At 62.6% G+C, this 57025-nt stretch carries 50 protein-coding genes (2 of these 50 running past the window's edge); 23 read left to right on the forward strand and 27 right to left on the reverse strand.

Features of this window, described 5'->3' with window-relative positions; all coding sequences use genetic code 11:
• Nucleotides 1-300 carry the 5' portion of a YhdP family protein gene (locus tag F0P97_RS27100; RefSeq protein ID WP_182285083.1) on the reverse strand. The gene continues 3762 nt to the left of window position 1, outside the view, so the window shows 300 of its 4062 coding nt (coding positions 1-300); its start codon is at nt 298-300; the stop codon falls past the left edge of the window.
• Between the two features lie 183 nt (nt 301-483).
• Between F0P97_RS27100 and glnE the strand changes: the two genes are divergently transcribed.
• Nucleotides 484-3276 carry a bifunctional [glutamate--ammonia ligase]-adenylyl-L-tyrosine phosphorylase/[glutamate--ammonia-ligase] adenylyltransferase gene (glnE, locus tag F0P97_RS27105; protein WP_182285084.1) on the forward strand — a complete coding sequence of 931 codons (2793 nt, stop codon included), beginning with the start codon at nt 484-486 and terminating at the stop codon, nt 3274-3276.
• A gap of 340 nt (nt 3277-3616) precedes the next feature.
• On the opposite strand, the gene F0P97_RS27110 is transcribed toward glnE, so the two are convergent.
• Complete coding sequence (locus tag F0P97_RS27110; RefSeq protein ID WP_182285085.1) at nt 3617-4234, reverse strand: glutathione S-transferase C-terminal domain-containing protein; 618 nt, start codon at nt 4232-4234, stop codon at nt 3617-3619.
• 170 nt (nt 4235-4404) lie between these two features.
• Between F0P97_RS27110 and purB the strand changes: the two genes are divergently transcribed.
• Nucleotides 4405-5784: an adenylosuccinate lyase gene (gene purB / locus F0P97_RS27115; RefSeq protein ID WP_003072221.1), complete on the forward strand. Its 1380-nt coding sequence runs from the start codon at nt 4405-4407 to the stop codon at nt 5782-5784.
• A gap of 191 nt (nt 5785-5975) precedes the next feature.
• Nucleotides 5976-6536, forward strand: coding sequence for a YaeQ family protein (locus F0P97_RS27120; RefSeq protein WP_003072218.1), 561 nt, complete (start codon nt 5976-5978; stop codon nt 6534-6536).
• 3 nt (nt 6537-6539) lie between these two features.
• Here F0P97_RS27120 and F0P97_RS27125 read toward each other — a convergent pair whose 3' ends face one another.
• Nucleotides 6540-6989, reverse strand: coding sequence for a DUF3717 domain-containing protein (locus F0P97_RS27125; protein WP_182285086.1), 450 nt, complete (start codon nt 6987-6989; stop codon nt 6540-6542).
• Nucleotides 6990-7414: 425 nt separating this feature from the next.
• Here F0P97_RS27125 and F0P97_RS27130 point away from each other — a divergent pair, with 425 nt between their 5' ends.
• From F0P97_RS27130 to F0P97_RS27140, 3 genes are all read left to right on the forward strand, one after another.
• Nucleotides 7415-8170, forward strand: coding sequence for a TerC family protein (locus F0P97_RS27130; RefSeq protein WP_003066777.1), 756 nt, complete (start codon nt 7415-7417; stop codon nt 8168-8170).
• Nucleotides 8171-8303: 133 nt separating this feature from the next.
• Nucleotides 8304-8780: a hypothetical protein gene (locus tag F0P97_RS27135; RefSeq protein WP_182285087.1), complete on the forward strand. Its 477-nt coding sequence runs from the start codon at nt 8304-8306 to the stop codon at nt 8778-8780.
• Nucleotides 8781-8886: 106 nt separating this feature from the next.
• Nucleotides 8887-9237 carry a phage holin family protein gene (locus F0P97_RS27140; protein ID WP_034348032.1) on the forward strand — a complete coding sequence of 117 codons (351 nt, stop codon included), beginning with the start codon at nt 8887-8889 and terminating at the stop codon, nt 9235-9237.
• Here F0P97_RS27140 and F0P97_RS27145 read toward each other — a convergent pair.
• A complete protein-coding gene (locus F0P97_RS27145) occupies nt 9196-10857 on the reverse strand; it encodes a M48 family metalloprotease (RefSeq protein ID WP_232538076.1) in 1662 nt (553 codons plus the stop codon). The genes F0P97_RS27140 and F0P97_RS27145 overlap by 42 nt on opposite strands.
• A 200-nt stretch (nt 10858-11057) precedes the next feature.
• On the opposite strand from F0P97_RS27145, the gene moaC reads away from it, so the two are divergent.
• On the forward strand, nt 11058-11531 hold the full coding sequence (moaC, locus tag F0P97_RS27150) for a cyclic pyranopterin monophosphate synthase MoaC (RefSeq protein ID WP_182285088.1): 474 nt from the start codon (nt 11058-11060) through the stop codon (nt 11529-11531).
• A 222-nt stretch (nt 11532-11753) separates the two neighbouring features.
• Here moaC and F0P97_RS27155 read toward each other — a convergent pair whose 3' ends face one another.
• From F0P97_RS27155 to F0P97_RS27180, 6 genes are all read right to left on the reverse strand, one after another.
• Nucleotides 11754-13151 carry a sulfatase-like hydrolase/transferase gene (locus F0P97_RS27155; protein ID WP_182285089.1) on the reverse strand — a complete coding sequence of 466 codons (1398 nt, stop codon included), beginning with the start codon at nt 13149-13151 and terminating at the stop codon, nt 11754-11756.
• Nucleotides 13138-14304, reverse strand: coding sequence for a serine hydrolase domain-containing protein (locus F0P97_RS27160; RefSeq protein ID WP_182285090.1), 1167 nt, complete (start codon nt 14302-14304; stop codon nt 13138-13140). Before F0P97_RS27160 ends, F0P97_RS27155 begins: the two co-directional genes overlap by 14 nt.
• A gap of 85 nt (nt 14305-14389) precedes the next feature.
• Nucleotides 14390-15100, reverse strand: coding sequence for a pilin (locus F0P97_RS27875; protein ID WP_269780083.1), 711 nt, complete (start codon nt 15098-15100; stop codon nt 14390-14392).
• A gap of 14 nt (nt 15101-15114) precedes the next feature.
• Nucleotides 15115-15834: an FHA domain-containing protein gene (locus F0P97_RS27170; protein WP_182285091.1), complete on the reverse strand. Its 720-nt coding sequence runs from the start codon at nt 15832-15834 to the stop codon at nt 15115-15117.
• A gap of 315 nt (nt 15835-16149) precedes the next feature.
• Nucleotides 16150-16698 carry a single-stranded DNA-binding protein gene (ssb, locus tag F0P97_RS27175; RefSeq protein ID WP_003064700.1) on the reverse strand — a complete coding sequence of 183 codons (549 nt, stop codon included), beginning with the start codon at nt 16696-16698 and terminating at the stop codon, nt 16150-16152.
• A gap of 270 nt (nt 16699-16968) precedes the next feature.
• On the reverse strand, nt 16969-18141 hold the full coding sequence (locus tag F0P97_RS27180) for an MFS transporter (protein WP_182287328.1): 1173 nt from the start codon (nt 18139-18141) through the stop codon (nt 16969-16971).
• 226 nt (nt 18142-18367) lie between these two features.
• Here F0P97_RS27180 and uvrA point away from each other — a divergent pair, with 226 nt between their 5' ends.
• A complete protein-coding gene (gene uvrA / locus F0P97_RS27185) occupies nt 18368-21436 on the forward strand; it encodes an excinuclease ABC subunit UvrA (RefSeq protein ID WP_182285092.1) in 3069 nt (1022 codons plus the stop codon).
• 53 nt (nt 21437-21489) lie between these two features.
• Entirely contained in the window at nt 21490-22662 is a 1173-nt protein-coding gene (locus tag F0P97_RS27190; protein ID WP_182285093.1) for an NAD(P)/FAD-dependent oxidoreductase, read from the forward strand.
• 633 nt (nt 22663-23295) lie between these two features.
• Here F0P97_RS27190 and F0P97_RS27195 read toward each other — a convergent pair.
• The 3 genes from F0P97_RS27195 to pyrF all read right to left on the reverse strand — a co-directional run bounded on the left by F0P97_RS27195 (nt 23296) and on the right by pyrF (nt 26240).
• Complete coding sequence (locus F0P97_RS27195) at nt 23296-24279, reverse strand: Bug family tripartite tricarboxylate transporter substrate binding protein (protein ID WP_182285094.1); 984 nt, start codon at nt 24277-24279, stop codon at nt 23296-23298.
• A gap of 205 nt (nt 24280-24484) precedes the next feature.
• The gene (locus F0P97_RS27200) at nt 24485-25393 is read right to left on the reverse strand and encodes a LysR family transcriptional regulator (protein ID WP_012840359.1); all 909 of its coding nucleotides are present in this window, start codon (nt 25391-25393) and stop codon (nt 24485-24487) included.
• Nucleotides 25394-25412: 19 nt separating this feature from the next.
• Nucleotides 25413-26240 (reverse strand): orotidine-5'-phosphate decarboxylase, encoded by an 828-nt coding sequence (gene pyrF, locus F0P97_RS27205; protein WP_182285095.1) that lies wholly within the window; start codon nt 26238-26240, stop codon nt 25413-25415.
• A gap of 232 nt (nt 26241-26472) precedes the next feature.
• Between pyrF and F0P97_RS27210 the strand changes: the two genes are divergently transcribed.
• On the forward strand, nt 26473-27357 hold the full coding sequence (locus F0P97_RS27210) for a DMT family transporter (protein ID WP_182285096.1): 885 nt from the start codon (nt 26473-26475) through the stop codon (nt 27355-27357).
• Here the strand turns inward: F0P97_RS27210 and F0P97_RS27215 are convergent.
• From F0P97_RS27215 to sucC, 6 genes are all read right to left on the reverse strand, one after another.
• The gene (locus F0P97_RS27215) at nt 27354-27923 is read right to left on the reverse strand and encodes a dihydrofolate reductase family protein (protein ID WP_182285097.1); all 570 of its coding nucleotides are present in this window, start codon (nt 27921-27923) and stop codon (nt 27354-27356) included. The genes F0P97_RS27210 and F0P97_RS27215 overlap by 4 nt on opposite strands.
• Before the next feature lie 116 nt (nt 27924-28039).
• Nucleotides 28040-28474 carry a PaaI family thioesterase gene (locus tag F0P97_RS27220; protein ID WP_182285098.1) on the reverse strand — a complete coding sequence of 145 codons (435 nt, stop codon included), beginning with the start codon at nt 28472-28474 and terminating at the stop codon, nt 28040-28042.
• Nucleotides 28474-28908 carry a MerR family transcriptional regulator gene (locus F0P97_RS27225; RefSeq protein ID WP_182285099.1) on the reverse strand — a complete coding sequence of 145 codons (435 nt, stop codon included), beginning with the start codon at nt 28906-28908 and terminating at the stop codon, nt 28474-28476. Before F0P97_RS27225 ends, F0P97_RS27220 begins: the two co-directional genes overlap by 1 nt.
• Before the next feature lie 136 nt (nt 28909-29044).
• The gene (locus tag F0P97_RS27230; protein WP_182285100.1) at nt 29045-29737 is read right to left on the reverse strand and encodes a TerC family protein; all 693 of its coding nucleotides are present in this window, start codon (nt 29735-29737) and stop codon (nt 29045-29047) included.
• A 145-nt stretch (nt 29738-29882) separates the two neighbouring features.
• Nucleotides 29883-30782, reverse strand: coding sequence for a succinate--CoA ligase subunit alpha (sucD, locus tag F0P97_RS27235; protein ID WP_003064739.1), 900 nt, complete (start codon nt 30780-30782; stop codon nt 29883-29885).
• A gap of 20 nt (nt 30783-30802) precedes the next feature.
• On the reverse strand, nt 30803-31963 hold the full coding sequence (gene sucC, locus F0P97_RS27240; protein ID WP_003064741.1) for an ADP-forming succinate--CoA ligase subunit beta: 1161 nt from the start codon (nt 31961-31963) through the stop codon (nt 30803-30805).
• Between the two features lie 472 nt (nt 31964-32435).
• Between sucC and argC the strand changes: the two genes are divergently transcribed.
• Together argC and yddG are read left to right on the forward strand one after the other, a co-directional pair.
• The gene (argC, locus tag F0P97_RS27245) at nt 32436-33368 is read left to right on the forward strand and encodes an N-acetyl-gamma-glutamyl-phosphate reductase (RefSeq protein ID WP_003060061.1); all 933 of its coding nucleotides are present in this window, start codon (nt 32436-32438) and stop codon (nt 33366-33368) included.
• Between the two features lie 200 nt (nt 33369-33568).
• Entirely contained in the window at nt 33569-34489 is a 921-nt protein-coding gene (yddG, locus tag F0P97_RS27250; protein ID WP_182285101.1) for an aromatic amino acid DMT transporter YddG, read from the forward strand.
• A gap of 25 nt (nt 34490-34514) precedes the next feature.
• On the opposite strand, the gene F0P97_RS27255 is transcribed toward yddG, so the two are convergent.
• The 3 genes from F0P97_RS27255 to recA all read right to left on the reverse strand — a co-directional run bounded on the left by F0P97_RS27255 (nt 34515) and on the right by recA (nt 37068).
• Nucleotides 34515-35249, reverse strand: a complete 735-nt coding sequence (locus tag F0P97_RS27255) for a hypothetical protein (protein ID WP_182285102.1) — start codon at nt 35247-35249, stop codon at nt 34515-34517.
• 51 nt (nt 35250-35300) lie between these two features.
• Nucleotides 35301-35777: a recombination regulator RecX gene (gene recX, locus F0P97_RS27260; RefSeq protein WP_182285103.1), complete on the reverse strand. Its 477-nt coding sequence runs from the start codon at nt 35775-35777 to the stop codon at nt 35301-35303.
• Nucleotides 35778-35958: 181 nt separating this feature from the next.
• Entirely contained in the window at nt 35959-37068 is a 1110-nt protein-coding gene (recA, locus tag F0P97_RS27265; protein ID WP_182285104.1) for a recombinase RecA, read from the reverse strand.
• Between the two features lie 138 nt (nt 37069-37206).
• Here recA and F0P97_RS27270 point away from each other — a divergent pair, with 138 nt between their 5' ends.
• The 4 genes from F0P97_RS27270 (at nt 37207) to F0P97_RS27285 (ending at nt 41235) form a co-directional block, all read left to right on the forward strand.
• Nucleotides 37207-37698: a MarR family winged helix-turn-helix transcriptional regulator gene (locus tag F0P97_RS27270; protein ID WP_182285105.1), complete on the forward strand. Its 492-nt coding sequence runs from the start codon at nt 37207-37209 to the stop codon at nt 37696-37698.
• 109 nt (nt 37699-37807) lie between these two features.
• Nucleotides 37808-38485, forward strand: coding sequence for a response regulator transcription factor (locus tag F0P97_RS27275; RefSeq protein ID WP_003064757.1), 678 nt, complete (start codon nt 37808-37810; stop codon nt 38483-38485).
• A gap of 109 nt (nt 38486-38594) precedes the next feature.
• Nucleotides 38595-40037: a sensor histidine kinase gene (locus F0P97_RS27280; RefSeq protein WP_182285106.1), complete on the forward strand. Its 1443-nt coding sequence runs from the start codon at nt 38595-38597 to the stop codon at nt 40035-40037.
• Nucleotides 40038-40257: 220 nt separating this feature from the next.
• On the forward strand, nt 40258-41235 hold the full coding sequence (locus F0P97_RS27285) for a tripartite tricarboxylate transporter substrate binding protein BugE (protein ID WP_182285107.1): 978 nt from the start codon (nt 40258-40260) through the stop codon (nt 41233-41235).
• A gap of 89 nt (nt 41236-41324) precedes the next feature.
• Here the strand turns inward: F0P97_RS27285 and F0P97_RS27290 are convergent, their stop codons facing one another.
• From F0P97_RS27290 to F0P97_RS27300, 3 genes are all read right to left on the reverse strand, one after another.
• Entirely contained in the window at nt 41325-42134 is an 810-nt protein-coding gene (locus F0P97_RS27290; RefSeq protein ID WP_182285108.1) for an SPOR domain-containing protein, read from the reverse strand.
• A gap of 164 nt (nt 42135-42298) precedes the next feature.
• The gene (locus F0P97_RS27295) at nt 42299-43129 is read right to left on the reverse strand and encodes a biotin--[acetyl-CoA-carboxylase] ligase (RefSeq protein WP_182285109.1); all 831 of its coding nucleotides are present in this window, start codon (nt 43127-43129) and stop codon (nt 42299-42301) included.
• A gap of 160 nt (nt 43130-43289) precedes the next feature.
• Nucleotides 43290-43796, reverse strand: a complete 507-nt coding sequence (locus F0P97_RS27300) for an SET domain-containing protein (protein WP_034351085.1) — start codon at nt 43794-43796, stop codon at nt 43290-43292.
• 117 nt (nt 43797-43913) lie between these two features.
• Between F0P97_RS27300 and F0P97_RS27305 the strand changes: the two genes are divergently transcribed.
• The gene (locus tag F0P97_RS27305; protein WP_182285110.1) at nt 43914-46850 is read left to right on the forward strand and encodes a DNA topoisomerase III; all 2937 of its coding nucleotides are present in this window, start codon (nt 43914-43916) and stop codon (nt 46848-46850) included.
• Nucleotides 46851-46915: 65 nt separating this feature from the next.
• Here the strand turns inward: F0P97_RS27305 and F0P97_RS27310 are convergent, their stop codons facing one another.
• Nucleotides 46916-47509 (reverse strand): TetR/AcrR family transcriptional regulator, encoded by a 594-nt coding sequence (locus F0P97_RS27310; protein WP_182287329.1) that lies wholly within the window; start codon nt 47507-47509, stop codon nt 46916-46918.
• Between the two features lie 168 nt (nt 47510-47677).
• Between F0P97_RS27310 and F0P97_RS27315 the strand changes: the two genes are divergently transcribed.
• From F0P97_RS27315 to F0P97_RS27335, 5 genes are all read left to right on the forward strand, one after another.
• Entirely contained in the window at nt 47678-48922 is a 1245-nt protein-coding gene (locus F0P97_RS27315; protein ID WP_182285111.1) for a branched-chain amino acid ABC transporter substrate-binding protein, read from the forward strand.
• Nucleotides 48923-49007: 85 nt separating this feature from the next.
• The gene (locus F0P97_RS27320) at nt 49008-50657 is read left to right on the forward strand and encodes an acyl-CoA dehydrogenase family protein (protein WP_182285112.1); all 1650 of its coding nucleotides are present in this window, start codon (nt 49008-49010) and stop codon (nt 50655-50657) included.
• A 14-nt stretch (nt 50658-50671) separates the two neighbouring features.
• Nucleotides 50672-52213 (forward strand): class I adenylate-forming enzyme family protein, encoded by a 1542-nt coding sequence (locus tag F0P97_RS27325; RefSeq protein ID WP_182285113.1) that lies wholly within the window; start codon nt 50672-50674, stop codon nt 52211-52213.
• A 155-nt stretch (nt 52214-52368) separates the two neighbouring features.
• Nucleotides 52369-53136 (forward strand): tyrosine-protein phosphatase, encoded by a 768-nt coding sequence (locus F0P97_RS27330; protein ID WP_182285114.1) that lies wholly within the window; start codon nt 52369-52371, stop codon nt 53134-53136.
• 136 nt (nt 53137-53272) lie between these two features.
• Nucleotides 53273-53422 (forward strand): hypothetical protein, encoded by a 150-nt coding sequence (locus tag F0P97_RS27335; RefSeq protein ID WP_182285115.1) that lies wholly within the window; start codon nt 53273-53275, stop codon nt 53420-53422.
• 68 nt (nt 53423-53490) lie between these two features.
• Here F0P97_RS27335 and F0P97_RS27340 read toward each other — a convergent pair whose 3' ends face one another.
• Nucleotides 53491-55800: an NADP-dependent malic enzyme gene (locus F0P97_RS27340; protein WP_003064782.1), complete on the reverse strand. Its 2310-nt coding sequence runs from the start codon at nt 55798-55800 to the stop codon at nt 53491-53493.
• A 281-nt stretch (nt 55801-56081) separates the two neighbouring features.
• Between F0P97_RS27340 and mnmE the strand changes: the two genes are divergently transcribed.
• On the forward strand, nt 56082-57025 hold the 5' portion of the coding sequence (mnmE, locus tag F0P97_RS27345) for a tRNA uridine-5-carboxymethylaminomethyl(34) synthesis GTPase MnmE (RefSeq protein WP_182285116.1). The gene runs 484 nt beyond the window's last position; the window shows 944 of its 1428 coding nt (coding positions 1-944); the start codon lies at nt 56082-56084; the stop codon falls past the right edge of the window.

The following is a 57025-nucleotide window of genomic DNA, read 5'->3' on the forward strand; positions in this document are numbered from 1 at the left end:
CAGGGTCATCAGCGAATGGGCAGAGACCGCCACCACCACCTTGGGCAGTAGCAAGGCCTCACTCTTGTTCGCAGGGTCATGCAGGACTACATCGCCCAGCTCGAAAGTCGGCACCAGACCCGAGCGGTAAGCATGCAGCCGGCCAATCGAAACCGGTACACCCAGGGTGCGTGAGGCCAGGGATTCCAGCTCGGGGCGCCACTGTTCGATTCGCGGCACAATCCAGAAATGGAGCACCCCCCACACGGTGGCCAGCAGCAGCCACAGGCTCAGGACCAGTCCCAGAGACCACCGTGCCAAGCTGGCCAGCCTATGAATTTGGCGAGTTGGGAGTGGTTTCGGTTCGATCATCGGTGGCCTAGCAATGGCAGGAATTATGACCGGCGCCCCCGTGCGCGTTTCGGTAACCACACGTTGCCGAGCTGATTACCTGCCTGCCTGACACCATTTTTTACGGTCCGCATGCAGTCCCCAGAGCAAGCAATGGCAGAAAACGCCCTCAATGTTCCTTCCCCGGCCCAGTACTCGCGCTTTGTGCAGCGTCTTCACCGCCGTTACGAGAACTGGTTTGACGCCTTGCCGCCGGGAGCCCCCGACCGGTCTCTGATGGAGCAGGCCCTGGGCACGCTGCAGTCGCGCGGCCTGGATCTCTCCGCTTCACTGCGCGTGCTGCGCCAGCTGGTGATGGAGCGCATCATCGTGCTGGACTGCGAACAGGGCGCTGCTCTTGACGTGGTGACCAAGGCCGTCACCGAGCTGGCCGAGCTGGCCCTGGATCGTGCCTGCACCCAGGTTCGTGCCGAACTGGATGCCCGGCACGGCGCGCCTCAGGGGCCGACAGGTCAGGAAGTCCAGTTCTGGGTCATAGGCATGGGCAAGCTAGGTGCCCGCGAGCTCAATGTCTCCAGCGATATCGACCTGATCTACGTCTACGAGCATGACGGCGACACGCGGGGCCAGGCCGACGGGCGCGGCGTCATTTCCAACCACGAGTACTTCGGTCGTGCTGTCAAAGGCATCTTCAGCCTGATCGGCGACACCACCGAGCACGGCTTTGTCTTTCGCGTCGACCTGGCCCTGCGGCCCAACGGCAATTCCGGCGCCCCCGCCGTCTCGCTGTCCTCGCTGGAGGAGTATCTGCAGATTCACGGCCGGGAGTGGGAGCGCTTTGCCTGGCTCAAGAGCCGCATCGTGGCGCCGCTGGCCGATATCCAGACCCCCAACGTCCAGGCCCTGCGGGGCGTGGTGCTGCCCTTTGTGTTCCGCCGCTACCTGGACTATGCGGTGTTCGACTCGCTGCGCAGCCTGCACCGCCAGATCCGCGACCACGCTTCCAAGCGCAGTGCGGGCCATCCCGAGCGCGCCAACGACGTCAAGCTCTCGCGCGGCGGCATCCGCGAGATCGAATTCATCGTGCAGCTGCTGCAGGTGGTGCGCGGCGGCCAGTTCCCCGAGCTGCGCCGTCGCCCCACGCTGGAAGCGCTGCAGCGCCTGGTGCAGGCCAATCTGATGAGCGCCGAGATTGCCGATGCGCTGAGCCGTGCCTATGTCTTCTTGCGCCAGGTGGAGCACCGCATCCAGTATCTGGACGATCAGCAGACCCATGTGCTGCCCACACGCGACGATGATCTGCTGTGGATTGCCCGCACCCTGGGCTATGCCGATGCCTGCGGCTTTCTCCACCAGCTGGACGAGCACCGCGAGCTGGTGGCACAGGAGTTCGACACCTTGCTCGGCGGCGACTCCCAGCAATGCAGCAACGGTCACTGCAATGCCGCCAAGGGCGCGGCAGGTGGACCGCCCACGCCCAGAGACATCGAAGACCTGATCGAGGCCCTGCCTCCCTCACTGGCCGGGCAGATCGCCGACTGGCGCAGCAATACCCGCATCAATGGCCTGCGCGACGAGGCGCGGGCCCGTTTGTTCAGGCTGGTGGAACGCACCTCGCAATGGGTCGAAAGCGGCCAGTCCAGCGAGGAAGCCGCCAAACGCTTTCTGCAGTGGCTGGAACCCTTGCTGCGCCGCGAAAGCTACCTCGCCCTATTGCTGGAACGCCCGGCAGTTCATGAGAGGTTGCTACATCTTTTGGGAGCAGCACGCTGGCCTGCACGCTACCTGCAGCAACACCCCGGGGTGATCGATGAGCTGGCCAGCGATGCCATCCTCAAGGAGCGCTTTGTCGCAGCAGACTTCGAGCACGAGCTGGCCATGCGCCTGGCCGCCCTGCAGTCCACGGGCGAGGACGACGACGAAACCCTGCTCAATCTGCTGCGCCGCGCCCACCATGCCGAAGTCTTCCGCACGCTGGCACGCGATATCGAAGGCCGCATTACCGTAGAGCAAGTGGCCGACGATCTCAGCGCCCTGGCCGACAGCGTGCTGCGCATCACGGCCCAATGGTGCTGGAGCCGGCTCAAGAACCGCCACCGCGATACGCCACGTTTCGGCATCGTGGGCTACGGCAAGCTGGGCGGCAAGGAACTCGGCTACGGCAGCGATCTGGACATCGTCTTCGTCTTCGATGACGACGATGAGCGCGCCCCCGAGGTTTACGCAGCCTATGTGCGCAAGCTCATCAACTGGCTGACCGTCAAGACCGGTGAAGGCGATCTGTTCGAGATCGACACCGCGCTGCGCCCCAACGGCAACTCGGGCCTGCTGGTGACCAGCTTCGAGTCCTATGCCAATTACCAGCAGCAGCGCGGCAGCAACACCGCCTGGACCTGGGAACACCAGGCCATGACGCGAGCCCGCTTTGTGCTGGGCAGCCGCGACTTTCCCTCACCTGCAGGTGAGCCTGCGACCGATCTGCACCTGCATCAGCGCTTTGATGCGGTGCGCGAAGCCGTCATCACCGCGCCGCGCGATGCCGCTGCACTGCGCAGCGAGATTGAAACCATGCGTGAGCGGGTGCGTGGCGCCCACCCGGTACGCGGCGGCCTGTTCGACGTCAAGCACAGCCCCGGCGGCATGGTGGATGTGGAATTTGCCGTGCAGTACCTGGTGCTGGCCGAATCCGGTGCACACCGCGAGCTGATTGCCAATGTGGGCAATATCGCCTTGCTGCAGCGCGCCGAAGACTCGGGCCTGCTGCCCAAGGCAGTGGGCTATGAAGCCGCCAAGGCCTACCGCGAGCTCCGTCGCCTGCAACACGTGGCAAGACTGGATGAGCGCTCCGGACAGCTGGAACCCGAGCAGGCCCAAGTCCAGCGTGAAGCGGTACTCAAGCTCTGGACTGCGGTGTTCGGGCCTGTCGCCTCAACACAAAGCAGCTAGCTGCTCCAGGGGCCTGGAAATTGGTGAGCGCCCGCTTTTCGAGGCACTGGCAGCATCCATCAAGATTTGCCTACAGGCATTGCCAAACTGTTACAAAAATGAAACCCACGGGGGCTGGAACTTCTGCAACAGTGTCTTATCTGATAGTCAAGTGCAATGAACTGACAGGTCTGCATCCACCAATTTCCAGTTGCGAAGCCCTTGGGTACGCCCATTGAACCATCCCCGGAGCGCTTCTCCTCCCTCCCTCTCTTAATTCGTTTCGGGATGCTTCGCAGCTTTTTTATGCCCCAAAAAAGGCCACTTTCGAGTGGCCTTTTCTTTGACGGCATGCAGCCACTCAGTGGGGCACGGTGTTCACAAAGCTGGGGCGCGCCGCCAGCTTGGCCAGCAAGGCGGCCAGGTTCGGATGCTCGGCACGCCAGTCCATCTCGGGAAAGCGGAAATCCAGCCAGGCCAGAGCGCAGCCGACGCTGATATCGGCCAGCGTCAGATGCGTGCCGCCGCAGCAAAACGGCTTCTCGCCCAATCCCTGCGACATGACCTTGAGCGCGGCCCGGACCTTGCCCATCTGGCGGTCCATCCAGGCCTGGCTGCGCTGCTCTGCGCTGCGGCCGGGCCAGGTGGCCTCCAGCCGCACCAGAACGGCGGCATCCAGCATGCCGTCGGCCAGGGCCTCCCAGGTCTTGACCTCGGCGCGCTCGCGGCCCGTGCCCGGAATCAGCTTGCCAACCGGCGAAAGTGTGTCCAGGTATTCGACGATGACGCGCGAGTCGAACATCGCCTCCGTGCCGTCCATCACCAGACGCGGCACCTTGCCCAGAGGATTGCCAGTACCGGGTGAAAGTGCTTCCTCCCAGGGGTTCTCTTCGACGAATTGATAGTCCAGCTTCTTTTCGGCCAGCACGACGCGGACTTTGCGCACAAAGGGGCTGGTGGTGGAGCCTATTAGTTTCATAGCAGCGGTTCCATGACACGAGTCACCGGCGACGGGCCGGTGCGATGATTCTATGCGCTGGCATGACGGCACGGCTGCCGCCGCGCAGGGCTTGTAGGCGTGCCTGCCACAGCCGCCGAGCAACCCAGCGCTGCGTGCGACTGATGCAGCGCACCTACAATTGCGCCACCATGAACCTGTCCTCCCTCACCGCCATCTCTCCCTTGGACGGCCGCTACGCCGCCAAGCTGTCCGCACTGCGCCCCATCATGAGCGAATACGGCTATATGCACCGCCGTGTTCAGGTCGAGGTGACCTGGTTCATCGCCCTGTCCGATGCCGGCTTTGCCGAATTCCCCGCGCTGTCGGCCGAGTCGCGCGACTATCTGCACGCTCTGGTCGCCAATTTCTCCGAAGCCGATGCAGACGCCATCAAGGCCATCGAAAAGACCACCAACCACGACGTGAAGGCCGTGGAATACTGGATCAAGTCCAAGTTCGACGGTCGCGCCGAGCTGCAAAAGGCTGCCGAGTTCGTGCACTTTGCCTGCACCAGCGAAGACATCAACAACACCAGCCACGCACTGCAGATCCGCGTCGGCCGCGACACCGTGCTGATGCCCGCCATCGACGGCATCATCGCCAAGCTGCGCGAGATGGCCCACCTCTACGCCGAAGTGCCCATGCTCAGCCGCACCCACGGCCAGACCGCCTCCCCCACCACCGTGGGCAAGGAGCTGGCCAACGTGGTCGTGCGCCTGCAAAAGGCCGCTGCCAACATCGCCGGCGTGAAGATCCTGGGCAAGATGAACGGCGCCGTGGGCAACTACAACGCCCACCTGTCGGCCTGGCCCGAGTTCGACTGGGAAGCCTTCAGCCAGAGCGTGGTGGAATCCGCCGAGCCCAAGGGCCTGGGCATCAGCTTCCAGCCCTACTCCATCCAGATCGAGCCCCATGACTACATGGCCGAGCTGTTCGATGCCATGGCGCGCACCAACACCATCCTGATCGACCTGTCGCGCGACATCTGGGGCTATGTCTCCCTGGGCTTCTTCAAGCAGCGCCTGAAGGCCGGCGAGATCGGCTCGTCCACCATGCCCCACAAGGTCAATCCCATCGACTTCGAGAACTGCGAAGGCAATCTGGGCATGGCCAACGCCATGCTCAAGCATCTGGCCGAGAAGCTGCCCATCAGCCGCTGGCAGCGTGACCTGACCGACTCCACCGTGCTGCGCAACATCGGCGTCGCCTTCGGCTACACCACGCTGGCCTACGCCTCGCTGATGACCGGCCTGAACAAGCTGGAGCTCAACGAAGAGCGCCTGCAGGAAGACCTGAACCACGCCTGGGAAGTGCTGGCCGAGCCCATCCAGACCGTGATGCGCCGCTATGGCGTGCAGGGCGCCTACGAAAAGCTCAAGGAAGTCACGCGCGGCAAGACCGTGCTGGCCGAAGACCTGCACCGCCTGATCAACGGCCTGGAAATTCCCCAGGCCGACAAGGACCGTCTGCTGGCCATGACGCCTGCTTCCTACATCGGCAAGGCAGCCGAGCTGGCCAAGCGCGTTTAAGCAAAACTCCCCCTGAGGCGCTTTGCGCCTTCCCCCTCTCTCGCTTTGCTGCGCAAGGCAGGAGGGGGACGACACCCTCGCTGCGGGGCGGCCCTTGCTCGGTGCCCCCCTGATTGCGCCGCGCCAGTTTCCAAGACTGTGCGCGTTGGGACTTGATCTAGCAGCCCAACACACACCAACAACAAGTTTTTATGGCCATCAAGTCCACCATCTTCAAAGCCAATCTGTCGATTGCCGACATCGACCACAACTACTACGCCGACCACAATCTGACGCTGGCGCGCCATCCCAGCGAGACCGACGACCGCATGATGGTGCGCCTGGTGGCCCTGGCGCTGAACGCCTGGAAGCTGCAAGACCTGTGCAATGGTGACGGCACGCTGGGCTTTGGCATTGGCTTGTCCGACCCTGACGATCCGGACGTGCACATCACCGATTACACCGGCCAGAAGCGTCTGTGGATCGAAGTCGGCCAGCCCGACGAAAAGCCCATCACCAAGGCCTGCAACAAGTCGGACCATATGCTGGTCTACCCCTTCAACCACGCCGCCCATGTCTGGTGGAAGGGTCTGGAAGGCAAGCTGGCCCGCCAGAGCAAGCTGGAAGTGCACTACATCGACTCGGAAGTGGCCCAGCAGCTGGGTGCGCTGGCCGAGCGCAGCATGCAGCTGCAAGCCACGATCCAGGAAGGGCAGCTCACGCTGTCCAGCAATCTGGGCACGGTGTTTGTCGAGCCCACGCGCTGGAAATAAGCTTCAGAAACTCTGGCCGCGCCGCTCCGCCGCGCGCTCCGCATAGCGGGTGAAGCGCCAGGAATCGCCCTCGACCGTGATGCGACGCCATACGGCACGCTTCTCGGCGGGCTCCATGGCCGTCCAGTGCTGGACCTCGTCGAAGCTGCGGCCGCAGCCCTTGCATTTTTCATCGCCCTGGCTTGTGGAGCAGATGGCAATGCAAGGCGTATCGGGCATGGTGTCGAACCAGACCAGCCAGGCCGCCATGGCATGTGAGGGAAAGCCCTCCACCGCCACCTCGGGCTCGCATTCATAAATCATCAACGCATACACCTCGGCCAGGGCCTTGACCTCGGGTGCCAGCAGCACGCCGTCGGGCGATGGAGCGCGGCCTCGCCAGTAATTGATGGCAGCTTCGATGTCGGTGATGTGAATGGCAGTCATGAAGCAGGCATCATAAGCCGCTGCCATGAGGCCTGCGCCAGCAAGGTTGCTGCATTTTTGGTAGCTGCCTGTGCTGTGTGCAAAGGCGTCGCAAGACTGCCGCTCAATATAAAACCTGTGAACTAGATGGGGTTTGAAACTTGAAATCCCATGCCTGCTGTGTTGAAATGCGCAGCTTCGAAGGGGAGTAGCTTATCGGGCGCATGCTTTGCGTCATGAGCGGATGGTCGTCAATACGAAGCGCAAGCTTCCGGCCATACGGTTTGCAGTCAGGCTGCAATCGAGCAAGACCTTTGATAGGCCGATGACGGTCAATCAAAGTGTCTGCCCCTGCACGATTCCTCGCGCGGGTTTGCGCTTCGACTTACGTCACCTTGGTCTTCACCCGCTGGCGTCAAGTGCCAAACCTTTGCAGACTGCACCGGCGGCATTCCACAACGAGGAAAAATCACATGGATCTGGACTTTCTGACCCACACGCCCTTCTGGATTGCGCTGGGCCAAATCATCATCATCGACATCCTGCTGGGCGGCGACAACGCGGTCGTGATCGCACTGGCCTGCCGCAAGCTCCCCCCCGAACAGCGTCGCAAGGGCATCATCTACGGCACTGCCGGTGCCATCATCCTGCGAATCATCCTGATCGCCTTTGCCATGGTGCTGCTGCAGCTGCCCTTCCTGAAGGTCGTGGGCGCCATACTGCTGATCTGGATCGGTATCAAGCTGATTGCTCCCGATGACGAAGGTCACGACAACATCGAAGGCAGCGACAAGCTGTTTGCCGCCATCAAGACCATCATCGTCGCCGACCTGGTGATGTCCGTGGACAACGTGATCGCCATCGCCGGCGCAGCCCAGAGCTCGGGCGACCACCAGATGCTGCTGATCGTGCTGGGTCTGCTGATTTCCGTGCCCATCATCGTCTGGGGCTCGCAGCTGGTCATCAAGCTGATGGAGCGCTTCCCCATGATCATCGTGGCCGGCGGCATGCTGCTGGGCTGGATTGCGGGCGGCATGTTCGTGACCGACCCCGTGTTCGTGAACACCGACAAGTGGCTGTGGATGCCCAAGCTGGGCACGACCGATGCACAAGGTCTGGCCGAGATCTCCAAGACCCTGTACTGGGCAGCCCATATCGGCGGCGCACTGCTGGTTCTGGCCCTGGGCAAGTTCATTGCCAGCCGCCGCCCTGCGGTTGCAGCCCACTAAGTCTGGAAAACCCAGCAATTCGTGAAGGAATGCGGGAACTGAGCGCAGCCTTCACGACTCACAATAGAAACAAGTCGGCACATTCCTACAGAGGTGCCGCATTCTTCAACCTTCGTTCCCGTTAGGACGCACTTTGAACCCCATCATTGTTTACGTGGATGACGCCACATACGCCCAGCCTATGCTCGAGGCACTGGCGGGATCGAGCCAGGCGGCTTCCTCCCACTGGTTGCTGGTGGCCTGTGCTCCGCGCATGACCCACCGTGTGAGCAAATGGGTCAGCCATCGCGCTCGCGAGAACTGGCGCGGCAAATGGGCAGACAAGCTGTTTGCGGCGCTGATGCCCGTGATGGCGACGACAGGAGGCAAGGTCACCGCCGTGCTGGCCAAGGGCCCGCTGACCGAGCTGGTCGCCGAGCTGCAGCAGGAACATGGCGCAGCACAGATCATCGACGCCCGTCGCCCCAAGCAGGAGGCCGTGCAAGCCGCTCCCGTCAAGGCCAACGCCAAGACAGGCGCCACCACCGGCGGCCGCTGGAATCTGCCCGGCACCATGGCAGCGATTGCCGCCATGATGGGCTTTGTGATCGACGACTCGCTCTCGATTTAAGAGCTTCAAGCACTCTCTGAAAAGCCTTGCGCGGCCAACACCTCGCAAGGCTTTTTATGGTCTGCCGCGATGACCGCAGACACAGCCTGCTGCTATGCTGGTCGGCATGAAAATCCTCGTCAAATGGCTTCTTTGCGCGGCGGCTCTTCTCGCGGTCGCCTATGTCTACAGCGGCGTACAGGTACAGAGCTTCGGCTCGGCCATGATTGCGGCCCTGGTCATCGGCCTGCTCAACACCATCATTCGCCCCATCCTGGTGATACTGACGCTGCCCGTGACCATCATCACCGTGGGTCTGTTCCTGCTGGTGGTCAACGGTCTGATGTTCTGGATGGCTTCCGGCATCCTCGGCGGCTTCCATGTCACCGGCTTCTGGGCCGCCATGCTGGGTGCGCTGATCTACTCGGTGCTGGGCCTACTTATTGACCGCCTTGTCGCGCAGCTGTTCCCGGAGTAACTCTTCCACGGCACGCAAACGCGTGTCGATGATGGAAGCCTCGAAGTAGTCGGCACCGGCGCCGGCCTTGCGGGCCAGATCCTGCGCGGCCTTGAAGCGATCCACCGCTGCCGCGTAGTCGTAGTGCGCCACCTGGGCCTCTGCTTCGGCCCTCAAAGCTCGCATTTCCTGGCCCTGGCTACGCCACACGCGCGCCAGCGTCTGCCAGGCCGAGCCATCGCGGGGATGGTCAGTCACCCAGGTCTGCAAGGGGCTGGCCATGGGACCTGCCTGATTGAGCCTGAGCAGGATTTCGGTCTTGAGCAACAGCTCTGGCCTGCGCGGTGCAACCCGCTCCACCACGTCAATCGTGGCCAAACTCGGCCGGGCCTCGCGCGGCCCGGCCTCACGTGGCCCGGCCAGATTGCCGCTGGCCGTGACCCTGGGCGCCGCCTGGGGCGCATTGTCGGAGTGCAGTGGCAAGGCAGCCAAAGCCGCCTGTGGGTTGTCGGCCTTGAATTCAAGCTCGGCATTCAGCCATCTGGCTTGAATATTCGCTGGTGCGTTGCCCGCCGTCGCCGCGAGCAGCCGCTGCACCATCTCGCGCGCCAGCGGCCAGTCGCGCAGATACATGGCACTGAGCGTGGCCGCATAGAGCTGAGCGACCTGCTCGAACTGGCTCAGACTGGAAAAACTGCCGGAACGCGGCAGCCTGGCCCACTGGCGGCGCACCTCGACACCCTGGTTGGAGATCACTCGGGCACGGGCCGCCATCATCACATGCTCCAGCGTCGGCACGGGGTCGGCCGCACGCTTTCCTGGCGGAATGCGCGAATCCATGTCCGCGATACGCTGGGTGGTCAGCGGGTGGCTGCGCAGATAGGGCCAGCTGCCGTTGTCATTGAGCCGGCTGGCCTGCTGCAGCTTGCCGAACATGCTCACAAAGCCCTGGGGGGCAAAGCCCGCAGGAGACATCAGGCTGTAACCCATGCGATCCGCCTCGCTCTCCATGGCGCGCGAGAAGTTCAGCTGGTTCTGCATCACGGCCGCCGGACCGCCCATCATGATGGCCATGGCCGCATCGGGGCTGCGCGTTGCCGCCAGGGCGCCCAGCAGCATGGAAGCCAGCATCAGCGGCGTCTGCTTGCCTTGCTGCGCCATCATGCGGGCAATGTGGCGCTGGGTGATGTGGCTGGTTTCATGGGCGATGACCGAGGCCAGCTCATCGCCGCTGCTGACCACGCCGATCAGACCCAGATAGACGCCCATATAGCCGCCCGGCAGCGCAAACGCATTGACCTGGCGGTCCTTGCCCAGGAGCAGCGTCCAGGCAAAGCGCTCCTCAAGCTCGGGTGACAGCTCGCCATTCTTGCGCGCCGCATCCTGCAGATGCAGCCAGATGCCCTCTACGTACTCCTGCAGCACCGGGTCATCCAGATAGTCCGGATCGCGGTAGAGTTCGCGGGCGATGGAGTCACCCATACGCCGCTCCTCACCCGTGGTCAGCGACGAAGCGCCGTCGCCCAGGGTCGGCAAGCCCGCCGCCTGCGCAGATGAAGTCAATGGGGAAACGGCCTGAATAGCTATCAAAACAGAAGCTGTCAGCGCTTTTAGAATATGAACTGTACGCAGTTTTGGCATCAAAAATGGCATGGCAATCACAGCATTGCCGGCATACGGATCTTCCATATGCCGACCGTTCAACACCCCACTATGATGCCTTGATTGATGGAGACGGCGATACGCCCGCCTGGGATGCCCAGGTAAAGCCGCCATTCCATCACCGCTCAACCGTGATTGGGCGGCAGAACCCAAGCGGTCTGCCCCCGGAAAGAACCTCCATGTCCTCTCTTACCCACTTCGACGCCCAAGGCCAGGCCCATATGGTGGACGTTGGAGCAAAGCCCAGCACTCACCGTATTGCCGTGGCAGAAGGCCGCATCACCATGAAGCCCGAGACCCTGGCCATCGTGCAAACCGGCACAGCCAAAAAAGGCGATGTGCTGGGCGTGGCCCGCATCGCCGCCATCATGGCCGCCAAAAAGACCAGCGACCTCATCCCGCTGTGCCATCCCCTGGCCCTGACCCGTGTTGCCGTCGAGTTTGAGCTGGAGCCCGAATCCAATTCCATCCTTTGCACCGCCACCGTCGAGCTGAAAGGCCAGACCGGCGTGGAAATGGAAGCCTTGACCGCCGTGCAGGTCGGCTTGCTGACCATCTACGATATGTGCAAGGCAGTGGACAAGGAGATGGTGATGGGGGGGGTCAGGGTGCTGGAGAAGCACGGGGGAAAGTCGGGGAGCTGGGTGGTTTAGAGCGTGTTTACGTTCTTTACGCGGCCCGAAGAGATCGTAAACACGCTCGCTCTTGTCCGGAATGGCAGACTTGGAGAGCAGTCAAATCTTAGATATCACTCAAACAGATTGCCGGAGAAATGAAGAAGGACCTTCAGCCATTTCGTACCCGCATCTGCCCGTCCGCGCTCGCGTCCTCTCCCTCCTTTAATGATGGGATTTGGAGCTCGACGCGTAACCTGATCAGTCAACCTCAAGTACCAAATAGGGAACCTGGCCTTCAACAAAGGCATCGCGCGAGTCTGCATCAAAGAACTTGGGTTCATGGTCGCCCACCAGCACAATGCGCAAGCCCGGCACCGGGTTGCGTAGCAAGGCATCTTTCAGCGACCGCATGAAGTCATACAGCAGTGCTGCATGTGCACAGCGCGCGCCCCCCAGTTGCAACACTGGGCAAACGCGCTCTTGCACATCGGGGGAACTCAGATCGGCCAGCTTGTAGGGCGTATGCGAATTAAGCGTCATCCAGTAGCTGAACTGCCGTCCTGGCTCACTCAAGGTCTGCACCACACGCTCGGCAATGCTGTGGTCACATGTGCCCGGCACATTGGCACAGAGTTTCCCACCTGCCATCAATTCAGGCAGGAAATACATATGTTCAAAGCCCACCTGCGGATACCAGTCACTGCGCCTGTACATACGGGGTGAAGCGCCATGGAAAGCCTGGGTTTGCCAGCCTTGCGCGCGCAAGCGGCTGGGCAGGCAGTTACCGCCTTGCGGCACCTCATCAATGCGCAGCGTCTGCGGTAACAGACCGCACAGTTCCCGGAATTCCGCCTGCAGAGTTGCCCCCAGAAAATTGATGCTTCCTGCATCCACTTGGCGCAGGCCCGGCGAGTGCCACAGTTCGCGCCAAAACTGTTTCTCTGCCTTGTTGTGTACTAAGCCCCAGGACTCAACCACCACCAGCAATAGCTTATCGGGCGTCACGGCCCCCTGACTCGGATCACCAAGCCGACTCATGGCAGACTGCTTCGACGCAATAGGCCTGAATACCCCCACATCAGGTACATAGCCTTCTTCGTAGAAAGCCATCGCTTGCTTCATAAACCGGCTATCCAGCAGCCACGACCCAGCTAGCTTGGCCTGACGAATGCCATAAAGCTTGTCCTCCGGGTGATTGAAGCCATCAAGCCTGGGCACAGTCACCGCAACACTCGCAATCACCAGCACCCACACCAGCATGGATCGCCCCGGCGACCCCATATGGTGAATGCGCACACACAGCCAGCCCCAGGCCACCAGCGCCACCAAGCCCACAATGCCAGCCAGAATCCAGCCGATATTGGCATAAGGCAAAAAGCCCAGCAACTCCAGCACATCGTCATAGTTCGACGACAGATTGACTTGCGCAAAAGCAAAAAGAAAATCCGCCAGCCACAGAAGGGCCAAGCCTGCCGCAAAACATAGTGGCCTGCCGCGCGCAGCCAGAGCCAGCAACAGAAACTCGGCCCAAAACCAAGGTCGGTAGACTTGAAACGCCCATGCTGCGGCCAAGCCCGGCAGCATGGGCAACAGCAACGAGCCCAGCGCAGCGCTGACGGTTTTCCACTCGCTCATCAGCTCACTAGCGTGCGGCATGATGGCCCACTCCATCAATCAATGTACGTACCAGGAAGTCAGAGGGCAGCGTGAGTGGATTCATCTCCCCACTGCCCAACCAAACCAAGAAATTACCGGCCTCGTCCATCACAAATAGCGCAGACATACCATAGAGATAGCCGCGTTGCAGCCATACCATGGCGTCTCCCATGCGGCGGCGCTCCAGAAAGCCGTCCATGCAGCTTTCCAATATCAATTCGTTGCAGGGGATACCTGGATCGTGCATACCGCGCGCATAGCCCAACAAAGCACGGTTGTCAGCCACAAAGCGGGCTAGTCCCTGGGCACTCCCTGTCATGCCCATGGGCGCGCGCAGTGCCTGCCAGTCAAAGTGTTCTACAAACTCCGGCCCACGCACCTCGTTGTGCATAAAGTTATAGGCAATGGGTGAATCCGCCTCATCCATATAGCCCAGCCCGTAGCGTGATAGATGCATATCCTGCTCCAGCGCACTCCACAGACTGCGGCCCATATGCTTTTCATAGGCCGCAGCGGCCAGGCAAAAGCCCAGATTGGCATAGGCATGACGTGCACCTGGAGTGAATTGCAGCGGCGTGTCCGCCAATTTCTCAAGCTGCCCGGGGCACCAGGGCTTTTGGTCGTCAATGACCATGGGATCCTTGGCGCGCATACGGTCAAAACCCGCCGAATGGTTGAGCAGGTGGCGTATTTGTATTTCAGCAATGCGCGGATCACGGAATGGCGGTGTCAGCCCCAACGCCTGAACCAGAGGCAGGCTCAGCCAGTCTGCCTGTCCCAAAGCCTGCTCATGGGTCACGCCAAAGAAAGTCACCAGCTTTGACAGGCTGGCAAGGCGAAAGCGCGTATCAGTTGTCACTCGCCTGCTGATCAGGGGATAGCTTTCCCAACCATTGACACAACCGGAAAGCGTACCCGATTGATCGACCAACACAATCTGGTTGCTAGGGGAATCCAGCTGAGCGGGGATTTGCCGCGCCAGTGTCTTTAACCAAGCCGGAGCAGTTGCATCGCAGCGTGTGGACAGCGCTGCCAACTGGCCTGTGATCGGATAAACCCAGCGCCGCACCATATTCCGGTCCGTCTCCCAGGCCAACCAGGGCAGGAAAATGGCACAGATCAACAAAAAATAAAGAATTGATCGCCAAAGCATGGTTTATCGAGGCGCTCATAAATGAAGAAGCGCCTTGAACAGGCGCTTCTTTCAGTCGGTTTAAAAAGAACCCAATGCTAGAGCATTAAGGGGTACCAGTACCAGTACCAGTACCAGTGCCAGAGCCAGTGCCACCGGATGCAGCCGCGCTAGCAGAGCAGCCGGCAGGACGGTACTTTCCATCAACAGTAGTGAAGCAAGACCAAGCACCCGAAGCAGCGTCACGTTGCCAAGTCAGCTTCTTGGTCTTAATCGCCACTGCAGCATTGCCGTTGAAGGTCGCTTCAAGAATTGCGGGGGCTGTCGCGCTGCCGAGATCGGCTGTCAGGCCAGTGGAGATAGTCACTGCCGCGCCCAACAAGTTGCTGGGAGTTGAGCCCAGATTGCATTCACCAGCTGCGGGGGTGGTTGTAGTCGAAGCAACAGCTGTCAGCTTGCCATCCAGAATACAGGCTTCGGCAGCCGTACGCAGCGAGCCCACTTCAGACATCACTCGCGAGACTTGGGACTTGGCCACATAGGTCTGGTATTGGGGAATGGCGATGGCAGCCAGAATACCGATGATCGCCACAACGATCATCAGTTCGATCAGGGTGAAACCCTTTTGAATGGAACGCTTCATTTCAAACTCCCTAGTTGGATAAGACATGAAGTACCAAGCAAGCTGCATGCCAATAATTTGGCAGAGGCAGGTCATATCCAAGACGACACGTTTGGCAACATGAAAGCGAGTTTGCGTAACAGTTTTGGCATTCCCGTCACAAGTAATGACAAATTTGTCAGACTCTTGGCGCAAGTCAAGCGAGCCAGTCACTCCACGACAAAGCGCATGGTGCTTCCCGCCAGGTCCACCGTGTCGCCATTGAGCAGCGGCACGGAAAGAGGGCCCACCACCTGACCATTGAGTTTGAGGTCTTCGCTTGCGCCCTCCAGCTGGGTGAGCACAAAGCCATGGGGCTTCTGGGTGATGGAGGCGATGGCTACACCGGGCTTGCCCAGGGTGGTGACGACCTTGAAGAGAGGTATTTCCCTGCCGGCCAGGCTGCCGGTGAGCATGCGAATCACCGCGTGGCGCTCAGGCAGCGCGGCGAGCGAGCCCTGGATGGTGGAGCTGAAGCTGGAGATTTCACCAAACCCGGAGGGGCTGGCGACTTTGGCATAGCCGCTGTCTGCCTCTTCGGAGATATGCGCCAGCGCCTTTTTGCTGCTCTGGGCAGACGACGGGGCACTCGAACCGGCAATCACGGTATCGAGAAAGCGGATCTTGTAGCGCCCGATGTCGAGCAGGTCGCCGTTGAGCAGGTCCTGCTTCTGGACGGCGCGACCGTTGACATAGGTGCCGTTGGTGCTGCGCAGGTCTTCAATGCTGACCTTGCCGCCAGAGATGGTGAGCACGGCATGCTCGCCGCTGACCGCCAGATTCTCGATCACGATGTCGTTGTAAGGACGACGACCCAAGGTCGTGCGCTCCTTGGTGAGCTGTACTTCCTTGATGACTGCGCCGTCGATTGAGATGACCAAAGTCGGCATGCTCGAAGCTCCTGAGGAAACGCCAAGTCCTGCTTGGCTGCACTGGCTAGGACCACTCCACTTGAGTGTGTGACTCAGCGCTCAATCACCAATCGTAACTGAATGAAACGCGCTTGCATGCTGCATCTTATTTCACTAATTCGATGAAGCCAGCTAACCGATTGAAATTTTCAACCTTGCTGCCATTCGACTGCAGCATCTTTGGAATCGCACCCGCAATCTATCAAGTCGCCATATAGGAAAAAGCCCGCGCTCGTTGAAAGCGCGGGCTTTTTGCAAATCTTTGCAAAGTGGCAGCTGCCACCTATCCGTGATTTAGAACGGGATATCGTCATCCATGTCGTCAAACCCTGAAGCTGCACGCTGGGGGGGAGGAGCCATGGGTGCAGGAGCAGGACGCTGCTGCATGGGTGCCGGTGCGGGGCGCTGCTGCATGGGAGCGGGAGCCTGACGGCGGGGTGCTTCGTAGCTGCTTTCGCCATAGCCGTCATCGCTGCCATAGCCGCCTTGCTGCTGACCACCACCCTGGCGGCTGCCCAGCATCTGCATGGCGTCGGCACGGATTTCGGTGGCGTAGCGTTCCTGGCCGGAGGCCTGGTCGGTCCACTTGCGGGTGCGCAGGCTGCCTTCCACATAGACCTGGCTGCCTTTGCGCAGGTACTGGCCCACGATTTCGGCCAGCTTGCCGTTGAAGACCACGCGGTGCCATTCGGTGGCTTCACGGTTTTCGCCGGTGTTCTTGTCGCGCCAGCGGTCTGTGGTGGCGATGGTCACATTGGCCACCTGATCGCCGCTGGGGAAGGTGCGCATTTCAGGGTCACGACCCAGATTGCCGACGATGATGACTTTGTTGACGGATGCCATAGAGATACCTTTTCAAAAAGTGGCCCGGGTAGTCAAGAAAGGTCCCGAACCAATGAACCTCGTATTCTGCCCCAAGCCAGCCATGACGAGCACGGGATTGCCCTATATCCCATCACGGCGATACATGGTGCCCCAGCAGGAAAGGGCCACTGCGCGCGAACAGCCGAGCAAGGGCAGCCCCGCTGCGAGGGCTGCGTCCCCCTCCGCGAGCAGAGAGGGGGAAGGCGGGGCCGCCTAGGCGCACAGCGCCTCAGAGGGTGTTGGTCTAAGTCAGTGGCGCCCCACAGGGCGCAGCGGCCAGGTCACCACCAGCCACAGGGCAACGAGCACAGCCGTCATGATGAACAGGCCCGGAATGCCCGCAAATTTGGCGACTGCACCACCGACAGCGCCACCGGCAAACAGGCCCAGCGACTGCAGCGTGTTGTAGGCACCCAATGCCGCACCACGCAGCGGCGCCGGAGCCATGCGCGAGACCAGGCTTGGCTGGGTGGCTTCAAGAGCATTGAAGCCGCAGAAAAACAGAAACATCAGCAGCGCCATGCACCAGACCGTCGGAATGGTGCCACTGGCGGCCAGCATGCCCAGACCGATCTGCACGACCAGTGCCAGACCAATGGCTCCCAGCAAGGCCTTGCGCAGCTTTCCCTTGCGCTCCATGGAGAACAGCAGGCCCATGGCCAGAAAGGACAGCAGCACGGCCGGCAGATAGATATGCCAGTGCTGCTCCTTGGCCAGACCGGCCTGCACCAGCATGGCCGGGACGGCCACCCACATGGACATCTGCACGGTATGCAGAATGAAGACGCCAAAATTCAGGCGCAGCAGATCGGACTGTCCCAGCAGCTCGCTGAACCTGCCCTTGGGCGCATCGGCATGTTGCCTGGGCTCGGGCGGCACCACCCACAGCACCACGGCAATGCCGGCCAGCGCCAGCGCGCAGGTCAGGCCGAAGATGCCGGACAGGCCGATCCAGGCATTGAGCAGCGGCGCCAGCACCAGCGCCAGTGCAAACATCAGCCCAATGCTGCCGCCGACCAAGGCCATGGCCTTGGTACGCACGCCATCGCGCGTCAGGTCGGCCAGCAAGGCCGTGACAGCGGCAGACACGGCACCTGCGCCCTGAATGGCACGTCCGGCCATCAGGCCGGTCAGCGAGTCGGCCATGGCCGCAATCAGGCTGCCGGCCGCAAACACCAGCAGGCCGGCGACGATGACACGCTTGCGGCCGATACGGTCGGAGGCCAGACCGATGGGCAACTGGAACAGGGCCTGGGTCAGGCCATACAGGCCCATGGCCAGGCCGATCATGGCCGGGTCGTCACCGCCCGGGTATTTGCGTGCCTCCAGCATGAAGACGGGCAGCACCAGGAACAGGCCCAGCATGCGCAGCGCAAAGATCAGCGCCAGGGCGCCGCTGGAGCGGCGTTCCTGGGAGGTCATGGTGGTGGAGGATTTGTCCGTGCCCTGCGTGCCCGCGCTGGGGGAGGTATTGATTTTTTTCACGCTCAGATTTTGCCAAGAGTCAAAGTCTTATGCCCAGGTTAACTAAATCACTGCCGGGCAAAAGAGAGGAAATAAAACCGTAGATTGTCCGTGAACCTGGATCATCTAGTCACGCGCAAGCCCGTCTGACTATCATGGAGAGTTTTCCCCGTCTGGAGCGCCCGTGTCCCTGAAGCCTGATTCGCCCTCTGAAATCCACGATGACAGCCTCTATCTGGGCCGTTCTCTGGCGCAGACACGCATCGCCATTCGCGGTGCACGCACGCACAACCTCAAGAACATCGACCTGGACATTCCCCGCAACCAGCTGGTGGTGATCACCGGCCTTTCGGGCTCGGGCAAGTCCAGCCTGGCCTTCGATACCTTGTACGCCGAAGGCCAGCGCCGTTATGTGGAGAGCCTCTCGGCCTATGCACGCCAGTTTCTGGGCCGACTGGACAAACCCGACGTCGATCTGATCGAGGGCCTGTCGCCCGCCATTTCCATCGAGCAGAAGGCCACCAGCCACAACCCGCGCTCCACCGTGGGCACGGTGACCGAGATCAACGACTATCTGCGCCTGCTCTACGCCCGTGCCGGCACACCGTTCTGTCCCGACCACAATCTGCCGCTGCAGGCCCAGACCATCAGTCAGATGGTGGACAGCGTGCTGCAGCTTCCCGAGGACACCAAGCTGATGATCCTCGGCCCCCTGGCGCGCGAGAAAAAGGGCGAGTTCGCCGAGCTTTTCGTGCAGCTCCAGGCCCAGGGCTATGTGCGCTTTCGTGTCGACGGGCAGATCTACGATGCACAGTCCCTGCCCAAGCTGGAGAAGAACGAGCGCCACAACATCGATGTGGTGATAGACCGCGTCAAGGTCCGCGAAGACATCAAGCAGCGCCTGGCCGAGAGCTTCGAGGCCGCCTTGCGCGCCGGCGGTGCCGATGCCGGCGGCCGCGTCATCGCGCTGGAGATGGACGGTGGCAAGGAACATCTGTTCAGCGCCAAGTTCGCCTGCCCCCTCTGCGACTACTCCCTGCCCGAGCTGGAGCCGCGTCTGTTCTCCTTCAACTCGCCCATGGGTGCCTGCCAGGCCTGCGACGGTCTGGGCAACAGCGAGGCCTTCGACCCCGACCGCGTCGTGCCCTTCCCGTCGCTGAGTCTGGCCAGCGGCGCCATCAAGGGCTGGGACAAGCGCAACAATTACTACTTCTCCATGCTGGAGAGCGTGGCCAAACACTATGGCGTGAGCACCGAGACGGCATTCGAGGACCTGCCCGAGAAAGTTCGCGACGTGATTCTCTTTGGCTCGGGCGACGAGTCCATGGAGTTCAACTATGTTTTCGAGAGCGGCGAACGCAAGGGCGAAGCCTTCATCAAGTCGCATCCGTTCGAAGGCATCATCCCCAACATTCAGCGCCGCTTTCGCGAGACCGAATCCCAGGTCGTGCGCGACGATCTGGCCAAGCTGCGCAGCATTCGCAAATGCCCCGAATGTGAAGGCACGCGCCTGCGCCGCGAAGCGCGCTTTGTGCGCGTGGGCGATGGCGAGCAGGCCCGCTCCATCTATGAAGTCAGCCATGCCACGCTGGCCGATGCGCTGGGCTGGTTCAAGCAGTTGAGCATGGCCGGAGCCAAGGCCGAGATTGCGGACAAGATCGTGCGTGAAATCGCCTCGCGCCTGCTCTTCCTCAACGATGTCGGCCTGTCCTACCTGAGCCTGGACCGCAGCGCCGACACGCTCTCGGGCGGCGAGGCCCAGCGCATTCGCCTGGCGTCTCAGATCGGCTCGGGCCTGACGGGCGTGATGTATGTGCTGGACGAGCCCTCCATCGGCCTGCACCAGCGCGACAACGACAAGCTGATTGCGACACTCGAGCACCTGCGCGATATCGGCAACAGCGTGATCGTGGTCGAGCACGACGAAGACATGATGCGCGCAGCCGACCAGATCATCGACATGGGCCCGGGCGCCGGCGTGCATGGCGGTCGCATCATGGCCCAGGGCAGCTACGAAGACATCAAGGCCTGCCCCGATTCGCCCACAGGCCGCTACCTGAGCGGCGTACAGAGCATTCCCGTGCCCAGGCAGCGCACCGCCTGGCTGCCCGTGCTGCGCAAGGAAAGTGAAGCCGAGGCTGCCCAAAGCGCATCGCGCTTTCCCGTCACGGCCGCCAAAAAGCGGGAATCTGCGAGCAAGGCGCGCACCGACCTTCAGGCGCTGACCGTGCAAGGCGCGCGCGGCCACAACCTCAGGAACGTGACGGTGGACTTCCCCGTCGGCCTGTTCACCTGCGTCACCGGCGTCTCGGGCTCGGGCAAATCCACCCTGGTCAACGACACGCTGTATGCCGAAGCGGCACGCCAGATACACCGCGCAGGCACCGAGCCGGCGGCGCATGACGATATCGCGGGCATCGACTATTTCGACAAGGTCATCAATGTCGACCAGTCGCCCATCGGCCGCACGCCGCGCAGCAACCCGGCCACCTATACCGGCCTGTTCACGCCGATCCGCGAGCTGATGGCCGAAACCAATACCGCCAAGGAACGCGGCTACGGCCCCGGGCGTTTCTCGTTCAATGTCTCGGGCGGGCGCTGCGAAGCCTGCCAGGGCGACGGCGTGGTCAAGGTGGAAATGCATTTTCTGCCCGATGTCTACGTGCCCTGCGACATCTGCCACGGCCAGCGCTACAACCGGGAAACACTGGAAGTGCAGTGGAAAGGCCGGAACATCTCGCAGATTCTGGAGATGACGGTCGAAGACGCCCATGCCTTCTTCAAGGACGTGCCCAGCATTGCGCGCAAGCTGCAGACCCTGCTGGACGTGGGCCTGTCCTATATCCGCCTGGGCCAGAGCGCGACCACGCTGTCGGGCGGCGAGGCCCAGCGCGTCAAGCTCGCACAGGAGCTGTCCAAGCGCGACACCGGCCGCACCCTCTACATCCTCGACGAGCCCACCACCGGCCTGCACTTCGCCGACATCGCCCTGCTCCTGAAAGTGCTGCACCAGCTGCGCGATGCGGGCAACACCATCGTCGTGATCGAGCACAACCTCGACGTCATCAAGACGGCCGACTGGCTGATCGACATGGGTCCCGAAGGCGGCTCGGGCGGCGGCCAGGTCGTGGCCCAGGGCACGCCCGAAGACATCGCAGCCAACCCGGCCAGCGTGACGGGCCGCTACCTCAGGCCCTATCTGCACAAGACCTCTGTCAAATCCAAAGCCAAATCGGCCACAAACCAAGACTGATAAAGTGCAAGCAGCTATGCAAACCATAGCTACTTGCAGCGAGGAGAGAAACAATGCAGAAAGATATCTGGGATTTCGTCATCGTGGGGGCCGGCATGGCCGGTGTATCCGCCGCCTGGCAACTGGCGCAGTCGGGTGGCGATACTCCGCCTTCCGTGCTGGTGCTGGAGCGCGAATCCCAGCCCGGCTATCACACTACCGGCCGCTCGGCCGCACTGTTTGAAGAGCATTACGGCCCCGCCCAGGTACAGGCCCTGACCCGCGCCAGCCGCGCCTTCTACGATGCGCCGCCGGCCGGTTTTGCCGAAGCTCCCATCCTCACGCCGCGCGGCGTGCTCTATGTCGGCACGGCCGAGCAAAAGGATCTGGTCGATGCAGCCTATGCAGAAGCCACCATCCACTCCCCCGAGGCCCAGCGCCTGAGCGCCGAGCAACTCAAGACCCTGGTTCCCGTGCTCGATACCGAGGTCTTGGTGGACGGTTTTCTGGACACCGGCGCACGCGATATCGATGTGCACGGCCTGCACCAGGGCTATATCCGCGGCCTGCGCCAGCGCGGCGGCGACCTGTGGTGCAACGCCGAGGTCCAGGCCATCACCCGCGTCAACGACTGCTGGCACATTGCCCTGCCCCAGGGGCTGAGCCTTCGTGCCAAGGTCATCGTCAACGCTGCCGGGGCCTGGGTGGATGTCGTGGCCGCCATGGTGGGTGCGGCTCCCATCGGCATCACGCCCAAGCGCCGCAGCGCCTTCACTTTCCCGGCCCCCGAAGGCATGGATGCCACGCACTGGCCCGCCATCATCAGCGCCGATGAAAACTGGTACATCAAGCCCGACGCCGGCCAGTTGCTGGGCTCACCCGCCAATGCAGACCCCGTGGCACCGCACGATGTCGTGCCCGAAGAGCTGGACATTGCCACCGGCATCTATCACATAGAGGAAGCCACCACGCTGCAAATCCGCCGCCCCTCGCATACCTGGGCCGGCCTGCGCAGCTTTGTCGCCGATGGCGAGCTGGTGATAGGCTGGGATGCCTCGCCCACGCCTGTGCCGGGATTTTTCTGGGTCGCCGCCCAGGGCGGCTATGGCATCCAGAGCGCCGCCGGCTACAGCCTGCTGGCACGCAATCTGCTGCTCGGCGAAACGCTGGATGCGGCGCTGGCCGCGCAGAAGGTGAATGTGGGGGCGGTGTCGCCTGCGAGATGCCAGCGAGTGCATCAGGATTGATAGCGGGTAGCGCTTGATGAGTTTGGGCTATTGCCTGATTTTTGCCTGATTCCCGTGCTGAGGGCGGGTCTCGGCCCGCCGGCCGCCCTTCTTTTCTTGCTCGTGCAAGAAAAGAAGGCAAAAGAACACGTCCCGACTATCTGCGTCCCTGCGCTTCGCTACGGGCAAGCCTGCCAAAGCCATGACGAAATCAGGCTCTAGCGCTTATCTGGATTGCAGCAACAGCTATTAATTTTTCAAAGAAGCTATCCCACATTCGGTATTGCACCTTGTGCCCACGCCTGCGAAGGCAGCCTGTTGTGGCGCGCAGTTGCACCGTAGAGTGCAACAGCATCGTCATCACTTTTACGGCAACGTGTTTGAACGCCGTGAGTTTTGCCGAACAGCCACAAGAGGTTGACGGCACAGGTTACCCAGTAGCGTAGCGAAGGGGGCGTGGGCAGTAGGGGCGGTGTTCTTTGCCTACTTTCTTGGGGGCGGCCCCCCCGCCACCGGCAAGAAAGTGAGTCGGCAAGGCGGGCCGAGACCCGCCCTCTGTCCTGCAATCAGCAGAAAAAACAAAAACGGCCTGCGCCCCAGAGGCACAAGCCGTTTCCCAACCTAGGCGACCTCAGGCCGCCAGTCAAAGCAAGATCAGTTCTCGATCTTGGCGAACTGAACAATCTTCGAGTACTTGGCAATCTCGGTATTGATGTACTTGCCGGCATCCACCTTGGGATCGGCCACCACATTGCCGGTCTCTTCCATCTTCTTGCGGAACTCGGGCGAAGCCATGGTGTCTTCCAGCGCCTTCTTCAGCTTGGCGGCGATGGGAGCGGGCAGGCCCTTGGGGGCCATCAGCGCAAACCAGCTGTTGATGTCCACATTCTTGAACTGGGGCAGCTCGGAGAGGGCCGGAATATCGGGGGTGATGGCCGAGCGCTTGCCTTCGGTCGTACCCAGGGCCACGACCTTGCCGGCCTTGATATGGGGCAGACCCGAGGACAGCACGAACACGCCGAACTCGATGTTGTTTCCCACCAGGTCGGTGGTCAGCGGCGCAACGCCCTTGTAAGGCACATGGGTCATGTGCAGCTTGCCCTGCTCCTTGACCAGCTCGCCGGCCAGGTGCAGCGCCGTGCCCACGCCGGAGCTGCCGTAGCTGAACTTGTCGGGGTTCTTGGACACCAGGCTCACGAACTCGGCCGCGTTCTTCACGCCGGCCTTGTGCGATGCGACCAGTACCATGGGCTGGGAGCCCACCAGACCGATGGGAGTGAAGTCGCCAATGTTGTACTTCACGGCCTTGTTGATGAGCCTGGCGATGGCCAGCTCATTGTTGGCGCCCACCATGATGGTGTAACCGTCGGCAGGGGCCTTGGCCACTTTTTGCGCACCGATGGCGCCACCGGCACCGCCCAGGTTTTCCACCACCACGGGCTGGCCCAGATGCTTGGCCAGGCCGTCGGCCACCAGACGACCGACCAGGTCGGTGCTGCCGCCGGCCGGGTAGCCCACGACCATGGTGATGGCCTTGCTGGGATAGTTGTCGGCGGCGATGGCAGGCACTGCCACGGCAGCGCCCAGCAGCAGGCCCGCAGCGATGGCGGTACGGCGGAGGATGTTTGTGTTCTGCATGAAACTATTCCGAATCTGTATGAGGCAATTGTCCGAATACGGAGAGAACCTTTCAGTGCCGATCTGGCACATTTCAGTGCCATTTCAGCACATCAAGGTACTCCCGGGCAAATCGAGAGGGAGCAACGTCGTCAGGCGCTCGATACCGGCTGTTGTTTTTCAAGCTTCAATTCTGGCCGCAGGCAAAAAAGGAGTGACTGCTCATTTACTGACCGGTGATATCGGTCCAGAACTGCTCCGCAGCGGTGCTCAGGCGGCGTTTGGGCCGATAGAGCCGCACATCGAAATGCACGTCCAGACTGCCGTCGCCGGCCAGCGCCAGACGACCGTCCTGGCAATCGCGCTGCACCATGGACCAGGGCATCCAGGCCACGCCCAGACCCTTGAGCACGTACTCGTAATTGGCATCCGCCGAATCGCATTCGATGCAGCGGCGCAGGCGCGGCCACAGCGGATGGCTGGCCAGATGGTCTTCGGCCAGCCGCCCCAGCGCCATGCTGTGCGAGAACGCCAGATAAGGCACGGGGCTGGCACCGGGCAGCAGGGCCTGCGCCAGTGCAAACAAGGGCTTGCCTTCGGCATCGGCCCGGGCCACGGGCACCAGCTTGTCGCTCATCACCGTCAGATAGCTGAACTGACGGCCATCCAGCCGCACGGCAATGGCCGCATGGTGATAGAGCAGGGCAAAGCTGACCTCGCCGCGCTGCAGCATGTGCACGGTTTCGTCGAGTGTGCGGGTGACGATGCGCATCTCCGCCGTCTGCAGCACGCTGCCGTAGCGCGCCAGCCAGTCGGCCACGATGGTGCGCGCCAGGGTACGTCCCGTGGCCAGCGTGATCACATGGGCCTGCCGACCGGCCACGGCCTGCAGCTCGTCATGCGACTGGGCCAGGGTACGCACCATCTGCTCGGCGGTGTCGCGGAAGGCTTCTCCGGCCGGGGTGAGACGAACCGGCCCGCCGCCCGCTTCGATCAGCGGCGTTCCAGCCCATGCCTCCAGCGCACGAATGCGCCGGCCGAAGGCGGGATGGGTGACATGACGCAGCTCCGCCGCACGCGTGAAGCTGCGCTCCTGAGCCAGAAGCAGAAAGTCTTCCAGCCATTTGCTTTGCATGGCCAGAGCCTACCCTGGCTCAGCTCTGGGCTGCAGCCTGCAGCGTGGCGCGCGTGGCGATGGCGGCTTCGCGTGCAGCCTTGGCAAAGTCGTCGCCCTGCCCTGCGTACAGGATGGCGCGCGAGGAGTTGATGATGATGGGCCCGCCGCCGATGCGGGCCGCCTTGACGGTTGCCACGGCATCGCCGCCCTGTGCACCCACGCCGGGAATCAGCAGCGGCAAGGTGGGAGCCACGGCACGCACGCGCTCGATCTCGTTGGGACGGGTTGCCCCCACCACCAGGCCCAGCTGGCCGTTGGTGTTCCAGGGGCCCTGGGCCAGCTTGGCCACATGCTCGAACATATGGGGGTTGCCAGGCACATCGGCCAGGACCTGGGCCTGCAGATCGTCACCGCCGGGGTTGGAGGTGCGGCACAGCAAAAAAGCTCCCTTGCCCTCGTACTTGAGATAGGGCGTGATGGAGTCGAATCCCATGAAGGGAGAGAGCGTCACGGCATCGGCGCCATAGCGCTCGAAGGCTTCCTTGGCGTATTGCTCGGCGGTGGAGCCGATATCGCCGCGCTTGGCATCCAGAATCACGGGCACATGGGGTGCCACGCGACGCATGTGCTCCATCAGCTTTTCGAGCTGGTCTTCGGCACGGTGAGCGGCAAAGTAGGCGATCTGGGGCTTGAAGCTGTTGACCAGATCATGGGTGGCATCGACGATGGCTGCACAGAAGTCGTAGATCTTGGAAGTATCGCCCTTCATGGCACCGGGGAAGCGGCTGGGTTCGGGGTCCAGACCCACGCACAGCATGGAGTCATTGCGCGTGGACGCGTCGCGCAGCATGTCGATAAAAGTCATAAAGGGGGATTTTAATTGTTCACCCCTTCCAAGCCTTGCCACAGGTTTTGCAGCAAGACGTCAAACTTGGCACACACCAGTGGAGAGACAGCGAGCAAGGGCCTGGGCGGCCCCGCCGCCCCGCAGCGAGGCTGTCGTCCCCCTCCCATAGCGCGCAGCGCGTAGAGAGAGGGGGAAGGCGCGAAGCGCCACAGGGGGAGAAAGTCATCCCGGGGGGAGATAATCCAGCCCCATGCCTTCGTTCACGCCCAAACAGCTCATTCTTCTCGTTCTGCTCACCATCGTCTGGGGCCTGAACTGGCCGGTGATGAAGCTCGGCGTGCAGCATTTTCCGCCGCTGAGCTTTCGCATGGTCAGCATGTGGATAGGCCTGCCGATTCTGGCCCTGCTTGTGATCAGCCAGCGCTTGCCGCTGAACATACCGCGCAGCTACTGGGGCCAGCTGGCCAAGCTCACGCTGTTCAATATGGTGCTCTGGCACTGCCTGATCATCATTGCCATCCCCACGCTGTCCAGCGGGCGCGCGGCGATTCTGGGCTACACCATGCCCATCTTCTCGGCCGTGTTCGGCAGCCTGTTCTTCAAGGACAGGCTGGGCGCACGCGCCTGGGCCGGCGTGGGAGCAGCCTTCGCCGGCGTGCTGCTGCTGCTGTGGCATGAGGTTGGCGCTCTGGGCAGCAAGCCCCTGGGCGTGATGCTGATGCTGATCGCCGCCGCCGGCTGGGCCTGGGGCACGCAGCTGCTGCGCCGTACCGAGGCACCGGTGCCGCTGATGACGCTGTCGCTGTGGATGGTGGCCATCACCACCGTGGTGCTGACCGTGCTGGCCTTTGTTTTCGAGCGCCAGCAATGGCATATGCCCGACCAGAGCGCCCTGGCTGCCATCGCTTTCAATGGTGTGCTGGTGCTGGGCTTTGCCCAGGCCGTGTGGTTCTATCTGGCCCGCAGCCTGCCGCCCGTGGCCTCCACGCTGAGCGTGATGATGATTCCGGTGCTCGGCGTTTTTGTGGGCGCCTGGTGGCTGGGCGAGGTCTTGCACTGGCAGGACTGGACTGCCGTCTGCCTGATGGTGGTGGCAATTGCTTCGGTGCTCTGGCCTGCCAAAAGCAGCCGTTAGTTCGCAGGTGGCTGCGTTTTGCACACGGTGTAGCGCAGCTCGGCCATTCCCGGGCCCATCTGCTGCACGGACTGCAGCTGCAGCACGGGACTCAGTACGCGGCGCGGGAACAAAGGCTTGCCACGGCCCAGAGTGGCCGAACCGATCTGCACAATCACCTCGTCCAGCAGGCCCGCGTCATGGAACTGACCTGCCAGATCTCCACCCCCCACGATCCAGATGTTCCTGTCGCCGGCTGCAGCCCTCATGCCTGCCAGCACGGGCCGCACATCGCCGCTGACAAAACGCACATCGGCTCCCTCTATCAACGGCAGCTGGCGGCTGGAGAAGACCCAGGCAGGCTGCGCATAAGGCCAGGCCGCGCCGGTTTCCCGCTTCACAGCATCGGCGTTGCGGACCATCCACTCATAGGTGGACGAGCCCATGGCCAGCGCACCGACCTGTGCAATAAAGCCCGGATAGCTGGACTCCGTCAGACTGCCCAGGGGAAACAGCCAGTCCAGGGAGTCGTCCTCGGTGGCAAGAAAGCCGTCCAGGCTGGAAGCGGTGTAGTACTGGGTCTTCATGATGGGCTGTAGTTTGCCTTGAAGGCGCTGACTCGGTTGGTTACAGGCCCGCTATCGAGAAAAATCAGTCTCGGTAGCATCCACCATTGCGGCGCTACAGCGCCTCAAAAGGCCTCTTACTGTGCCGGGGGCAGATTCCGTGCCGTGGCCAGCATGGTGGCGCACAGCAGCTCCTGTCCTTCGCGGCAGGAAAACACATCCGCCCGGGCCACTGTCAGCAGCTTGCTGGCCTGGATGACGCGGCCACGTGCCAGCAAGCTCGTGCCATTGGCCGCCGCCAGGTATTTGATGCTGCAGTCGATCGTGGCATTGAACCAGCCAGTCGGCAGCAGCGTCCCTGCCGCCGATACTGCGGCAAAGTCTGCGACGGCAAAGACCGGCGTTGCCTGCAACTGGCCGGGCTTGAAACTCAGACTTTCCTGGTAGGGCAGACAGAGATCGACCTCGCCCGGCTCTATGCGCTCAAAGCGCAGTTGCAGCATCTGCGCCACTGGCATGGACAGCACCAACGCCCTGATATCTCGGGCAAAGTGTTCGTTCTGCGGTGTCATCACTTCCTCCTGCTCCGGCCGGATGAACCGGCCTCGTCACTGCCGCGCGCACGAACACGCGGAAATCCTGGCTTCGAGGCTGGCTGCGGCTCGCGCTCGCCGAACCATGCGATATGTGAAACCAGGTGCTTGCGCAGTGCGCGCCGCTGGGCAATCTCCGCATCCAGTTCGGCAATGCGCTCCGCAAGCCTGGCAATCATCTGGGCTGCCGTCAGTGTCTTGCGACGATAGGCCGGCAGCACTTCGGCGATCTGCGCCAGAGAGAAGCCACATTGCCGCGACATGGCGATGAATCGCAGCTCGCGGATCACGCTGTCATCGAACTCGCGGTAGCCGGATGGGCGCCGACTGGCGGCAATCAGGCCCAGACTCTCATAGTGGCGAATGGCGTGCACGGACACACCCGACAGGCTGGCAAGTTCCGATATCTGCATGGCGACAAGGCTAACAAGCCTGGGGTTACACGAAGGTTGGAAGCCATGGTCACACAGTTTGTCGTCCGTGCTGCGGCCATAAAAAAACGCACCGTGGAACCACGGTGCGTTTTTTGGGGAAAGACTTCCGGGGCGATCAGGCCGCGGCGACTTCCTTCTTGATAGAGCGTGCCTGCATGAACTTGCCCAGTCCGACCACCAGCACGGCGCCCGCTGCAGCAGCGGCATAGTGCAGCCAGGGGTGAGCCATGGTGTAGCCATGCAGCAGGTTGTCGTTGACGATGGTCTCGCCACCCACCCAGCCGATCAGCGCCGCGCCCAGCGTGACGATGACGGGGAAGCGCTCCATGAGCTTGATCATCAGCGTGGAGCCGAAGATCACCAGGGGAATGGAGATGGCCAGGCCCAGGATCAGCAGCACCATATTGCCCTGGGCGGTGGCGGCCACGGCAATCACGTTGTCCAGGCTCATCACCAGGTCGGCGATCAGGATGGTACGGATGGCGGTCATCATGGAGCCATGGCCCTTGGACTCGCCCTCGCCGTCTTCGTCGCCAGTCAGCAGCTGATAGCCGATCCACAGCAGCAGGCAGCCGCCCACGACCTGCAGGAAGGAGAGCTCCAGCAGCTTGGCAGCCACCACGGTCAGCACGATACGCAGCACCACGGCGGCGCCGGAGCCGAACATGATGGCTTTCTTTTGCTGTTCAGGGGGAAGAGAGCGCGCGGCCAATGCGATGACCACGGCGTTGTCGCCGGAGAGGATGATGTTGATCCAGATGATCTTCACCAGGCCGATCCAGAAATCGGCGCTATTGAGCATTTCCATGATGACTCCACTGTTTTGAATATGAAAGCGCCGCATTGCGCGGCGCTTTCTTTTAAGAGTGGAGGCAGTGTAGGGCGCGAAGCCCATCTTGCCAGTTCGTAATACTGCGTAAATTCAACGCTGTATCACGAACTTTTGCACTGGCTTACTTCTTCAGCAGGCCTTGCAGCAGGCGACCCATTTCGGAAGGGTTGCGGGTGATGGTGAAGCCGCACTCTTCCATGATGGCCAGCTTGGCGTCAGCCGTGTCGGCACCGCCGGAGATCAGGGCACCTGCGTGGCCCATGCGCTTGCCGGGAGGCGCAGTCACGCCAGCGATGAAGCCCACGATAGGCTTCTTCATGTTGGCCTTGCACCACTGGGCAGCTTCAGCTTCGTCGGGACCGCCGATTTCACCGATCATGATCACGGCATCGGTGTCGGGATCGTCGTTGAAAGCGCGCATCACGTCGATGTGCTTCAGACCGTTGATGGGGTCGCCACCGATACCGACGGCGGAGGACTGGCCAATGCCCAGTTCGGTCAGCTGAGCCACGGCTTCGTAAGTCAGCGTGCCGGAACGGGACACCACGCCCACGCGGCCCTTCTTGTGGATGTGACCGGGCATGATGCCGATCTTGATTTCGTCAGGCGTGATCAGACCGGGGCAGTTGGGGCCCAGCAGCAGGGTCTTCTTGCCGCCGGCAGCTTCCTTGGCCTTCATCTTGTTGCGCACTTCCAGCATGTCGCGAACGGGGATGCCTTCGGTGATGCAGATGGCCAGGTCCAGATCGGCTTCAACGGCTTCCCAGATGGCAGCAGCAGCGCCTGCGGGAGGCACATAGATCACGGACACGGTAGCGCCGGTTTCCTTGGCAGCGTCCTTGACGGAACCAAAGATTGGGATGTCGAAAATCTTTTCGCCAGCCTTCTTGGGGTTCACGCCTGCCACGAAGCAGTTCTTGCCGTTCGCGTATTCCTGGCACTTTTCAGTGTGGAACTGACCGGTCTTGCCAGTAATGCCCTGGGTGATGACCTTGGTGTCTTTGTTGATAAAGATCGACATGTTTCTATCTCCGGGGCGTATTACTTAACGGCAGCAACGATCTTGGTCGCTGCTTCAGCCATGGTGTCGGCAGCGATGATGGGCAGGCCGGAATCCTTGAGGATTTGCTTGCCCAGTTCTTCGTTGGTGCCCTTCATGCGCACGACCAGAGGCACGCTCAGGTTCACGGCCTTGCAGGCAGTGACCACGCCGGTGGCGATGGTGTCGCACTTCATGATGCCGCCGAAGATATTGACCAGAATACCCTTGACTTCAGGGTTCTTGAGCATGATCTTGAAGGCTTCGGTCACCTTCTCGGCCGTAGCGCCGCCGCCCACGTCCAGGAAGTTGGCAGGTTCGCCGCCGAACAGCTTGATGGTGTCCATGGTGGCCATGGCCAGACCGGCGCCGTTCACCAGGCAGCCGATGTTGCCGTCCAGGGAGATGTAGGCCAGATCGAACTTGGAGGCTTCGATTTCGGCAGCGTCTTCTTCGTCCAGATCGCGGAAGGCCACGATTTCGGGGTGACGGAACAGGGCGTTGGGGTCAAAGTTGAACTTGGCGTCCAGGGCCATCAGGTCGCCCTTGGAGTCGCAGTTCAGGGGGTTGATTTCCACCAGCGACGCGTCGGTGTCCATATAGCACTTGTAGATCTTGGCGAACAGATCCACGGCCTGGTCCACGGACTTGCCTTCCAGACCGATGGCAGCTGCCACCTTGCGCGATTGCGCTTCGGTGATGCCGGTCAGGGGGTCGATCATCTCGGTGATGATCTTTTCGGGAGTGGAGTGAGCCACTTCCTCGATGTCCATGCCGCCTTCGCTGGAAGCGATCAGGGCAACCTTCTGCGTGGCACGGTCAGTCACCAGCGACACATACAGTTCGTTCTTGATGTCGGCGCCGTCTTCGATGTACAGGCGGCGAACCTTCTGACCTTCAGGGCCGGTCTGGTGAGTCACCAGTTGCATGCCCAGGATCTGCTCGGACAGCTTTTGCACGTCCTCGATGGACTTGGCAACCTTCACGCCGCCGCCCTTGCCGCGGCCACCAGCGTGGATCTGGGCCTTCACCACCCACACGGGTCCACCCAGCTTCTGGGCTGCTTCAACAGCCTCTTGCACGGTAAACGCAGGAATGCCACGGGGAACGGGCACACCAAATTGGCGCAAGATTTCCTTGCCTTGGTATTCATGAATCTTCATGACTTTGTCTCTCTGAACTGAGGGGAAATACCCGCTTGCCACCGACTCGGGGGAGCCTGGCCATCGGGTTCATATGACATGGCGAGCAGGAATGTACCATGCTGCACCGCGCAAAACGACACCTGAACATGCGCAGAATCCACAATTTCACGCAACTTTGTCGTGTTCCTGAAACAGCTGCAATGCCTTGAATTCTTTAGGGAAATTATTCCTACACGATATCTTTTCTTCCCGCAACTTTCTTATGTCTTATATACGAGTTAAGGACATTGAAGCAGCGGCTGGCAATGTGCTGACAACCGCGAATAGCTGCTACGTCTACTGGGCCATTCGCGCAGGACTTGCCTAAAAGACAGGCAGTGCACATCCCTGACGAGATTCAAGGACAATCACCGCTCGGAAAGCGGCAATGGTGCCGCAGGCAGCGGCATAGAAACCAAGAAATGCGCGCGCCGGTGCAGGAGAAAATGCAATGGCAAAAGTCTTTATTGACGGAGAAGCAGGAACCACGGGTCTGCAGATCCGTGATCGTCTGGTCGATTTTGCAGGTGTGGAACTGGTCAGCATCGACCCCGCACTGCGCAAGGACCCGGCCGCCAAACGCTCTCTGATTGCCGGTGTGGATCTGGTCATCCTCTGCCTGCATGACGATGCCGCCCGTGAAACGGCAGCCATGGTGGACTCCATCACCGCCGAAACCGGCCGCGCCATCAAGATCATCGACGCCTCCACCGCCCATCGCACGGCCGCAGGCTGGGTCTACGGCTTCCCAGAACTGCGTGCCGGCCAGCTCGACGCAGTGAAGAACGCCACCCGCGTCTCCAACCCCGGCTGCTACGCCACGGGCGCCATCGCCCTGCTGGCACCGCTGGTGGCTGCCGGCCTGATTCCCGCCGACTACCCCGTGAGCCTGCCCTCCGTGTCCGGCTACACCGGCGGCGGCCGCACCATGATCGAAGCCTATGAAGGCGGTGATGCCGCCCCTTACGAGGCCTACGCGCTGGGCCTGTCGCACAAGCACATTCCCGAAATCCTGCACTACACCGGCATGACCCGCCGCCCCGTGTTCATCCCCGCCGTGAGCAACTTTGCCCAGGGCATGCTGGTGCAGCTGCCGCTGCACCTGGATCTGCTGCCCGGCGCACCCAAGGCCGCCGACCTGCACGATGCACTGGCCAGCCATTACGCCCAGACCAACACCAGCGCCAACTGGGTCAGCGTGCTGCCGCCCACGGACGACAACAAGCTGGCCGCCGACACCCTGGCCAATACCAACAAGCTGGAGTTGCGCGTGTTTGCCAACGAGCAATACCGCCAGGCCGTGCTGATCGCGCGTCTGGACAATCTGGGCAAGGGTGCCAGCGGCGCCGCCGTGCAGAACCTGCAGATCATGCTGGGTCTCTGAACACGCCCCGCATCTGCTGAAACGGCCCTAAGGGCCGTTTTTTATTGACTTCGCGGCGACGATCAGCACTTGGCCCCGCTCCGGACAAACAATAAAATCAATAGCTTGCAGCGCTCTTCAGCCAAGGAGTTCAATGCAGAAGATGCATCGAATCATTGTCTATATTGCGCACAGAGCTCCTGTTTTAAAAGCGCATCCTCATGAACCCCACTGAAGCCGCCGCCCGGCGTGCCACGCTCATCGGCCTGCTGGCCGTGCTCTGCTGGAGCTGCACCGTGGGCCTGATGCGTGCCGTGGCCGAGCCGCTGGGCGCCGTCGGCGGCGCGGCCTGCCTCTACACCATGGCCGCCATCTGCATTGCCGCAGCACGCGGGCGCAAAGGCTGGCGCGAGCTGGCACGCTGGCGCAGCATGCACCCTGCCTATCTCTGGGGCTGCGGCCTGCTGTTCGTGGTCTATGAAATCTGCCTGTCCGTAGCCGTGGGCCTGGCCCACGACCGCAGCCAGGCCATGGAAATCGGGCTCATCAACTATCTCTGGCCCAGCCTCACCATCGTGCTGGCTGTGCTGTGCGGCCAGCAGGCGGCTCGCTGGTGGCTGTGGCCAGGCGTGCTGATCTGCCTGTGGGGTCTGGCGCGCGTGCTGGGCGGCGACAGCTTCAGCCTGCCGGTCATGTGGAGCCATGTGCTGGGCAACCCGCTGGCCTATGGCATGGGTTTTGCGGCCGCCCTGCTCTGGCCGACCTACTCGCTGCTGGCGCGCCGCTATGGCGCAGGCTTCAACGCCGTAGGCCTGTTCGTGACTTGGACTGCCATCGCACTGTGGCTCAAATGGCTGATGCTGGGCGAGCCACAGCCCATGCTCTGGACCTGGCCGACCGCCGGCCAGGTCTTGCTGGTCGGGGCGCTCACGGCACTGGGCTACAGCTGCTGGGAGCACGGCATCCAGCATGGCAAGCTGGCCCTGCTGGCTGCGGCGTCCTATTTCACGCCCGTGCTCTCGGCGCTGATGGCCAGCGCCCTGCTGCAGGTGCTGCCGGGCTGGAGCTTCTGGCAAGGCGTGGCACTGGTAACGCTGGGTTCGCTGGTCTGCTGGTGGGCAACGCGCAGCAGCCGGGATTAGGCCGGCACCGCGCCCGCCCGGGCCCTCAGACCGTCAGCCAGATGCCCAAGCCGAGCACGGCGGCATGCCCGGCCAGCAAGATCCACAGCAGCGTCCAGGGCGGCTCGGTCAGAGCCTGCAGCATCTCCTGGATGCGGGCGCCCAGAAAGGCGCGCAGCGCCGGATCGTCCTTGCCGCCTTCGCTGCCCCACTGGGCGCGCGTGTGGCCCCATTCCTCGAGCAGGTCGGCCAGCGGCAGGCGATTGAGCACGCTGCGCACCACGAACTGCACGGCACGCCCGTTGCCCACCCAGGGCTGCAGATGCTCCATCGCCGCGCCCACGGTGAGCAGGTCGGCCGCCTTGTGCAGGGCCTGATGGGCACTGGGCAGGGCCTCGATGCGCTGTGCCAGCATGGCCGCCAGACGCTCGGCCAGGCCCTGGCCGTAGCGCGCCACCAGCTTGCCTGCCGCGCGGGCGCGGCCCAGCTGCAGACCGACCATGAGGTAGGCGGGGATGATGAAGATCAGCACCACGGCCACCAGCAACGGGGGCGACATCAGCAGGCTGATCACGGCGCCGTAGATGCCGGTATGTGCCGAGGCATGAATGCCTTGGCCAGGATCGGCCATCAGGCGGGAGAAATAGAACACGGCCGCGCCGCAGCCCAGCACCAGGGCTAGCAAGGCACCCAGCATCAGGCCGCCCAGCAGCGATTTGCCGGCACTCAGACCCACGCGCAATGCGGACGGAGTATCAGAATTCGAGGCAGTTGAGGGCATGCATTGTCCTTTCCATCACGGAGTCAAACGGTCGCCGGCTACGTGCAGTTCTCAGCCCGCGTCATCACTTTCGTCGAACGCCGAGTATGGAGCTTCGCGCAAAACCCGCGATGCCACGGCAGAAGAAAAGCCGCGCGAAGCCATGAAGCGCAGCTGCTTGGCTTTTTCCTTGATATCGGCAGGCGGCGTACCAAAGCGCTTGCGCCACAGCTCGCGGGCGCGTTCCAGCTCGGTATCGCGCAGTTGGTCGCTCGCGTTGCGCACCACTTCATCGTCCAGCCCTTTGCTGCGCAACTCCTGCACCAGCCGCGCCGTGCCAAAGCGACTGGACTTGCTGTGAATGACGGAATCCACCACCCGCTGCACGCTGATGAAGCCGCGCTTTTCCAGCTCGTCGAGAATGGCCTGCAGGTCATCACCCTCTTCCACATAAGGCGCCAGCTTGCGCTGCAGCTCCAGCCGCGAATGCTCGCGCTGCCCCAGCAGCTTCAGGGCTCGGCCTTTGAGTGAAAGCTTGGCAAAGCTCACGACACATCTCCAGAAACAAAAAGGCGCAGGACGAACCTGCGCAAAGATGGCAAACCTTTTGAGCAATGAGGCCCGCACTCAAACACTGGCGCTCACCAAGCCAGGGACATCAAGCAAGGGCCGCATCGCAGCGAGGATGTCGTCCCCTTTCGCGAAAGGCGCATAGCGCCTCAGGGAAGAATCAGCCTTCAATCACTCCGTCCTTGTCCACCTTGCCCTTGCCGCCCTTGACAGGCTTGGCTTCGGCAGCCGCTGCACCTTCCACAGGCAGCAGCTTGATGCCCAGGCTATCGCGCACCTTGTTTTCGATTTCGATGGCCAGCGCGGGGTTCTCGCGCAGGAACTCACGCGAGTTGTCGCGGCCCTGGCCGATTTTTTCGCCGTTGTAGGCATACCAGGCACCGCTCTTTTCCAGAATCTTGGCGTTCACGCCCATGTCCAGAATCTCGCCTTCGCGGCTGATGCCTTCACCAAACAGAATGTCGAACTCTGCCGTCTTGAAGGGGGGCGAGACCTTGTTCTTCACGACCTTGACCTTGGTTTCGTTGCCGATGGCCTCGTCGCCCTTCTTGATGGTGCCGGTGCGGCGGATATCCAGACGCACGGAGGCATAGAACTTCAGCGCATTGCCGCCGGTGGTGGTCTCGGGCGAACCGAACATCACGCCGATCTTCATGCGGATCTGGTTGATGAAGATGACCATGCAGTTGGTCTTCTTGATGGTGGCCGTCAGCTTGCGCAGGGCCTGGCTCATCAGGCGGGCCTGCAGGCCGGGCAGGGCGTCGCCCATCTCGCCTTCGATTTCGGCCTTGGGCGTCAAGGCGGCCACCGAGTCGATGACGATCAGGTCCACGGCACCCGAGCGCACCAGGCTGTCGCAGATTTCCAGGGCCTGCTCACCGGTGTCGGGCTGGCTGATCAGCACGTCGCTGAGGTTCACGCCCAGCTTCTGGGCGTAGCTGGTGTCCAGCGCATGTTCGGCGTCGATAAAGGCGCAGGTGCCGCCCTGCTTCTGCATCTCGGCAATGACCTGCAGCGTCAGCGTGGTCTTGCCCGAGGATTCGGGACCGTAGATTTCGATCACGCGACCACGGGGCAGACCACCTACGCCCAGAGCGATGTCCAGACCCAGAGAGCCGGTGGAGACGACCTGAATGTCTTCGATGGCTTCACCTTCACCGAGCTTCATGATGGTGCCCTTGCCGAACTGCTTTTCGATCTGGGCCAGGGCTGCAGCCAGGGCTTTGGCTTTTTCGCTGTTGGCGTCGTTGGTCTTGGCGATAGCGTTCATATCAGGCTCCGGAGTAGGTGAATGACTGTCTGTGGCCAGTCCTGTTTTTGCATTCAGGCTGGATGCTTGAACAGTAGTTTAGAGGCCAATACTGCATATTTATTGAAATATTTAGTCAGTTTGCCTTACTATTTATCCATGTCAGAAATAGCCCACGTCACCCCGCCCGCCGATGCCTGGCGCCAGACCCATCTGGGCCGTTTGCTCGGCCATGCCATGCGCCGCTTCGATGCGCGCGTGCTGCAGCTCATGGCGCGCGCAGTGGAGGTGCCGCTGGCGCTATCCAACCTGGCGGCGCGCGACAAGGTGGGGGCAGCCCATATCCACATCACACGCCATCTGTCGCTGGCAGGCGACCGGCTCACCGATCTGGCCGACAAGGCCGGTATGACCAAACAGGCCATGGCCGACTTGGTGACGCAGTGCGAAGCCTGGGGCCTGGTCACGCGCGAGACCGACCCGCATGATGCGCGCGCCAGGCGCGTACGCTTCACCGATGCCGGTCTGGCCTGGTTGCAGGCTTTTCACGACGCCGTAAGCCAGGCCGAGGCCGAGTTTCGTGAAGCCGTGGGAGCGGATGTGGCCACCGTGGTCGCGCTGGGCCTGGAAGCCTATGCCGAAGGCTACTGAGATTCGACACCTGTAAGCGGCTGTCGAGAATTGCCCCGAACAGCCATGGGCCATCCCTACAATGGCAGCAAAAGTGCAAACAGGCACACATAACAAGCAGGAGACACACATGCGCATACTGATTGCCGAAGACGACCAGGTGCTGGCAGACGGCCTGCTGCGCACGCTGCGCAGCTCGGGCGCCGTCGTCAGCCATGTGGCCAATGGCAGCGAGGCCGATACCGCCTTGCTGACCAGCAGCGAATTCGATTTGCTGATTCTCGATCTGGGCCTGCCCAAGGTACACGGCCTGGAAGTGCTCAAGCGCCTGCGTGGGCGCGGCGATGCGCTGCCGGTGCTGATTCTCACGGCCGCCGATTCGATCGAAGAGCGCGTACAGGGCCTGGACTATGGTGCCGACGACTACATGGCCAAGCCGTTTGCGCTGTCCGAGCTGGAAGCGCGCGTGCGCGCCCTCACGCGTCGCGGCATGGGCGGCGCCAGCTCCACCATCAAGCACGGCCCGCTGGTCTATGACCAGACCGGCCGGGTCGCCACCATCGACGGCAAGATGGTGGAGTTGTCGGCGCGCGAGCTGGGCCTGCTGGAGGTGCTGCTGCAGCGCGCAGGCCGTCTGGTCAGCAAGGACCAGCTGGTGGAGCGTCTATGCGAATGGGGCGAGGAGGTGAGCAACAATGCCATCGAGGTCTATATCCACCGCCTGCGCAAGAAAATCGAGAAAGGCCCGATCCGCATCGCCACCGTGCGCGGCCTCGGTTATTGCCTGGAAAAGATAGCTCCCCCCTGAGCGGCTGCGCCTAGGCGGCCCCGCCGCTTCCCCCGAGGGGACGATGGCCTTTGCTGCGGGGCGGCCCTTGCTGGCCATCCCTGAGTTGGAATACGCCAGTTTTACAAGCATGAAAATCTTTCAGCGTGAGCAGCGATCCCTCTTTGGCGAGATCCTCGACTGGATGCTCACGCCACTGCTGCTGCTCTGGCCCGTGAGCCTGGCGCTGACCTGGCTGGTGGCCCAGGGCCTGGCCAACAAGCCCTTCGATCGCGCGCTGGAGTACAACGCCCAGGCCCTGGCCCAGCTGGTCATCGTTCAGCGCGGCAAGGTGCAGTTCAATCTGCCGCAGTCGGCCAGCGAGATCCTGCGCGCCGATGAATCGGACACGGTGTTCTTCCAGGTCAGCGGCACCAGGGGCGAATATCTGGCCGGCGAGCGCGACCTGCCCCGCCCACCCGCCGTCGACGAGGACACGCCCACCGGCTCGGTGCTGCTGCGCGATGAGGAATACAAGGGCATCGATCTGCGCGTGGCCTATATCTGGGTGCGCATGCCCCTGCCCGGCGAGCCCAACGCCCTGGTGCAGGTCGCGGAAACACGCGAAAAGCGCAGCGTGCTGGCCACGGAAATCATAAAGGGCGTGATGCTGCCGCAGTTCGTCATCCTGCCGCTGGCCGCCCTGCTGGTCTGGCTGGCGCTGGCGCGCGGCATCAAGCCGCTGCACCGGCTCGAAGAACGCATACGCGCGCGCAAGCCCGAAGATCTCTCGCCCATCAATCACAAGGATGTGCCGCTGGAGGTGGTGCCGCTGGTCGATTCGGTCAACGATCTGCTGCAGCGCCTGCACGACTCCATCGCCACGCAGAAACGCTTTCTGGCCGATGCGGCCCACCAGCTCAAGACCCCGCTGGCAGGCCTGCGCATGCAGGCCGACCTGGCCCAACGCGAGGGCACCAATACCGAAGATCTCAAACGCTCGCTGGCGCAGATCGGCCGCTCAAGCATGCGTGCCACGCATACTGTCAACCAGCTGCTGGCACTGGCACGGGCCGAGAGCGCCGTGCCCGCCATGCAGGGCTGCAACCTCGTGCGCATCGTCACCGACGTGGTGCAGGACTGCCTGCCGCGCGCCATGGACAAGCACATAGACCTGGGCTACGAGGGTGCCGGTGCCAGCACGCCCGGCGTCTGGCTCAACGGCAATGCCACGCTGCTGACTGAGCTGGTGCGCAATCTGGTGGACAACGCCATCAACTACACACCATCGACCAGCGAACAGCCAGGCATGGTCACCGTGCGCGTGCAGGCCGATCATTTCGGCCAGATCCTGCTGCTGCAGGTCGAGGACTCCGGCCCCGGCGTACCGCTGGGCGAGCGCGAACTGATCTTCCAGCCCTTTTACCGGGCACTGGGCTCCGAAGCCGACGGCTCCGGTCTGGGCCTGCCCATCGTCATGGAAATCGCCCGTCAGCATGGGGCGCAAGTGCTGCTGCAGGATGCCAGGCCCGGTCATGCCCCACCGGGGGCGCTGTTTACCGTGCGCTTCAAGGCCATGCCGGGACAGCAGTGAAGCGCAACCTAAAAATGCACCAATTCGGTGCCAGCCAAGGCTGAAAAACCGCGCCAGGCTTGGCTTTGCGCCCGCTTGCCCCGATTCCCGTAACGGAAACTGCGTATCTGGCAAGTTCTCGCTTACCCTAGAATCAATTCGATCATGGGTTGTCTGAAGAGTCGCTAGTTGCGCTGCGCAAGACAACAATTTGGAATCACTGGATCCCGGGAGCTTTTTGATGCAACGACGTCAATTCATCTACACCGCCGCTGCGGCCGCAGCCGCTTCTTCTTTCTCCGGCATGAGCATGGCGCAGGACACATCGCGTCCTCTGCGCATCGTCGTGCCCTTCCCCGCTGGCGGACCTACCGACATGGTGCCCCGCAACATGCAGGACGTGCTGATCAAGCTGCTGGGCGGCCAGGCCGTGGTGATTGAAAACAAGGCCGGTGCCGGCGGCTCCATCGGCATGGCCGAAGTGGCTCGCGCCACCGATGGCGTGACCTTCGGTATCGCCACGCTGTCCACCCATGGCGTGAACCCCGCCGTGTTCAAGAAGCTGCCCTACGACGCGATCAACGACTTCGTGGGCGTGACCGAGATCGTCAAGGCTCCCGGCGTGCTGGTGATCAACCCCAAGCTGATTCCCGTGAAGACTTTTGCCGAGTTTGTGGCCTACCTCAAGGCCAACCCCGGCAAGGTGTCCTATGCCACCCCCGGCAACGGTACCATCGGCCATATGTGGGGCGCCCAGTTCCTCAAGAGCACGGGCACCGAAATGCACCACATTCCCTACCGTGGCTCTGCACCGGCCATCAACGACGTGCTGGGCAACCAGGTGCCGGTCTACTTCGACCAGGTGAACTCGTCCCTGCCCCATATCAAGTCGGGCAAGGTGCGCGCCCTGGCCGTGTCCTGGCATGAACGCCTGGACGTGCTGCCCGATGTGCAGACCTATGCGCAGGCCGGTCACCCCGATCTGAACGAGCCTTCCTGGTTCGGCCTGGTGGCCCCCAAGAACACGCCCGCCGCACAAGTGGAACGTGTGCAAAAAGCCATCATTGCCGCACTCAAGGACCCCGCCGTCAAGCAGCGCATGGCTGCTCAAGGCCTGTACTCCTCGGGCACATCGAGCGCCGACTTCACCAAGCAGATCGCCAGCGAAGTGGCCAAGATGAAGAAGCTGGCCGCTGTCGCCAATATTCATCTGGACTAAAACAGGAGCTGGTTGCGCCCGTTGCAACTGGTTTTCCAATATAAAAGGCCTGCAAATGCAGGCCTTTCTTGCGATAGCAGCTACGAAAATTACTTGGCACAGGCCTGCAAGGCCTTGGGCAACAGATTCTTGCCAGCCAGCGCCGCCACTTCGTTGCGCAAGGTCGGCGTGGCCTTGGGCAGACGCAACGCATAGGTCGTCACATCGGGGCGCTCCTGCACCACGCGCGCGGTGCGCACGCCCTGGCGCGCAAAAGTGGCCAGCTGGCGCTGGGCGGCTTCTTCCGTCGAAAAACGCCCCAGCGACAGACCGGGCTCGAAACTGCCGCCGGCGCGGTCGAAGTCGATATTCATCAGGCGCAGCTCGCCGCGCTTGCGGTCCATGAATTCGGCGTCGGGGAACTTGCCCATATAGACCATCCAGCGCCCGCCCTGATGACTGGCCACCAGCTCCCAATCGCTCTTGGATTTGCCCGCCAGCGCGCGGCGAATGCTGTCGGCCTGCGCCTCTTCGATACCTGAGGCCTGATAGCAGGCCTCGGGCTCCTTGATGGCTGTCTTGGCATCCTTTGTGTCCTTGCCGTCCTTGCTTTCCCTGGCCGCGGCAGTGACAGCCTCGGGTTTGCCATCCGACTTGCTTTCGGGAGCAGCAGGCGGTGCGCTGTCGTCCACGGCAGGCGCTTCGGGCTCCGGCTCCGCCGTCTTTGCGGGTTCGGTGGCCGGAGCTTGTGCCGCTTCGGGCTGTTGCAGCACCAGGGAATCCGGCCTGATCTGCTCCTGAAGGCGCTGCGGCTCGGACTGCAACTCCGGTGTCAGCCCCATGCCGGCCAGATAGCCGTGGCTCCACATGTAGTAGCCCGCGTTGCCCAGCAGCAAGAGCAGAAAAACGATTCTCAGCATAGGTTTCTCACATCAGTTATCCATGGGCTGCAGCCGCTCGCGGGCAGCCGGGCAAGGTCCTGGGCGGCCCCGCCGCCCCGCAGCGAGGGCTGCGTCCTTCTGCCCTGGCGCGCAGCGCGTAGAGAGAGGAGGAAGGCGCAAAGCGCCTCAGGAGGTGCTTCATTTCAAGCCTGCAGCGGGCTGCCAGCCGGACGCACGCTGATTTCAGAACTGGTCACGGCTTGCAGCCCGGTCGCGGTACGCACCAGAAAGCCGCCATCGGCAGCCACACCCTGAGCCATGCCGCTCGTGCCGTCGCTCAGATTCACCTCGCGTCCGGCCAGCAGATCGCGCTGGGCAAAGCGCTGCATCAGCGGAGCAAAGCCATGCAGGGCAAAGCTCTGCACCTCGGCCACCAGATTGGGCAATATGCAGGCCAGGGCCGTGGGCGCGTCCAGTGCGGCATCGAGCTCCTGCAGGCAGGCCGGGGCCGTGCGCATGCCGTCACCGGCACGGGGGCGAACATTGATGCCGATACCGATCACCACATAGCGCGGGGCCGTCATATCGTGCTGCTGGCCGCCGACAAAGCTGGCGGTCTCGATCAGAATGCCGGCCAGCTTGCGGTCGCCCTCCAGCCACAGATCGTTGGGCCATTTGATGCCGATCTTGGGCGCGCCCCCCGCAGCGGGAAGCTGGGGCTGCAGGCTCTCGGCCACGCTCACACCCACCGCCAATGACAGCCCCGACCAGTCGCGCGGTGCCAGCGGCAGGCCCAGCGAGAACATCAGCGAATCACCGACGCCGCTGACCCAGTTTCGGCCCAGGCGGCCTCGGCCCTGGGTTTGCTGCTCGGCAATCAGCAGCACCGGATCCGTCAGCCCGTCGCGCGCGCGGCGCATGATTTCGGTATTTGAGGAATCGATGGTCGGCAGCACCTCGACCGTGAAGCCCGGCAACTGCGGTGCAATGGCTTCCCACAAGGCTTCGGCATTCCAGTGAATCGGCTGAGTCATTTCTATCTATCCAAATCTAAAAACTGGCGCAACGCAAGACAAAAAACTGACGCGGCCCACACCAGAGACGCCAAGCCAGGGCCATCCCGCAGCGATGGCATCGTCCCCCTCCCGCGAAGCGAGAGAGGGGGAAGCGGCGGGGCCGCCTAGGCAAAGCCGCTCAGGGGGTGCCGTGAGGCATCGGAGGTTTCCAGCCCCTTTTCGGCGCCAGCATGGTGCCGCGGCAGTTCGCAGCGCCGCAGTAGCAGGCATATTCAGCCTTGAGCTTGGCCGTATAGCGCTCTTCCACCATCAGGCCGTAGTCGTAGTTCAGTTCTTCGCCCGCTGCAATATTGCGCAGCGCCACGATATAGACGCGACCGTCGATCTCGTCGGTGTAGCAGTTGGGCGCGCAGCTGTGGTTGATCCAGCGCGAGGAGTTGCCCTTGTGCGTGGCATCTATCACCCGCTCATCGTCGACCTGAAAGTAAAAAGTGTGATTGGGCTGGCTGGGATCATGCGGATGACGATCCTGCGCCTCCTGCCAGTCAATCACTTCACCCACGTACTCAATAATGGTTTCGCCTTCCGCAATATCCTGCGCGGCGAAAACGCCTTTGCCATGAACGCCGGAGCGCCGGGTCTGGATGCGGCGGCCGGTTGAAGAGGCCAGTGATGTGCGGGGCATGTTTTCTCTGATACTTTGAATATGCACACATGTGCGCATGCGCGCGCGTGAGAAGCGAATTGTATGAGCCTGAGTTTTGATTCGGGTTCAGGTGGTTAATGACGACGAGAACACACAATGACTAAAACCCTGGTGATTGCAGAGAAGCCTTCTGTCGCACAGGACATCGTCCGTGCGCTGACCCCGGTGGCAGGCAAGTTCGAAAAACACGATGACTATTTCGAATCCGACAGCTATGTGGTGACCAGTGCGGTCGGCCACCTGGTGGAGATTCAGGCGCCCGAAGAATTCGACGTCAAGCGCGGCAAATGGAGTTTTGCCAATCTGCCGGTCATTCCCCCGCGCTTCGACCTCAAGCCCGTGGACAAGACCAAGACCCGCCTGAACGCCGTGGTCAAGCAGGCCAAGCGCAAGGATGTGACCGAACTCATCAACGCCTGTGACGCGGGCCGCGAGGGGGAGCTGATCTTCCGCCTGATCGAGCAATACGCGGGCGGCGCCAAAGGGGGCCTGGGCAAACCCGTCAAGCGCCTGTGGCTGCAGTCCATGACGCCGCAGGCGATTCGCGACGGCTTCAACAATCTGCGCAGCGACCAGCAGATGCAAGGCCTGGCCAGCGCCGCGCGCAGCCGCTCCGAAGCCGACTGGCTGGTGGGCATCAACGGCACGCGCGCCATGACGGCCTTCAACTCGCGCGACGGCGGCTTCTTCCTGACCACCGTGGGCCGCGTGCAGACGCCCACCCTGTCCCTGGTGGTGGAGCGTGAGGAAAAGATCCGCAAATTCGTCAGCCGCGACTACTGGGAAGTGCACGGCACTTTCGACGCCCAGGCCGGCCAGTACCTGGGCAAGTGGTTCAACCCGCAGTGGAAGAAATCGGACGATGCCGAGGCCAAGGCCGACCGCCTGTGGAACAAGGCCGAGGCCGAAGCGATTGCCGCAGCCGTCCAGGGCAAGCCGGCCACCGTCACCGAGGAAAGCAAGCCCACCACGCAGGCATCGCCCCTGCTTTTCGACCTGACCAGCCTGCAGCGCGAGGCCAACGGCAAGTTCGGCTTCTCGGCCAAGACCACGCTGGCGCTGGCGCAAAGCCTGTACGAACGTCACAAGGCCCTGACCTACCCGCGTACCGACTCGCGCGCCCTGCCCGAGGATTATCTGCCCGTCGCCAAGCAGACCTTCGACATGCTGGCCACCAGCGGCATGCGCCATCTGGCGCCGTTTGCCCAGCAGGCCATCAACGACAACTACATCCGCCCCACCAAGCGCGTGTTCGACAACAGCAAGGTGTCGGATCACTTTGCCATCATCCCGACCACCCAGGCCCCCTCCGGCCTGTCGGAAGCCGAACAGAAGCTGTACGACCTGGTCGTGCGCCGCTTCATGGCCGTGTTCTTCCCCAGCGCCGAATACCAGGTCACCACGCGCATCAGCAAGGTGGAGCAGCACAGCTTCAAGACCGAGGGCAAGGTGCTGGTCAAGCCGGGCTGGCTGGCCATCTACGGCAAGGAAGCCGCCAACGAGGTGGAGGACGCCAAGGAAGGCGACAAGGGCCAGCCCCTGGTGGCCGTGCAGCCCGGCGAGCAGCCGCGCACCCACCACGCCGATGTCAAGGGCCTCAAGACCAAGCCGCCGGCACGCTACTCCGAAGCCACGCTGCTGGGAGCCATGGAAGGCGCCGGCAAGCAGATCGACGACGACGAGCTGCGCGAAGCCATGCAGGAAAAAGGCCTGGGCACGCCAGCCACGCGCGCGGCCATCATTGAAGGCCTGCTGACGGAAAAGTACATGCTGCGCGAAGGCCGCGAGCTGATCCCCACGGCCAAGGCCTTCCAGCTGATGACGCTGCTGCGCGGCCTGGAAGTCGAGGAGCTGTGCCGTGCCGACCTGACCGGCGAATGGGAATTCAAGCTGTCGCAGATGGAAAAAGGCCAGCTCTCGCGCGAAGCCTTCATGCAGCAGATCCAGGCCATGACCGAGAAGCTGGTCAAGAAGGCCAAGGAATACGACCGCGACACAATTCCCGGCGACTATGCGACGCTTTCCACACCCTGCCCCAACTGCGGCGGCGTGGTCAAGGAAAACTACCGCCGCTATGCCTGCACAGGCGCCAATGGTGCCAGCGAAGGCTGCGGCTTCTCGTTCACCAAATCGCCGGCCGGCCGCACCTTCGAGACGGCCGAGGCCGAGCAACTGCTGCGCGAGCGCCGTATCGGCCCGCTGGAAGGCTTCCGCTCCAAGGCCGGCTGGCCGTTTGTGGCCGAGGTCGCCATCGTGCGTGACGAGGAAAACAGCAACTTCAAGCTGGAATTCGACTTCGGCGACGACAAGGACTCCGAGGACACGGGCGAGATCGTGGACTTTGCCCACCAGCAAAGCCTGGGCCCCTGCCCCAAGTGCGGCTCGCCCGTGTTCGAGCATGGCGCCAACTATGTCTGCTCCAAGGCCGTGCCCACGCTGGCCCAGACCACGCCCAGCTGTGACTTCAAGAGCGGCCAGATCATTCTGCAGCAGCCCATAGAGCGCGAGCAGATGAGCAAGCTGCTGCAGACCGGCAAGACCGATCTGCTGGAGAAGTTCGTCTCCAACCGCACGCGCCGCAACTTCAAGGCCTTCCTGGTCTGGGATGGCGCAGCGGGCAAGGTGAACTTCGAGTTCGAGCAGCGCGAAGGCAAATACCCGGCGCGCAAGACGGCTGGCGCTGCAGCGGCCAAGACCACGACGGCTGCCGCCAAGAAGACAGGCACGGCAGCCAAGAAGACCGCCGCCAAGACAGCGACCAAGGCGACGACCAAGACCGCTGCGGTGAAGAAGCCCCGCACCGTGAGCGCCACGCTCAAGCCCAGCGCCGACCTGGCCGCCGTGATCGGCAGCGAGCCGACCTCGCGCCCCGACGTGATCAAGAAGCTCTGGGACTACATCAAGGCCAACGGCCTGCAGGATGCCAAGGACAAGCGCGCCATCAACGCCGACGCCAAGCTCAAGCCGGTGTTCGGCAAGGAGCAGATCAGCATGTTCGAGCTGGCCGGCATCGTGGGCAAGCATGTGAGCTGATCGCCAGCCCTGCCAAGCTGACACACAGAGACCGCCACGGCTTGCCGCTGGCGGTCTTTTTCATTTCAGGCAGCGCAGCGCAAGGCGTTCAGATAGCCATATATGGCCGTGTTGGCGCGCTGGCGCAGCAAATCCAGATCCGGCGGTGCATCGGCGGCCAGATAGCTGTGATTGAACAAGCCGTACAGAATGCACTGGCTCACCCGTGCAGCATCGCGCACCGGGTAGTCCGGGGGCAGATCGACGGCCTGCTCTATGGCTGCGGCCCAGGCATCCACACAGCGTTCGAACATCTTGCGGTAGGCCTCGGAAGTGGAGTAGTGACGCTCCAGCAGGTAGTGGGCACCCCATTCATCTGCCCGCTCGCGGTGCGCCTGCAACTGTGACTCGATCACCGCCTCGGCAATCTGCATCAGCGGCTGGCCCGAATGACTGCCGGTCACGCCGCGAATGCCCAGCAGCAGCGACTTGGAGCGCAGATGCAGGCAGACCTTGGCCAGATCTTCCTTGCCCGAGAAATACTCGTAGAAGCTGCCCAGCCCTGTGCCCGCCACCAGGACGATCTCGCGCACGGTGATTTCCGCGTAACTGCGCTCAAGCAAAAGCCGAACAAAGGCGTCCTGCAGGGCCTGAAACGTCTGCCGCGCGCGGGACTGCAAAGGGCGGCGACGCCCTGCTGTCGCGGTGGAAGGAGTGCGTGGTTTCATGCTGGCCAAATCCGAACACCTTTTTTGCACGGTTTCCTAGAATTTTTGACAGGTACCTCGATGCCATTGTGCATTGCGGCCTGGCGAATAAAAAATCCTTATGAGAGGACGGAGACAAGCATGCACCCTCGTATTACCACTCCCCTGGCGGCAGTGGTTCTGGCCTGCGCATCACTCGTTCACGCGCAGCCGGCCACGACAGTGAAGATTGCCTCGCTGGATACCATGAGCGGCCCCATGGCGGGATTGGGCCTGAATATACTCAAGAGCTTCCAGTACAGCGCCAAGCTTGCCAACGAACAAGGCTGGGCCGGTGCAGTGAAGTTCGAGATCGTGCCCTTCGACAACCGCCTCTCCGCACAGGAGGCGCTGAGCCTGCTCAACTCCATCATCGGACAGAACATCCGCTATGTGGTGCAGGGTGCCAGCTCCTCGGCCGTGGGCCTGGCATTGCAGGAGGCCATCGAAAAGCACAACGGTCGCAACCCCGGCAAGGAAATCATCTACCTGAACTATGCGGCCCAGGCGCCGCAGATGACCAATGCCAGGTGCAGCTACTGGCACTTCCGCACCGATGCGAATTCGGACATGAAGGTGGCCGCGCTGACCTCCTATCTGGCCGGGCAAAAGCAGGTGAAGCAGGTCTTTCTGCTCAACCCCAACTATGCCTATGGCCAGGAAGTCTCGCGCGCCGCACGCAGCATGCTGGCGGCCAAGCGCCCCGACCTGAAGATCGTGGGCGATGACCTCCACCCGCTGGGCCAGGTCAAGGATTACTCCCCCTATATCGCCAAGATCAAGCAATCCGGGGCCGATGCCGTCATCACTGCGGACTTCGGCGCCGATCTGGCGCTGATCGTGCGGGCTGCTCGCGAAGCGGGTCTGAGCGCGGACTTCTACACCCTCAACGGCAACAACTTCGGCGTGCCCAGCGCCATGGGTGCAGCTGGACAGGGCCGGGTCAAGCTGATCTCGGCCTTCAGCCCCAACTCTGAGCCGCTGATGAGCAGCCCGCTGCTGCCGGGCTTCAAGCGCCAGTTCAACGAGGACTTCATCAACGGCCTGGGCCACAACGCCATGCTGATGCTGGCCCAGGCCATGCGCGAGGCCAAGTCCGTGGAACCTGCCGCCGTGGCGGCCAGGATGTCGGGCATGCGCTTCGAAGGCCTCAACGGCCCCGTGGAAATGCGCAAGAGCGACCACCAGGCCCAGCAACCCATCCATGTGCTGAGCTGGGAAAAAGTGGACGGCAAGACGGTGGTGCATGACCAGGAAGGAACGGGCCTGGGATGGAAGCCCGTCAGCACGGTTTCCGCACAGGCATCCAGCCTGGACACCAGCTGCACCATGAAGCGGCCCTCCTGAACCGCCTGCCTGGCGTACCCCAGAAATCACAACGCCCTGAGCCCCTCTGCGGACAGGGCCACCCACCTCAGAAGGAGGAGACATCATGACTGGCATCCATCCCCATAACCAGGCTCCGGAGCTCAAGGACTACAACGTCTACACCAGCGACCCGGTGCTGCAGCGTGCCGTGACACGCGGCGGCGCACAGTGGCGCGACCCGGAGCTGCAACGCCAGGGCGCGGAATATGGCGCCGAAGCCACGCTGCGCGCCGCAGAAGAAGCCAACCACTTCGAGCCCGAGCTGCACACGCATTCGCCCTCGGGCGACCGTATCGACCAGGTGCGCTTTCACCCCGCATGGCACCAGATGATGACGATTGCACGGCGCAACGGCATCTCCAACCTGCCCTTCACCGACCAGCGGCAGACGGCCTGGCCAGCCTATGGTGCATCGCTGTTCATGCACAGCCAGATCGAGTCCGGCTCGGGTTGCCCGACCACCATGACCAAGGCCAGCATTCCGCTGGTGCGTATCAACCCCCAGCTCAATGCGGTGCTGGGGCCGCTGCTGGAATCCACCGATTACGACGCGCGCGACATTCCCGCAGAGGGCAAGCGTTCCATCACCGTGGGCATGGGCATGACGGAGCGCCAGGGCGGCAGCGATGTGCGCAGCAACACCACGCGTGCCGTGGCCTTGAATCCATCGGGCAGCAGCGGTCCCTGGGGCGAGGAATACCTGATCACCGGCCACAAATGGTTCTTCTCGGCCCCCATGTGCGACGGACATCTGGTGCTGGCCAAGACCGAGGAACGCGGTCCCGCCTGCTTTTTCGTGCCGCGCTGGCGGCCCGACGGCAGCAAGAACGCCATTCACATCCAGCGCCTCAAGGACAAGGTGGGCAACCGCTCCAACAGCAGCAGCGAAGTGGAGTTCGACAACGCCTGGGGCGTGCTCATCGGCCAGGAAGGGCGGGGCATTTCCACCATCATCGAAATGGCCACCTACACCCGTCTGGACTGCGCGCTGTCCAGTGCCGGCTTCATGCGCCAGGCACTGGTGCAGGCCCTGCACTACACGCGCAACCGCCATGCCTTCGGCCTGCCGCTGGCCGAACAGCCGGTGATGACCGGCCTGCTCGCCGACATGGCACTGGAATCCGAAGCTGCCACCTGGCTGGCCATGGATCTGGCTGCACGCTTTGGCTCCGAAGACGCCCTGGATCAGGCCTGGCGCCGCATCGTCACGCCTGCCGCCAAGTTCTGGAACTGCAAGCGTGCCGTGGGCTACACCGGCGAAGCCATGGAAGTCTTCGGCGGCAACGGCTATGTGGAGACCGGCCCCATGGGGCGCTTGTTCCGCGAGGCCCCCGTCAACTCCATCTGGGAGGGCTCGGGCAACGTCATGTGCCTGGATGTGCTGCGCGCCATTGCCCGCAACCCGGAAGACGCCCATCTGCTGCTGGACCATCTGCGTGAAGTCGGTTCAGAAGAGGCCGTGCTGCGTGCGCAGGTGGACAAGCTGCGCCAGGCCGTCACCCTGCCTCCGCAGGAGCTGGAGCGCGAGGCTCGCCGCTTCACCCAGCGCCTGGCCATCACGGTGCAAGCCACGCTGATGCTGCAGCATGCAAGCAGCGACAGTGCTGCGGCCTTTCTCGGCAGCCGCTTCGACCCGGACTGGGGCCCGGTGGCAGGTGTTGCCTGCGGCAGCAACGACCCGGCCGCCCTGCTGCGCAATGCCTGGACCGGCTGAGGAGGACGCCAGCCATGATGAATTTCATTTCCCTGCTCGACCAGCAGGCGCGCACGCGCCCCGAAAAACTGGCCCTGCGCGCCGACGGCCAGGACTGGAGCTATGCCGCACTGGCCGAGGCCAGCCATCGCGCCGCTGCCGTGCTCCGCGCGCAAGGCGTGCGCCAGGGCGACAAGCTAGGTCTGCTGTGCTTCAACACCCCGGGCTTTGCATTCGCACTATTCGGCGCCTGGCGGCTGGGTGCCGCCGTCGTGCCCATCAACCACAAGCTGCAGGCCCCGGAAGTTGCCTACATACTGCGCCACTCAGGCGCACGGCTGTGCATTGTGGATGGAGCGCGCGCATCGCTGATCGCAACGGTACAGGCCGAACTGCAGCCGGAGGCAGAACTGCGCTGGCTGAGCACGGCTTCTGCCGCCGAAGGCGTGGACTGCTTCGATGAGCTGCTGGCGCAGGCCACCCCCTGCTACGACGAGCATGGCCATCCGGCACCGGAAACGCTGGCCGAAATCCTCTATACCTCGGGCACCACGGGCCAGCCCAAGGGCTGCCTGCACAGCCACGCCAATGTCTTCCACGCAGCCCTGTGCACGGCCGCCGCCACCTCGCTGTCGCCCATGGAGCGCACGCTGATCGCCATGCCCATCTGGCACTCATCGCCACTGAACAACTGGTTTCTGGGCACCTTGCTCATGGGCGGCACCGCCGTGCTGATGCGCGAATATGCGCCCAGGGAGTTTCTGGAGACGCTGCAGCGCGAGCGCATCAGCTTCACCTTCGGCGCACCGATCGCCTTTCTGGCCCCGCTGGCCGTGGTGCCGGATGTGGCCAGCTACGACTTCAGCGCCATTCGACTGTGGACCTATGGCGGCGGCCCCTTGGGCGCGGAGATGGTTCGCAAGCTGGCCCAGGCCTATCGCAGCGACCGCTTCATGCAAGTCTATGGCATGACCGAATCCGGCCCGCTGGGCAGCATGCTCTATCCCGAAGAAGCCTTGACCAAGCCGGGCTCCATCGGTCGCAGCACCATACCCGGCGTGGAACTGGAACTGCGCCGCCTGGATGGCAGCCTGTGCGGCCCCGACGAGGTGGGCGAGATCTGCCTGCGCTCCGCGGCCATGATGCAGGGCTATCTGGACAGCCCTGAGGCCACGGCCGCCGTGCTAGACGACCAGGGCTGGTATCGCAGCGGCGACCTGGCGCGCAGGGATGCGGACGGCTATCTCTACATCGTGGACAGGCTCAAGGACATGATCGTTACGGGTGGCGAGAACGTCTACTCCAAGGAAGTGGAAGACGTGCTCTGCGCCCACCCCGATGTGCAGGACGTGGCCGTCATCGGCCGCCCTCATCCCGAATGGGGCGAGACCGTGGTGGCGGTGCTGACCCTCAAGCCCGGCAAGTTGCTGGAGCAGGAGGCCCTGCGCGAGTTCATGGCCCCGCAGCTGGCGCGCTACAAGATTCCGCGCATCTTCGAGTTCCGTGACACGCTGCCGCGCACCGCGACCGGCAAGCTGCTCAAGCATATGCTGCGAGGCAGTGCGAGCGGCCATTGAGTGCCAAGACACTGTCGCAAGACGGCTCTAGTGCAGGTTCGGCGCCGCATGTCCCGGGCATGCGGCGCTTTCCGTCCGGGCCGACGCTCCTGGTGCCGCGCCCGGGTAACACGGATGACATGGACGGGTCTTTGCAATCCGCTATAAGCAGTGATATGCAACTGAACCACGACCTGCTGACGGAGCGCCCGGCGCGCCAAGTCTCCCTCTCGGGAGCCTCCAATTTCCGTGATCTGGGCGGATATCGGGGCCTGGACGGCCGCCGCCTGCAATGGGGCAAGCTGTACCGCTCTGCCCATCTGGCGCATCTGACGCAGCAGGACCTGGAACAGCTGCAAAAGCTGGGCATCCACCGCAGCGCGGACTTTCGCGGCGAAGGCGAAAGCGCGCATCTTTCCTATGACTGGCCCAGGATCGAGCGCCATGCCCTGGTCGTCGAGCCCACGGTAGTGCAGCGCGCCCAGTCCATGATGGAGCAGGGCCGCAAACTCAGCAGCCGCGATACCGAGGAGCTGATGCATGACACCTATCGCAGCTTTGTGAACGTGTACGGCAATCGCTTTGCACAGTTCCTCGCGCTGCTGCAGCTCAGCGATGCACCGCTGGTCTTTCACTGCACGGCCGGCAAGGACCGCACAGGCTGGGCCGCAGCCCTGCTGCTGACGGCCCTGGGCGTGGACGAGGAGCAGATCATGGAAGACTATCTGCTGACCAATCAGTACTTCAAACGCCCGGCCCAGATGTACGGCCAGCTGTCCGAAGAGGCACTGGATGCGCTGTGGCGCGTGCAGCCGTCCTACCTGATGGCCTCGGTCGATGTGGTGCGTGCCCAGCATGGGAGCGTGGACCGCTATCTGAGCCAGGTGCTGGGTGTGGATGGCGCCGCGCGCGAGCGGCTGGCCAAGCTGTATCTGGAGACCTGATCAACTTTGATAGCTGCAAACGCTTTCCCTGTATAGGTTTAACCCAATTTCAGGCATAACAAGCTGTTACGGCAGGGTATCCCGGGCCCGCTACCATGGGGCCACAAGCCGCAATGGATGCGGACAAGGAAATCAGATGCGCAAATGGCTCTCCCTGGCCGCAGCCGCCGCCACGCTGGCGCTGACGGCCTGCTCCGGCACCATGCCGGCCTCCTCCAGCTCCAGCGGCTCCGGCGGCGTGGAAATCTTCGGCACGGTGGACGCAGGCGTCAGCCGTACCTGGTAAGCCCCGCCGCAAGGCACAAAAAAGCCCGCCCTGCTTGCTGCAAGGCGGGCTTTTGCTTTGGCGCGCGATTAACGGCTGACGTTGGCGTCGGCCACGGTCAGCGCCGTCATGTTCACGATGCGGCGCACCGTGGTGCTGGGAGTCAGCACATGCACGGGCTTGGCAGCCCCCAGCAGCACCGGGCCCACGGCGATGCCGCCGCCAGCAGCCTGCTTGAGCAGGTTGTAGCTGATGTTGGCGGCATCGATATTGGGCGAGACCAGCAGGTTGGCATCACCCAGCAGCGTGCTGTTGGGCATGAGCTTGGCGCGGGCCTTGCCGTCCAAAGCCACATCGCCGTGCATTTCGCCATCCACTTCCAGCCAGGGCGCCTGCTCGCGCAGCAGCTCCAGAGTCTGGCGCATCTTGATGGCGCTGGGCTGGTTGCTGGAGCCAAAGTTGGAGTGGCTCAGCAGCGCAGCCTTGGGCTTGATGCCGAAACGCATCATTTCCTCGGCAGCCATGATGGTGATCTCGGCCAGTTGCTCGGCCGTGGGGTCGTAGTTGACGTGGGTGTCGACCAGGAACACCTGACGCTCGGGCAGCAGCAGGCCGTTCATGCAGGCATAGGTGGCCACGCCGCTGCGCTTGCCGATGACCTGATCGATGTAGTTCAGGTGCACATTGGTGTTGTTCCAGGTACCGCAGATCAGGCCATCGACCTCGCCCTTGTGCAGCAGCATGGAGCCGATCAGCGTCAGGCGGCGGCGCATTTCGATCTTGGCGATGGGCGCGGTGATGCCCTTGCGCTCCGTCATGCGGTGATAGCTCTGCCAGAAGTCGCGGTAGCGCTCGTCATGCTCGACATTGACCACGTCGTAGTCGGCACCTTCCTTCATGCGCAGGCCGAACTTCTCGATGCGCTGGGCAATGATGGCGGGACGGCCGATCAGTGTCGGGCGCGCAATGCGTTCGTCCACCACGATCTGGGCCGCGCGCAGGATGCGCTCTTCCTCGCCCTCGGCATAGGCCACGCGCTTCTTGGTGGCCTTTTTGGCGGCATGCACGATGGGCTTCATCATGGTGCCGGAGGCGTAGACAAAGGTCTTCAGATGCTCGCGGTAGGCATCCATGTCCTGGATGGGGCGCTTGGCCACACCGGCTTCGGCCGCAGCCTGGGCCACGGCGGGTGCCACGATCAGCATCAGGCGCGGATCGAAGGGCTTGGGAATCAGGTACTCGGGGCCGAAGCTCAGCACCTCGCCCACATAGGCGGCAGCCACTTCTTCGGACTGCTCGGCCTGGGCCAGCGCGGCAATCGCGTGCACGCAGGCGATCTCCATCGAGGTGGTGATGGTGGTCGCACCGCAGTCCAGCGCACCACGGAAGATGTAGGGGAAGCACAGGACGTTGTTGACCTGGTTGGGGTAGTCCGTGCGGCCCGTGGCGATGATGGCATCGTCGCGCACCGCCTTCACATCTTCAGGAATGATTTCCGGGTTGGGGTTGGCCAGCGCGAAGATGATGGGCCTGGCCGCCATCTTCTTGACCATGTCCTGTTTGAGCACGTTGCCGGCGGACAGGCCCAGGAAGGCGTCGGCGCCCTCGATCACCTCACCCAGCGTGCGCAACTCGGTCTTCTGGGCAAACAGTGCCTTGTCCGGGTCCATCAGCTCGGTACGGCCCTCATAGACCACGCCGGCGATGTCGGTCACGAACACGTTCTCGCGCTTCAGGCCCACTTCCAGCAGCAGGTTCAGGCAGGCCAGAGCCGCGGCACCGGCACCCGACGCCACCAGCTTGACCTCTTCGATCTTCTTGCCCGCTACCTTGAGCGCATTGACCATGGCGGCTGCCACGGTGATGGCCGTGCCGTGCTGGTCGTCGTGGAAGACGGGAATGTTCATGCGCTTGCGCAGCTCGCGCTCCACGAAGAAGCACTCGGGTGCCTTGATGTCTTCGAGGTTGATGGCGCCGAAGGTGGGCTCCAGGGCAGCAATCACGTCGACCAGCTTTTGCGGGTCCTTTTCGTCGATTTCGATATCGAACACATCGACGCCGGCGAACTTCTTGAACAGCACGCCCTTGCCCTCCATCACCGGCTTGGAGGCCAGCGCGCCGATGTCGCCCAGGCCCAGCACCGCCGTGCCATTGGAGATCACGCCCACCAGATTGCCGCGGCTGGTGTATTTGAAGGCCGCAGCGGGGTCCTTGACGATTTCCTCGCAGGGTGCAGCCACGCCGGGCGAGTAAGCCAGAGCCAGATCATGCTGATTGGCCATGGGCTTGGTTGCCGTGATGGCCACCTTGCCGGGCTTGGGGAACTCGTGATACTCCAGTGCCGCCTGACGCAGCAACGCACGTTTGTCAATCGAGGTAATGGGCTTGGTATCGGACATCAGCGGTCTCCAGCTCGCAAAGTAAGTCATCCGCAGTAAGGACTCTCTATGGGCACACTACCCGGCCCCTGTGCTCTTGCGGACGATGAAATCGGATTTTGGATTGTAGGCCGAGCGCTATCAAAAAAAGAGGGGTTGCAGCTCGGCGTTTAAGGTCAAACAGCCATGACTGTTCAATAACGATGCAAACGAAATCATAGCATTATGCAAATAATGCATAGAGCACAGAGATATGATTCTTGCTGACCTTTGTTTGCCTGCCTCTCTGAAAGCTCCTGCCCATGCTGCCCCGCCACAACGACCCGATTGCCGCCATCGCCACCGCCCCCGGACGCGGAGCCGTTGGCATTGTGCGAGTCTCCGGCAAAGGCATTGCTGCGCTGGTACGGACGCTTTGCGGCAAGGAGCTGAAACCGCGCGAAGCGACTTATCTGCCTTTCAGGGATGCGAACGGCTCGCCCATAGACCATGGCCTGGCCATCTACTTTCCCGGCCCGCACAGCTACACGGGCGAGGATGTGCTGGAGCTGCAGGCCCATGGCGGCCCTGTGGTGCTGCAACTGCTCCTGGCGCGCTGCCTGGAAGCGGCCCAGAGCGCCAATGAAGATGGCAAGCCGGTGCTGACTGGGCTGCGCCTGGCCCAGCCCGGCGAATTCACCGAGCGCGCTTTTCTCAACGACAAGATCGACCTGGCCCAGGCCGAGGCGATTGCCGACCTCATCGATGCCAGCACCGAAGCCGCCGCACGCAGTGCCAGCCGCTCGCTGTCGGGAGCCTTCTCGCAGGAAATCCATGTGCTGCGCGATGCCCTGGTGCATCTGCGCATGCTGGTGGAGGCCACCCTGGACTTCCCCGAGGAGGAAATCGACTTTCTGCAGAAGGCCGACGCCTTTGGCCAGCTGGAGCGCCTGCGCGCCCAGGTCACTGCCGTGCTGGCACGCGCCCACCAGGGCGCGCTGCTACGCGAAGGCATCAAGGTGGTGATCGCCGGCCAGCCCAATGCGGGCAAAAGCTCGCTGCTCAACGCACTGGCGGGGGCCGAGCTGGCCATCGTCACCCCGATTGCCGGAACCACGCGCGACAAGGTCCAGCAGACGATCCAGATCGAGGGCGTGCCCCTGCATGTGATCGACACCGCAGGCCTGCGTGACAGCGATGACGAGGTGGAGCGCATTGGCATTGCGCGTGCCTGGGACGAGATTGCAGCGGCCGATGCCGTGCTCTT

Source organism: Comamonas testosteroni (assembly GCF_014076415.1).
GTDB lineage: Bacteria > Pseudomonadota > Gammaproteobacteria > Burkholderiales > Burkholderiaceae_C > Comamonas > Comamonas testosteroni_F.

Coding starts and splice junctions, on each gene's coding strand:
- glnE (WP_182285084.1), top strand. CDS start 484: ATGGCAGAAAACGCCCTCAATGTTCCTTCCCCGGCCCAGTACTCGCGC.
- F0P97_RS27110 (WP_182285085.1), bottom strand. CDS start 4,234: ATGAAACTAATAGGCTCCACCACCAGCCCCTTTGTGCGCAAAGTCCGC.
- purB (WP_003072221.1), top strand. CDS start 4,405: ATGAACCTGTCCTCCCTCACCGCCATCTCTCCCTTGGACGGCCGCTAC.
- F0P97_RS27120 (WP_003072218.1), top strand. CDS start 5,976: ATGGCCATCAAGTCCACCATCTTCAAAGCCAATCTGTCGATTGCCGAC.
- F0P97_RS27125 (WP_182285086.1), bottom strand. CDS start 6,989: ATGGCAGCGGCTTATGATGCCTGCTTCATGACTGCCATTCACATCACC.
- F0P97_RS27130 (WP_003066777.1), top strand. CDS start 7,415: ATGGATCTGGACTTTCTGACCCACACGCCCTTCTGGATTGCGCTGGGC.
- F0P97_RS27140 (WP_034348032.1), top strand. CDS start 8,887: ATGAAAATCCTCGTCAAATGGCTTCTTTGCGCGGCGGCTCTTCTCGCG.
- F0P97_RS27145 (WP_232538076.1), bottom strand. CDS start 10,857: ATGCCAAAACTGCGTACAGTTCATATTCTAAAAGCGCTGACAGCTTCT.
- moaC (WP_182285088.1), top strand. CDS start 11,058: ATGTCCTCTCTTACCCACTTCGACGCCCAAGGCCAGGCCCATATGGTG.
- F0P97_RS27155 (WP_182285089.1), bottom strand. CDS start 13,151: ATGCCGCACGCTAGTGAGCTGATGAGCGAGTGGAAAACCGTCAGCGCT.
- F0P97_RS27160 (WP_182285090.1), bottom strand. CDS start 14,304: ATGCTTTGGCGATCAATTCTTTATTTTTTGTTGATCTGTGCCATTTTC.
- F0P97_RS27170 (WP_182285091.1), bottom strand. CDS start 15,834: ATGCCGACTTTGGTCATCTCAATCGACGGCGCAGTCATCAAGGAAGTA.
- ssb (WP_003064700.1), bottom strand. CDS start 16,698: ATGGCATCCGTCAACAAAGTCATCATCGTCGGCAATCTGGGTCGTGAC.
- F0P97_RS27180 (WP_182287328.1), bottom strand. CDS start 18,141: ATGACCTCCCAGGAACGCCGCTCCAGCGGCGCCCTGGCGCTGATCTTT.
- F0P97_RS27190 (WP_182285093.1), top strand. CDS start 21,490: ATGCAGAAAGATATCTGGGATTTCGTCATCGTGGGGGCCGGCATGGCC.
- F0P97_RS27195 (WP_182285094.1), bottom strand. CDS start 24,279: ATGCAGAACACAAACATCCTCCGCCGTACCGCCATCGCTGCGGGCCTG.
- F0P97_RS27200 (WP_012840359.1), bottom strand. CDS start 25,393: ATGCAAAGCAAATGGCTGGAAGACTTTCTGCTTCTGGCTCAGGAGCGC.
- pyrF (WP_182285095.1), bottom strand. CDS start 26,240: ATGACTTTTATCGACATGCTGCGCGACGCGTCCACGCGCAATGACTCC.
- F0P97_RS27210 (WP_182285096.1), top strand. CDS start 26,473: ATGCCTTCGTTCACGCCCAAACAGCTCATTCTTCTCGTTCTGCTCACC.
- F0P97_RS27215 (WP_182285097.1), bottom strand. CDS start 27,923: ATGAAGACCCAGTACTACACCGCTTCCAGCCTGGACGGCTTTCTTGCC.
- F0P97_RS27220 (WP_182285098.1), bottom strand. CDS start 28,474: ATGACACCGCAGAACGAACACTTTGCCCGAGATATCAGGGCGTTGGTG.
- F0P97_RS27225 (WP_182285099.1), bottom strand. CDS start 28,908: ATGCAGATATCGGAACTTGCCAGCCTGTCGGGTGTGTCCGTGCACGCC.
- F0P97_RS27230 (WP_182285100.1), bottom strand. CDS start 29,737: ATGGAAATGCTCAATAGCGCCGATTTCTGGATCGGCCTGGTGAAGATC.
- sucD (WP_003064739.1), bottom strand. CDS start 30,782: ATGTCGATCTTTATCAACAAAGACACCAAGGTCATCACCCAGGGCATT.
- sucC (WP_003064741.1), bottom strand. CDS start 31,963: ATGAAGATTCATGAATACCAAGGCAAGGAAATCTTGCGCCAATTTGGT.
- argC (WP_003060061.1), top strand. CDS start 32,436: ATGGCAAAAGTCTTTATTGACGGAGAAGCAGGAACCACGGGTCTGCAG.
- yddG (WP_182285101.1), top strand. CDS start 33,569: ATGAACCCCACTGAAGCCGCCGCCCGGCGTGCCACGCTCATCGGCCTG.
- F0P97_RS27255 (WP_182285102.1), bottom strand. CDS start 35,249: ATGCCCTCAACTGCCTCGAATTCTGATACTCCGTCCGCATTGCGCGTG.
- recA (WP_182285104.1), bottom strand. CDS start 37,068: ATGAACGCTATCGCCAAGACCAACGACGCCAACAGCGAAAAAGCCAAA.
- F0P97_RS27270 (WP_182285105.1), top strand. CDS start 37,207: ATGTCAGAAATAGCCCACGTCACCCCGCCCGCCGATGCCTGGCGCCAG.
- F0P97_RS27275 (WP_003064757.1), top strand. CDS start 37,808: ATGCGCATACTGATTGCCGAAGACGACCAGGTGCTGGCAGACGGCCTG.
- F0P97_RS27280 (WP_182285106.1), top strand. CDS start 38,595: ATGAAAATCTTTCAGCGTGAGCAGCGATCCCTCTTTGGCGAGATCCTC.
- F0P97_RS27285 (WP_182285107.1), top strand. CDS start 40,258: ATGCAACGACGTCAATTCATCTACACCGCCGCTGCGGCCGCAGCCGCT.
- F0P97_RS27290 (WP_182285108.1), bottom strand. CDS start 42,134: ATGCTGAGAATCGTTTTTCTGCTCTTGCTGCTGGGCAACGCGGGCTAC.
- F0P97_RS27295 (WP_182285109.1), bottom strand. CDS start 43,129: ATGACTCAGCCGATTCACTGGAATGCCGAAGCCTTGTGGGAAGCCATT.
- F0P97_RS27300 (WP_034351085.1), bottom strand. CDS start 43,796: ATGCCCCGCACATCACTGGCCTCTTCAACCGGCCGCCGCATCCAGACC.
- F0P97_RS27305 (WP_182285110.1), top strand. CDS start 43,914: ATGACTAAAACCCTGGTGATTGCAGAGAAGCCTTCTGTCGCACAGGAC.
- F0P97_RS27315 (WP_182285111.1), top strand. CDS start 47,678: ATGCACCCTCGTATTACCACTCCCCTGGCGGCAGTGGTTCTGGCCTGC.
- F0P97_RS27320 (WP_182285112.1), top strand. CDS start 49,008: ATGACTGGCATCCATCCCCATAACCAGGCTCCGGAGCTCAAGGACTAC.
- F0P97_RS27325 (WP_182285113.1), top strand. CDS start 50,672: ATGATGAATTTCATTTCCCTGCTCGACCAGCAGGCGCGCACGCGCCCC.
- F0P97_RS27330 (WP_182285114.1), top strand. CDS start 52,369: ATGCAACTGAACCACGACCTGCTGACGGAGCGCCCGGCGCGCCAAGTC.
- F0P97_RS27335 (WP_182285115.1), top strand. CDS start 53,273: ATGCGCAAATGGCTCTCCCTGGCCGCAGCCGCCGCCACGCTGGCGCTG.
- F0P97_RS27340 (WP_003064782.1), bottom strand. CDS start 55,800: ATGTCCGATACCAAGCCCATTACCTCGATTGACAAACGTGCGTTGCTG.